Origin of the sequence: Ralstonia sp. UBA689 (assembly GCF_002298975.1) — a bacterium.
GTDB lineage: Bacteria > Pseudomonadota > Gammaproteobacteria > Burkholderiales > Burkholderiaceae > Ralstonia.
The window spans coordinates 112,950-169,253 of sequence record NZ_DBMV01000037.1 but is presented as its reverse complement, the minus strand read 5'-3'; the positions used below and the strand labels follow the sequence as shown (position 1 = coordinate 169,253).

General features: G+C 65.1%; 50 protein-coding genes and 1 tRNA gene (2 of these 51 running past the window's edge). 24 read left to right on the top strand and 27 right to left on the bottom strand.

Translation table 11 applies throughout. The features are described from left to right. From B4F51_RS17480 to B4F51_RS17470, 3 genes are all read left to right on the top strand, one after another. Positions 1-1,930, top strand: the 3' portion of a protein-coding gene (locus tag B4F51_RS17480; RefSeq protein ID WP_296227619.1) for a 3-hydroxyacyl-CoA dehydrogenase NAD-binding domain-containing protein. The gene continues 194 nt to the left of window position 1, outside the view; the window shows 1,930 of its 2,124 coding nt (coding positions 195-2,124); its start codon lies beyond the left edge, outside the window; its stop codon occupies positions 1,928-1,930. A 20-nt stretch (positions 1,931-1,950) separates the two neighbouring features. After that, a complete protein-coding gene (locus B4F51_RS17475) occupies positions 1,951-3,132 on the top strand; it encodes an acetyl-CoA C-acyltransferase (RefSeq protein WP_296227616.1) in 1,182 nt (393 codons plus the stop codon). 171 nt (positions 3,133-3,303) lie between these two features. Continuing rightward, on the top strand, positions 3,304-4,512 hold the full coding sequence (locus B4F51_RS17470; RefSeq protein WP_296227614.1) for a CaiB/BaiF CoA transferase family protein: 1,209 nt from the start codon (positions 3,304-3,306) through the stop codon (positions 4,510-4,512). 56 nt (positions 4,513-4,568) lie between these two features. On the opposite strand, the gene B4F51_RS17465 is transcribed toward B4F51_RS17470, so the two are convergent. The 3 genes from B4F51_RS17465 to ispB all read right to left on the bottom strand — a co-directional run bounded on the left by B4F51_RS17465 (position 4,569) and on the right by ispB (position 6,251). Further along, complete coding sequence (locus tag B4F51_RS17465) at positions 4,569-4,880, bottom strand: C-terminal helicase domain-containing protein (RefSeq protein ID WP_296227613.1); 312 nt, start codon at positions 4,878-4,880, stop codon at positions 4,569-4,571. Between the two features lie 299 nt (positions 4,881-5,179). Further along, positions 5,180-5,256 (bottom strand) — tRNA-Pro (locus tag B4F51_RS17460). A gap of 26 nt (positions 5,257-5,282) precedes the next feature. Next, positions 5,283-6,251 carry an octaprenyl diphosphate synthase gene (gene ispB / locus B4F51_RS17455; RefSeq protein ID WP_296227610.1) on the bottom strand — a complete coding sequence of 323 codons (969 nt, stop codon included), beginning with the start codon at positions 6,249-6,251 and terminating at the stop codon, positions 5,283-5,285. A gap of 291 nt (positions 6,252-6,542) precedes the next feature. Here ispB and rplU point away from each other — a divergent pair, with 291 nt between their 5' ends. The 4 genes from rplU (at position 6,543) to proB (ending at position 9,611) form a co-directional block, all read left to right on the top strand. Then, positions 6,543-6,854, top strand: a complete 312-nt coding sequence (rplU, locus tag B4F51_RS17450; protein ID WP_011002728.1) for a 50S ribosomal protein L21 — start codon at positions 6,543-6,545, stop codon at positions 6,852-6,854. A gap of 37 nt (positions 6,855-6,891) precedes the next feature. Next, positions 6,892-7,152 (top strand): 50S ribosomal protein L27, encoded by a 261-nt coding sequence (rpmA, locus tag B4F51_RS17445; protein ID WP_004633021.1) that lies wholly within the window; start codon positions 6,892-6,894, stop codon positions 7,150-7,152. Between the two features lie 192 nt (positions 7,153-7,344). Next, complete coding sequence (gene obgE, locus B4F51_RS17440) at positions 7,345-8,454, top strand: GTPase ObgE (RefSeq protein ID WP_296227590.1); 1,110 nt, start codon at positions 7,345-7,347, stop codon at positions 8,452-8,454. A 32-nt stretch (positions 8,455-8,486) separates the two neighbouring features. Continuing rightward, the gene (gene proB / locus B4F51_RS17435; RefSeq protein ID WP_296227589.1) at positions 8,487-9,611 is read left to right on the top strand and encodes a glutamate 5-kinase; all 1,125 of its coding nucleotides are present in this window, start codon (positions 8,487-8,489) and stop codon (positions 9,609-9,611) included. Positions 9,612-9,723: 112 nt separating this feature from the next. Here the strand turns inward: proB and B4F51_RS17430 are convergent, their stop codons facing one another. Together B4F51_RS17430 and B4F51_RS17425 are read right to left on the bottom strand one after the other, a co-directional pair. Beyond that, positions 9,724-10,365, bottom strand: coding sequence for a CNP1-like family protein (locus B4F51_RS17430; RefSeq protein WP_296227587.1), 642 nt, complete (start codon positions 10,363-10,365; stop codon positions 9,724-9,726). Next, positions 10,362-11,042, bottom strand: a complete 681-nt coding sequence (locus B4F51_RS17425) for an RNA pyrophosphohydrolase (protein ID WP_296227585.1) — start codon at positions 11,040-11,042, stop codon at positions 10,362-10,364. The genes B4F51_RS17430 and B4F51_RS17425 overlap by 4 nt, the downstream gene beginning before the upstream one ends. A gap of 220 nt (positions 11,043-11,262) precedes the next feature. Here B4F51_RS17425 and B4F51_RS17420 point away from each other — a divergent pair, with 220 nt between their 5' ends. The 3 genes from B4F51_RS17420 (at position 11,263) to B4F51_RS17410 (ending at position 14,698) form a co-directional block, all read left to right on the top strand. Continuing rightward, positions 11,263-12,987, top strand: a complete 1,725-nt coding sequence (locus B4F51_RS17420) for a proline--tRNA ligase (RefSeq protein WP_296227582.1) — start codon at positions 11,263-11,265, stop codon at positions 12,985-12,987. 14 nt (positions 12,988-13,001) lie between these two features. After that, on the top strand, positions 13,002-13,751 hold the full coding sequence (locus B4F51_RS17415; RefSeq protein ID WP_296227580.1) for a lytic transglycosylase domain-containing protein: 750 nt from the start codon (positions 13,002-13,004) through the stop codon (positions 13,749-13,751). A 62-nt stretch (positions 13,752-13,813) separates the two neighbouring features. Continuing rightward, the gene (locus B4F51_RS17410) at positions 13,814-14,698 is read left to right on the top strand and encodes a 2OG-Fe(II) oxygenase (RefSeq protein WP_296227578.1); all 885 of its coding nucleotides are present in this window, start codon (positions 13,814-13,816) and stop codon (positions 14,696-14,698) included. Between the two features lie 71 nt (positions 14,699-14,769). Here the strand turns inward: B4F51_RS17410 and B4F51_RS17405 are convergent, their stop codons facing one another. Together B4F51_RS17405 and ffh are read right to left on the bottom strand one after the other, a co-directional pair. After that, entirely contained in the window at positions 14,770-15,318 is a 549-nt protein-coding gene (locus B4F51_RS17405) for a hypoxanthine-guanine phosphoribosyltransferase (protein ID WP_296227577.1), read from the bottom strand. Between the two features lie 37 nt (positions 15,319-15,355). Continuing rightward, positions 15,356-16,768 carry a signal recognition particle protein gene (ffh, locus tag B4F51_RS17400; protein WP_296227574.1) on the bottom strand — a complete coding sequence of 471 codons (1,413 nt, stop codon included), beginning with the start codon at positions 16,766-16,768 and terminating at the stop codon, positions 15,356-15,358. 170 nt (positions 16,769-16,938) lie between these two features. On the opposite strand from ffh, the gene B4F51_RS17395 reads away from it, so the two are divergent. From B4F51_RS17395 to ampD, 5 genes are read left to right on the top strand one after another with little or no spacing between them, the layout of a single operon-like run. Next, positions 16,939-17,853: a cytochrome C assembly family protein gene (locus tag B4F51_RS17395; protein WP_296227572.1), complete on the top strand. Its 915-nt coding sequence runs from the start codon at positions 16,939-16,941 to the stop codon at positions 17,851-17,853. A gap of 45 nt (positions 17,854-17,898) precedes the next feature. Further along, entirely contained in the window at positions 17,899-18,171 is a 273-nt protein-coding gene (locus B4F51_RS24585; RefSeq protein WP_349676297.1) for a hypothetical protein, read from the top strand. Then, positions 18,168-20,291 (top strand): ATP-binding protein, encoded by a 2,124-nt coding sequence (locus B4F51_RS17390; RefSeq protein WP_296227570.1) that lies wholly within the window; start codon positions 18,168-18,170, stop codon positions 20,289-20,291. The genes B4F51_RS24585 and B4F51_RS17390 overlap by 4 nt, the downstream gene beginning before the upstream one ends. A 26-nt stretch (positions 20,292-20,317) precedes the next feature. Next, positions 20,318-21,946, top strand: a complete 1,629-nt coding sequence (locus B4F51_RS17385; RefSeq protein WP_296227568.1) for a sigma-54-dependent transcriptional regulator — start codon at positions 20,318-20,320, stop codon at positions 21,944-21,946. Further along, the gene (gene ampD / locus B4F51_RS17380) at positions 21,939-22,547 is read left to right on the top strand and encodes a 1,6-anhydro-N-acetylmuramyl-L-alanine amidase AmpD (protein WP_296227567.1); all 609 of its coding nucleotides are present in this window, start codon (positions 21,939-21,941) and stop codon (positions 22,545-22,547) included. Before B4F51_RS17385 ends, ampD begins: the two co-directional genes overlap by 8 nt. Positions 22,548-22,615: 68 nt before the next feature. Here the strand turns inward: ampD and B4F51_RS17375 are convergent, their stop codons facing one another. Genes B4F51_RS17375 through B4F51_RS17365 form a run of 3 tightly spaced genes read right to left on the bottom strand, consistent with a single transcriptional unit; the run spans position 22,616 to position 27,025 of the window. After that, complete coding sequence (locus tag B4F51_RS17375; RefSeq protein WP_296227566.1) at positions 22,616-24,757, bottom strand: phosphocholine-specific phospholipase C; 2,142 nt, start codon at positions 24,755-24,757, stop codon at positions 22,616-22,618. Between the two features lie 23 nt (positions 24,758-24,780). Then, positions 24,781-24,975: a hypothetical protein gene (locus B4F51_RS17370; RefSeq protein ID WP_296227565.1), complete on the bottom strand. Its 195-nt coding sequence runs from the start codon at positions 24,973-24,975 to the stop codon at positions 24,781-24,783. Positions 24,976-25,003: 28 nt separating this feature from the next. Beyond that, on the bottom strand, positions 25,004-27,025 hold the full coding sequence (locus B4F51_RS17365; protein ID WP_296227564.1) for a hypothetical protein: 2,022 nt from the start codon (positions 27,023-27,025) through the stop codon (positions 25,004-25,006). 635 nt (positions 27,026-27,660) lie between these two features. On the opposite strand from B4F51_RS17365, the gene B4F51_RS17360 reads away from it, so the two are divergent. From B4F51_RS17360 to B4F51_RS17330, 7 genes are all read left to right on the top strand, one after another. Next, positions 27,661-30,633 (top strand): ribonucleoside-diphosphate reductase subunit alpha, encoded by a 2,973-nt coding sequence (locus B4F51_RS17360; protein ID WP_296227563.1) that lies wholly within the window; start codon positions 27,661-27,663, stop codon positions 30,631-30,633. A 116-nt stretch (positions 30,634-30,749) separates the two neighbouring features. Next, complete coding sequence (locus B4F51_RS17355; protein ID WP_296227562.1) at positions 30,750-31,958, top strand: ribonucleotide-diphosphate reductase subunit beta; 1,209 nt, start codon at positions 30,750-30,752, stop codon at positions 31,956-31,958. Between the two features lie 205 nt (positions 31,959-32,163). Beyond that, the gene (locus B4F51_RS17350; RefSeq protein ID WP_296227561.1) at positions 32,164-33,039 is read left to right on the top strand and encodes a LysR family transcriptional regulator; all 876 of its coding nucleotides are present in this window, start codon (positions 32,164-32,166) and stop codon (positions 33,037-33,039) included. Positions 33,040-33,160: 121 nt separating this feature from the next. Further along, positions 33,161-34,177 (top strand): succinylglutamate desuccinylase/aspartoacylase family protein, encoded by a 1,017-nt coding sequence (locus tag B4F51_RS17345; protein ID WP_296227560.1) that lies wholly within the window; start codon positions 33,161-33,163, stop codon positions 34,175-34,177. A 53-nt stretch (positions 34,178-34,230) separates the two neighbouring features. Next, positions 34,231-35,598: an MFS transporter gene (locus tag B4F51_RS17340; RefSeq protein ID WP_296227559.1), complete on the top strand. Its 1,368-nt coding sequence runs from the start codon at positions 34,231-34,233 to the stop codon at positions 35,596-35,598. A gap of 22 nt (positions 35,599-35,620) precedes the next feature. Beyond that, positions 35,621-36,496: an MBL fold metallo-hydrolase gene (locus B4F51_RS17335; protein WP_296227715.1), complete on the top strand. Its 876-nt coding sequence runs from the start codon at positions 35,621-35,623 to the stop codon at positions 36,494-36,496. A gap of 209 nt (positions 36,497-36,705) precedes the next feature. Further along, on the top strand, positions 36,706-37,788 hold the full coding sequence (locus tag B4F51_RS17330) for a M14 family metallopeptidase (RefSeq protein ID WP_296227558.1): 1,083 nt from the start codon (positions 36,706-36,708) through the stop codon (positions 37,786-37,788). On the opposite strand, the gene B4F51_RS17325 is transcribed toward B4F51_RS17330, so the two are convergent. The 7 genes from B4F51_RS17325 to B4F51_RS17295 form a co-directional block, all read right to left on the bottom strand. Further along, positions 37,785-38,627 carry an EamA family transporter gene (locus B4F51_RS17325; RefSeq protein WP_296227557.1) on the bottom strand — a complete coding sequence of 281 codons (843 nt, stop codon included), beginning with the start codon at positions 38,625-38,627 and terminating at the stop codon, positions 37,785-37,787. The two genes, B4F51_RS17330 and B4F51_RS17325, sit on opposite strands and share 4 nt — an antisense overlap. A 156-nt stretch (positions 38,628-38,783) precedes the next feature. Beyond that, entirely contained in the window at positions 38,784-40,127 is a 1,344-nt protein-coding gene (locus B4F51_RS17320; RefSeq protein WP_296227556.1) for a peroxidase, read from the bottom strand. A 133-nt stretch (positions 40,128-40,260) separates the two neighbouring features. Next, positions 40,261-41,808, bottom strand: a complete 1,548-nt coding sequence (locus B4F51_RS17315; protein ID WP_296227554.1) for a methyl-accepting chemotaxis protein — start codon at positions 41,806-41,808, stop codon at positions 40,261-40,263. A gap of 203 nt (positions 41,809-42,011) precedes the next feature. Further along, complete coding sequence (locus tag B4F51_RS17310) at positions 42,012-42,464, bottom strand: DUF2147 domain-containing protein (RefSeq protein WP_296227553.1); 453 nt, start codon at positions 42,462-42,464, stop codon at positions 42,012-42,014. Between the two features lie 114 nt (positions 42,465-42,578). After that, on the bottom strand, positions 42,579-43,679 hold the full coding sequence (locus tag B4F51_RS17305; protein ID WP_296227551.1) for a collagen-like triple helix repeat-containing protein: 1,101 nt from the start codon (positions 43,677-43,679) through the stop codon (positions 42,579-42,581). A 143-nt stretch (positions 43,680-43,822) separates the two neighbouring features. Then, positions 43,823-44,638: a collagen-like triple helix repeat-containing protein gene (locus tag B4F51_RS17300; protein ID WP_296227549.1), complete on the bottom strand. Its 816-nt coding sequence runs from the start codon at positions 44,636-44,638 to the stop codon at positions 43,823-43,825. A gap of 433 nt (positions 44,639-45,071) precedes the next feature. Beyond that, on the bottom strand, positions 45,072-45,509 hold the full coding sequence (locus B4F51_RS17295) for a hypothetical protein (protein WP_296227548.1): 438 nt from the start codon (positions 45,507-45,509) through the stop codon (positions 45,072-45,074). Between the two features lie 871 nt (positions 45,510-46,380). Between B4F51_RS17295 and B4F51_RS17290 the strand changes: the two genes are divergently transcribed. Next, positions 46,381-46,959, top strand: coding sequence for a histone H1-like DNA-binding protein (locus B4F51_RS17290; RefSeq protein WP_296227547.1), 579 nt, complete (start codon positions 46,381-46,383; stop codon positions 46,957-46,959). Positions 46,960-47,214: 255 nt separating this feature from the next. Here the strand turns inward: B4F51_RS17290 and B4F51_RS17285 are convergent, their stop codons facing one another. From B4F51_RS17285 to B4F51_RS17240, 10 genes are all read right to left on the bottom strand, one after another. Next, positions 47,215-47,682: a hypothetical protein gene (locus B4F51_RS17285; RefSeq protein WP_296227546.1), complete on the bottom strand. Its 468-nt coding sequence runs from the start codon at positions 47,680-47,682 to the stop codon at positions 47,215-47,217. A 9-nt stretch (positions 47,683-47,691) separates the two neighbouring features. Further along, complete coding sequence (locus tag B4F51_RS17280) at positions 47,692-48,627, bottom strand: carbohydrate kinase family protein (RefSeq protein WP_296227545.1); 936 nt, start codon at positions 48,625-48,627, stop codon at positions 47,692-47,694. A gap of 93 nt (positions 48,628-48,720) precedes the next feature. Beyond that, positions 48,721-49,221 carry a thiol peroxidase gene (tpx, locus tag B4F51_RS17275; protein WP_296227544.1) on the bottom strand — a complete coding sequence of 167 codons (501 nt, stop codon included), beginning with the start codon at positions 49,219-49,221 and terminating at the stop codon, positions 48,721-48,723. 36 nt (positions 49,222-49,257) lie between these two features. Beyond that, positions 49,258-50,766 carry a DUF3426 domain-containing protein gene (locus B4F51_RS17270; protein ID WP_296227543.1) on the bottom strand — a complete coding sequence of 503 codons (1,509 nt, stop codon included), beginning with the start codon at positions 50,764-50,766 and terminating at the stop codon, positions 49,258-49,260. A gap of 85 nt (positions 50,767-50,851) precedes the next feature. Continuing rightward, entirely contained in the window at positions 50,852-51,748 is an 897-nt protein-coding gene (gene prmA, locus B4F51_RS17265; RefSeq protein WP_296227542.1) for a 50S ribosomal protein L11 methyltransferase, read from the bottom strand. Next, positions 51,745-53,112: an acetyl-CoA carboxylase biotin carboxylase subunit gene (gene accC, locus B4F51_RS17260; protein ID WP_296227541.1), complete on the bottom strand. Its 1,368-nt coding sequence runs from the start codon at positions 53,110-53,112 to the stop codon at positions 51,745-51,747. The genes prmA and accC overlap by 4 nt, the downstream gene beginning before the upstream one ends. Positions 53,113-53,257: 145 nt before the next feature. Continuing rightward, positions 53,258-53,725, bottom strand: a complete 468-nt coding sequence (accB, locus tag B4F51_RS17255) for an acetyl-CoA carboxylase biotin carboxyl carrier protein (protein ID WP_296227539.1) — start codon at positions 53,723-53,725, stop codon at positions 53,258-53,260. A gap of 148 nt (positions 53,726-53,873) precedes the next feature. Next, positions 53,874-54,341: a type II 3-dehydroquinate dehydratase gene (gene aroQ, locus B4F51_RS17250; protein ID WP_296227537.1), complete on the bottom strand. Its 468-nt coding sequence runs from the start codon at positions 54,339-54,341 to the stop codon at positions 53,874-53,876. Between the two features lie 182 nt (positions 54,342-54,523). Then, positions 54,524-55,048 carry a TlpA family protein disulfide reductase gene (locus B4F51_RS17245; RefSeq protein WP_296227535.1) on the bottom strand — a complete coding sequence of 175 codons (525 nt, stop codon included), beginning with the start codon at positions 55,046-55,048 and terminating at the stop codon, positions 54,524-54,526. A 62-nt stretch (positions 55,049-55,110) separates the two neighbouring features. Further along, positions 55,111-55,788 (bottom strand): UDP-N-acetylmuramate--alanine ligase, encoded by a 678-nt coding sequence (locus B4F51_RS17240; protein ID WP_296227533.1) that lies wholly within the window; start codon positions 55,786-55,788, stop codon positions 55,111-55,113. A 79-nt stretch (positions 55,789-55,867) separates the two neighbouring features. Between B4F51_RS17240 and mpl the strand changes: the two genes are divergently transcribed. Beyond that, positions 55,868-56,304, top strand: partial view of a UDP-N-acetylmuramate:L-alanyl-gamma-D-glutamyl-meso-diaminopimelate ligase gene (gene mpl / locus B4F51_RS17235; protein WP_296227531.1) — the start only. 961 nt of this gene lie beyond the right edge of the window; 437 of the gene's 1,398 nt are visible here — the first part of the coding sequence; its start codon is at positions 55,868-55,870; its stop codon lies off the right edge, out of view.

Below are 56,304 nucleotides of genomic sequence, written 5' to 3'. Positions count from 1 at the left end.
CATCGGCGGCGCAGATATCCGTGAATTTGGCAAGCCGTCGGTGGCCCCGTCGCTGCCGGAGGTCTGTAATAGGATCGAAGCCTGCAGCAAGCCCGTCGTAGCCAGCATCGACGGTGCTGCCCTCGGGGGCGGCCTCGAAGTCGCGCTGGCCGCTCACTACCGGCTCACCCTCTCCGGTGCCAAGCTGGGGTTACCGGAAGTCTCGCTGGGATTGCTGCCTGGCGCAGGTGGTACCCAACGTGCGCCGCGCCTGATCGGTGCGCAAGCCGCGCTAGACCTGATGCTGAGCGGCCGACACCTCGGTGCCAACGAGGCGCTTGCATTGGGTTTGGTGGACCAGGTCTGCGAAGGTGAAGACTGTCTTGCCGAAGGTCTCGCTTATACCCTGGAGCTACTGGGCTCCAATGCAGGTGTGCGACGCACCCGTGATGCCACCGCCCTCTCCGATCGACAAGCGAATCGAACCGCCATCGACCAGGCTCGAGCCGCGATGGCGCTGAAATCCCCTGGATTGTTCTCGCCGATGAAAATCATCGAAGCCGTTGAGGCCGCGCTCGAACTTCCGTTCGATGAGGGACTGCACCGAGAGCGACAACTGTTTCTCCAATGCCTAGACAGCCCGCAGCGGGCCGGGCTCGTCCACGCGTTCTTCGCCGAGCGAGAGGTGTTGAAAGCGCCGGAAACACGCACGGCGAAACCGCGCCCCATCGCCAGTGTTGGTGTCGTCGGCGGGGGCACGATGGGTGCAGGCATTGCGGTGGCGCTGCTCGACGCAGGCCTCCCCGTCATCATGGTCGAGCGCGACGAGCCATCACTGGCTCGCGGCCGCGCAAATGTCGAGAAAGTCTACGACGCGCTGGTTGCAAAAGGCCGCATGACGCCGGAGGCACGCACCGCCGTATGCGCTCGCTGGAGTGGCAGTACCTCGTATGACGCCCTCGCCTCGGTTGACCTGGTGATCGAAGCCGTGTTCGAGGACATGGCTGTGAAACATGCCGTGTTTGCCGAACTCGATCGCGTCTGCAAGCGGGGTGCGATCCTCGCGACCAACACGTCGTACCTGGATGTCAACGCAATCGCGGCAAACATTTCGCGACCCATCGATGTGATCGGGCTGCACTTCTTCTCGCCCGCCAACATCATGAAGCTCCTGGAAGTCGTTGTCCCCACAAAGGTCAGCGCCGATGTCGTGGCGAGTGCCTTTGCCCTGGCGAAGCGGCTACGCAAGGTGCCGGTCCGGGCTGGCGTGTGCGACGGCTTCGTCGGCAACCGCGTGCTGGCCGTCTATCGCACCGCCGCTGACCATATGATGGAAGATGGCGCCTCACCCTACCAGATCGACAGCGTACTGCGCGACTTTGGCTTCCCGATGGGCCCGTTCCAGGTCGCCGACCTGGCTGGCGGCGACATTGGCTGGGCAACACGGAAGCGCCGCGCCGCCACTCGGGATCCCCGCGCGCGCTACGTGCAGATTGCCGACCGCCTCTGCGAGCGCGGCTGGTTTGGACAAAAGACGGGACGTGGCTATTACCTGTATCCCGAAGGGGCACGCAACGGCATGCCTGATCCTGAGGTCGAAGCGATCATCGACGATGAGCGCGCACGCGCGGGCGTGACGCCGCGCGATTTCAGCGATGAGGAAATCCTGCGTCGCTATATGGCTGCCATGATCAACGAAGGCGCCAACGTCGTGCAGGAAAAGATCGCCTTGCGCCCGCTCGACGTAGACGTGACCTTCATCTATGGCTACGGCTTTCCGCGCTACCGCGGCGGCCCGATGAAGTATGCCGACATGGTCGGGCTCCCGAACGTTTTGGCAGACATCCGGCAGTTCGCGAAGGAAGACCCGCTGTTTTGGCAGCCATCGCCGCTTTTGGTCGACCTTGTCGAGCGCGGCGCCGACTTCTCCAGCCTCAATCTCTCCGCTTAACCGTTTTCGGGAATCCAAGCATGCGCGAAGCCGTCATTGTTTCCACCGCCCGCACGCCGCTGACCAAAGCGCATCGCGGCGAATTCAATATCACTCCAGGCCCTACGCTCGCCTCTTTTGCCGTGCGTGCGGCAGTGGAACGTTCCGGCGTGGACCCGGAACAGATCGAGGACGCAATCCTCGGCTGCGGCTATCCGGAAGGCATCACCGGCCGCAACATTGCCCGCCAAGCGGTGATCCGCGCGGAACTGCCGCTATCAATTGCCGGCACCACAGTGAACCGCTTCTGTGCCTCCGGCCTCCAGGCCATCGCGATTGCTGCCGGCCGGATTGTCGTGGACGGTGTGTCCACCATGATCGCAGGCGGTGTTGAAAGCATTTCCGGTATCCGCACCCGCGAAGACGGTGCCAGTGGCCTCGACCCGTGGATTGTCGAACACAAGCCCGAGCTGTATCTGGCGATGATTGACACGGCCGATATCGTGGCGCGCCGCTATGGCATCAGTCGCGAAGCACAGGACCAATTCTCGGTTGAAAGTCAGCGCAAGACCGAAGCGGCCCAACTGGCAAACCGCTACGCCGACGAAATCGTGCCCGTCACGACGCACATGGCGGTCACCGACAAGGAAACCGACGTCGTGAGCCAACGGGAGGTCACGGTATCGGCCGACACCTGCAACCGTCACGGCACGACGTACGAAGCGCTCGCCAAGCTCGCCCCAGTCAAAGGGCCGGATCGGTTCGTCACGGCCGGCAACGCATCGCAGTTGTCCGACGGTGCAGCGGCATGTGTGCTGATGGAAGCCAAAGCGGCCGAACGCGCCAACCTCACACCGCTCGGCGCGTTCCGTGGCTTTGCGGTGTCCGGCTGTGAGCCGGACGAGATGGGCATCGGCCCCGTATTTGCGGTGCCAAAACTACTGGCTCGCCACGGCTTGACGATCGATGACATCGGGCTGTGGGAGTTGAACGAAGCGTTCGCATCGCAGGCCATCTATTGCCAGCAACGCCTCGGCATTCCATCGGAACGCCTGAACGTCAACGGTGGCGCAATCTCGATCGGACACCCATTCGGTATGACAGGTGCACGGCTCGCCGGACACGTCCTGCTCGAAGGTCGGCGGCGAGGCGTCAAGTACACCATCGTCACGATGTGCATTGCCGGTGGCATGGGCGCTGCAGGACTGTTCGAAATCTATTGAAAAGAAGACACCAAGCACGGCTCTGAACTTGGTCCCAGAAAAGAAGGCTTTTCCGTGCTGAGGCGCTACGCTTCCTGCAAGACGGACCTCCGCAGCGCTTAGCCGAAGAGCCAATCCTGGGTGCCCCTGTCCCCGGGCCGCCTCAACCCGCTTCAAGAACTCCGATTTGCCATGTCTGAACCGACCTCATCGCTGCCCCTCACCGGCATTCGTGTCCTCGATATATCCCGTGTGCTGGCTGGACCCTGGTGCGCCATGGTCCTCGGTGACCTTGGGGCCGAAGTCATCAAGGTCGAACACCCTCAGCGCGGGGACGACACGCGCGACTGGGGCCTGCGTGTTGGCTCAACGCAAACGGCTTACTTCAACAGCGTCAACCGTAACAAGCGGTCCGTGACGATTGACCTACAGACGGAAGATGGCCAACAACTCGCCCGTGAACTGGCCAGCAAGAGCGACGTCGTGATCCAGAACTTCAAGTTCGGGGGAGCGGAAAAATTGGGACTCGGATACGAGCAACTGAAGCAAGGGCATGAGGATCTTATCTACTGCTCAATTTCAGGCTACGACCGGACCGGCCCTGAAGCGGCGCGGCCGGGCTACGACCTGGTGATTCAAGGTGAATCCGGTCTGATGGCGCTCAATGGCGAGGCTCATCAACCCCCGTTGAAATTCGGCGTTGCGGCGGTCGATATGTTCACCGGCATGTATTCGGCGCAGGCCGTGCTGGCCGCACTATTCGAGCGCCAGCGCACAGGTAAGGGGCGACATGTCGAAATGGCCTTGTTTGACTGCGGCCTGATGATTACCGCCTACTACGGTTTGGAGGCGCTGATCATGGGCGAAGATCCGCCTCGCTACGGTAACGCGCACCCATCGATCATGCCGTACGGCGTGTTCAACGCGAGCGACGGACCACTCGTGATTACGGTCGGGAACAACGCTCAATTCGATCGGTTCTGCCGCGACGTCATCGAACGCCCGGATATTGCCGACGACGAACGATTCAAGACCAATATCGCGCGGGCATCGAACCGCGAGCTGCTAGCCCCCGAGCTCAAGCGTGAGATCGCCACGAGAGGGCGCCAAGATTTGCTGGAGCGCTTGGCGAGGGCCGGTATCCCGTGCGGTGAAGTCCTCGGCCTGCACGAAGCGCTGACATCGCCACGTGCAGCGTCAGCAGGCTTGGTCACGGAACAACCGCATGCGGAAGCCGGCAAAGCGCACGTTCTCGCCCCGCCCTACCGCTTCGACGGCAAACGTCCGCCAGTCCGCCTTGCTCCCCCGCAACTCGGTGAAGGCACGCATAACGTGCTGCAGTCTCTGCTCGGGCTGTCAGAAGAGCGATTGGTCCAACTGAAGGTTGATGGCGTCATCTGAGCCTCAACGCCAAGAACAATGCCCGCTCGTCGCCGGCCAGGGCCGCGTCGCGATGGCTACGAACCGACGCAGTCTTCGTTGGACTCACTGCGAGCTTGTTCACCGTAAAGGCCGGGAAGGCATTCATTTCGCCTCCTGGAGTTCGTGTAGACGCGAGCCTCGTACCGCGCCCGGCTGATGGCGACGTAGTACAGATTCATCAACGTGGAGCGGCTCTTGGTATCGAGCGCGATGAGCGCGCGGTCGTTGGTCAAGCCCTGCGAGCTGTGGACGGTGGTTGTCGGCGCTTTCCCGATCAGCTCGGAAAGCTCTTCGATGAAGATGACACGTTGCGGTGCGTCATTCTTAAGACGAGCAAAACCAGTCATTAGAGATACCTTTTAAAAGGTTGCTCCTAGACGGTTTTGGTGCAGGCCGGAGACTGGTAGCCGCCAGTGGTTCCGGCCACGGCTGCTTAGCGCTCAGCCGCGAATCGGACATCCGAGCCCTCACCTAAGCAAGCGTTAGGCGAGCGTGAATGTCGACATGAGGAAAGATGGTACAAAAGAAAATGTCCCGTCAACTGACGGGACATTCTTGGGACAACCAGATGTAGGATTTACTCTAACTCGATATGAACAGTGAGTTAGAGAAGGATCGATAACTCGTTGATCCCTCTAAGAAATTCTGGTCGGGGTGAGAGGATTCGAACCTCCGGCCTCTACGTCCCGAACGTAGCGCTCTACCAGGCTAAGCTACACCCCGATGCTTCTTCGCAGATCTCGTGCGTGTCAGGACTGACGTCGCAGCGAGAAAGCACACAAGTCTATCAGCGTCTGACGGAAAAGGGAAGGGGGAAATGCATTTGCGGCTTCTGCGGCGGCGGCGGCTTCGCGTTCCGCTGCTTTGCGCGTGTACTCCAGCGCGCCAGATGCTTGGATTGCAGCGAAGATTGCGTCGAAATGCTCGGTGCCGCCTTGCTCGATGGCCTGACGCACCAGCGCACGCTGTTCTTCCGTGCCGTTCGACAGCAGATGAATGAGCGGCAGCGTCGGCTTGCCTTCGCGCAGGTCGTCGCCAGCGTTCTTGCCCATCTGGTCGGCGGTGGCGGTGTAGTCGAGCAGGTCGTCGACGATCTGGAACGCGGTGCCGATGCGGCGGCCATATTCGGCGGCCGCCTCTTCGGTGGCGGCATCCGCGCCCGAGAGTACCGCGCCGATCTGTGCAGCGGCCTCGAACAGCTTGGCGGTCTTGTAGCGGATCACCTGCAGGTAGCGCTCTTCCGTCACGTCCGGGTCGTGCATGTTCAGCAACTGCAGAACCTCGCCTTCGGAGATGATGTTGGTGGCGTCGGCCAGGATCTGCATGATGCGCATGCTGTTGGCCTGCACCATCATCTGGAAGGCGCGCGAATAGAGGAAATCGCCCACCAGCACGCTGGCCGCATTGCCGAACACGGCGTTGGCGGTCTTGCGACCACGGCGCAGGTCGGACTCGTCGACCACGTCGTCGTGCAGCAGCGTGGCGGTGTGGATGAACTCGACCACGGCGGCCAGTTCGTGATGATGCTCGCCCTTGTAACCCAGCGCGTTGGCTACCAGCAGCAGGATCACCGGGCGCAGGCGCTTGCCGCCGGCGCTGATGATGTATTCGCCGATCTGGTTGATCAGCACCACCTCCGAGCCGAGCCGGCGCCGGATCACGGCATCGACGGCGCGCATGTCTTCAGCGACGGGGGCGAGCAGGACGGAGGCGGACATTTGGGTCAAGGCGGGTTCTGGCGGAGGGAGGTGGCAGACGGTGGCGCGCGATCGATGCAGCGCAAAACCGCGAGATTATAGAGCAAGCGGGCGTTTTGCCCGGTGTGCGAGCGACTGGGAAGTGGCGTCGCAGGCCGTTGCGCGGGCGGCACGCTTTAGTCTTTGATTTGCTTGGGTTTTTCTTGTATTATTGCGAGTTCTCTGTGTCTATTACTCGCGCAGGCGGGTGGTGAGTGGCGCAAGAGTCATGTTTTAGTTCAAGAATTAACGTTCTTTTATCGAGGTCCGACAATGTACGCGGTCGTAAAAACCGGCGGTAAGCAATACAAGGTTGCTGCTGGCGAAAAACTGAAAGTAGAACAGATACCGGCGGACGTTGGCGCAGAAATCACGCTTGACCAGGTGCTCGCAGTGGGCGCCGGCGACCAACTCAAGGTTGGTGCGCCGCTGGTGAGCGGGGCTGCCGTCAAAGCCACCGTCATCTCCCATGGTCGTCACGACAAGGTGAAAATCTTCAAGATGCGCCGTCGTAAGCACTACCAAAAGCACCAGGGGCATCGTCAAAATTACACCGAGTTGCGTATCGACTCGATCGTGGCCTAAGGCTGCGTCGTCTACGTAACCGGATAGGAGTTCAGTCATGGCACAGAAAAAAGGCGGCGGTTCCACACGGAACGGCCGCGATTCCGAGTCGAAGCGCCTGGGCGTGAAGGTGTACGGCGGCCAAGCCATCAACGCTGGTGGCATCATCGTTCGCCAACGCGGCACCCGCACGCACGCTGGCGTGAATGTGGGCATGGGCAAGGACCACACCCTCTTCGCGCTGGTCGATGGCCACGTGAAGTTCGCCAACCGCGGCGAAGGCAAGAAGCAGTTCGTCGACGTTGTTCCGGCGGCCTGATTCAGCCTTGTAGTGAAAAGGCCCCGCACCCGTGCGGGGCTTTTTCGTTTCTGGCCGCTAACAAAACGCGACCCTGATCCTGGGCGGTACGCTGCTTCTTGGTGCGCGCTTCCAGGCGCGTTTTGTTAGCGATGGCGCAGCAGCGCCGATTCTTTTACCTGCCGTGCGCACGCCGCACGGGCGGAGACCTCCATGAAGTTCATCGACGAAGCCCGGATTGAAGTGATCGCTGGCGACGGCGGCAACGGCAGCGCCTCGATGCGCCGCGAGAAATTCGTCCCGTTCGGCGGTCCGGACGGCGGCGATGGCGGGCGCGGCGGCAGTGTGTGGGCCGTCGCCGATCGCAACATCAACACGCTGATCGACTACCGCTTCGCCAAGAAGCACCTCGCGCGCAATGGCGAGAACGGCCGTGGCGCCGATTGCTACGGCGCTGCCGGTGACGACATCACGCTGCGTATGCCCGTCGGCACCGCCATCTATGATGCCGACACCGACGAACTGATCGCCGACCTGACGCTCGATGGCCAACGTCTGTGCCTGGCGCGCGGCGGCGAGGGCGGTTGGGGCAACATCCACTTCAAGTCGAGCACCAACCGCGCGCCGCGCCAGAAGACCGACGGTAAGCCTGGCGAGCGCCGCAACCTGCGCTTGGAGCTGAAGGTGCTGGCCGACGTGGGCCTGCTGGGCATGCCCAATGCCGGCAAGTCGACGTTGATCACCGCCATTTCCAACGCGCGCCCGAAGATTGCCGACTACCCGTTCACGACGCTGCACCCGAACCTGGGCGTGGTGCGCACGGGCCCGTCGAAGTCGTTCGTGGTGGCGGACATCCCCGGGCTGATCGAGGGTGCGGCCGAAGGCGCGGGCCTGGGCCATCAGTTCCTGCGCCATCTGCAGCGCACGCGCGTGCTGCTGCACGTGGTGGACATCGCCCCGTTTGATGAGAGCGTCGACCCGGTGGCGGAGGCCAAGGCCATCGTCGGCGAACTGAAGAAGTACGATGCCGAGCTGTACGACAAGCCGCGCTGGCTGGTGCTGAATAAGCTCGACATGGTGCCCGAGGACGAACGCGAAGCGCGCGTGAAGGACTTCGTGAAGCGCTTCAAGTGGAAGGGGCCGGTGCACCGCATCTCTGCGCTGACGCACGACGGCACGCAGGCGCTGGTCCACGCGATTCAGGAATACCTCGATACGCTGCGCGCCGAAGAGGAGGCCGCAGCGGCTGCGCCCGACCTGCGCCTGGATCCGACGTTGCACAACGTCGATCACGACCGCGGCGACGACGGCAAGAACGCATAACCACCACAACATCCTTCGGAGACACGCCCACCATGGCCCTGCGTTCGCTGATTGCCGATGCGCGCCGCCTTGTCGTCAAGGTTGGTTCCAGCCTGGTCACCAATGATGGCCGCGGCCTCGATCAGGAGGCCATCGCCCGTTGGGCCGCGCAGATCGCGGCGTTGCGGGCGGCCGGCAAGGAAGTCGTACTGGTCAGCTCCGGCGCCATCGCTGAGGGTATGCAGCGTTTGGGCTGGACCAAGCGTCCGAAGGAAATCCACGAATTGCAGGCGGCTGCCGCTGTCGGGCAGATGGGCCTGGCGCAGGTGTACGAATCCGAATTCGCGCGCCACAGCATCCGCACGGCGCAGGTTCTGCTCACGCATGGCGATCTGGCGGATCGCGAGCGCTACCTCAACGCGCGCTCCACGCTGCTCACGCTGCTGAGCCTGGGCGTGGTACCGATCATCAATGAGAACGACACCGTCGTCACCGACGAGATCAAGTTTGGCGACAACGACACGCTGGGCGCACTCGTCACCAACCTGATCGAAGGCGATGCGCTGATCATCCTGACCGACCAGCGCGGCCTGTATACCGCCGACCCACGCAAGGACCCGAACGCGCGCTTCGTCGACGAGGCGCAGGCCGGCATGCCTGACCTGGAGCAGATGGCCGGCGGTGCCGGCAGCAGCATCGGCAAGGGCGGCATGTTGACCAAGATCCTGGCGGCCAAGCGCGCCGCTAAGTCCGGCGCGCACACCATCATCGCTTCCGGCCGCGAGACCGACGTGCTGGCACGGCTGGCTGGCGGCGAGGCCATCGGCACGCAACTACGCGCACCGACCGGGCGCATGGCCGCGCGCAAGCAGTGGATGATCGACCATCTGCAACTGCGCGGGCGCGTGGTGTTGGATGCTGGCGCGGTGGAAAAGCTCACCGCCGGCGGCAAGTCGTTGCTGCCGATCGGCGTGACGGAAGTGCAGGGGGAATTCGCGCGCGGGGAGGTGATTGCCTGCGTCGATGCGGCTGGGCGCGAGGTGGCGCGGGGGCTGACGAACTACTCGTCGGCCGAGGCCCGACTGATTGCGCGAAAGGCGTCTTCGGAGATTGAGTCGGTGCTGGGCTACGTCAGTGCTGCTGAGTTGGTGCACCGAGATAATTTGGTGTTGCTCTGATTCTGTTGGTGGACTGTTTGCGGTCCATCCCCTGTTTCGGACCCGACAGGGGGGGGGATCGGGGATGGACAAACAACACAAAGCCAGCCATCCCCGTCAATCCCCCTAACCATCACGGCCCGTAGTACCGCGGCCCGGCTCCACCCAACCGCCGCACCAGCGTCGCAGCCTTCCCGTCTCCCGCCACCGACCGCACGTCGCAGAAGTACGAGCGCATCAGCGCCGAGGCGTAGTCGGTTGGGCCGCCGTTGCCGACGCGCTGCCAGTCGCTGGCGGCTTTGTAGGCGTTCAGGCTGGAGGTTTCAGTGTTCGCGGTCTCGTTCATGTCGACGGCGCGATTGCCGATCCACTGGTTGGTGTCGTTGCGCAGCGTGGCGTAGATGCGGCGCTCCGCGGTGTCGCAGCGCAGGCCCTCATAGTTGACGTTGCGCGCGCCGGTCCTGCTGGTGATCAGCACGGTGTAGCGCACCACGTTGTCCTTGCCGATCGACACCGATTTCGGATCGATGGCGAAGCGCAGCGGCGAGTCGCTGCGGCCGCCCACGTCGAACGGCACCGCATCGCGGTCAACCGGCGGAGCAGGAAAGGTGACGGCCTCTTCCTTGAAGGGCTTGTCGTTGAACGGGTCCATCAACAGCTTGTCTTCGAGGTCGCCGGTGCGGTTGTGGCCACATGCCGTCAACGCCAGCGCAGCCGCCAGCGCGAGCGGCACGAGAGCGCGGCGCGCTCTACGTGTCGTCGTCTTTACATTCACGAGTTGTCCTTGGACGGAGTGTCTTCGGGGTTGGGAGAGGAGGCCGGTTCTGGCGCTGCCACCGTCTCGACGATGACCGTCGTGGTGGTGACCGTCAACGTCGGCTGGGGGCCCGGGCCGCCATGGCCGCCGGAGCGGTCGCGGCCTTCGCGTTGCTCGCGATGCTGCCCGCCGCGCCCATAGGGAGACAGCGGCGCACGATTCTGCCGCTGCACGAAGCGTGAAAGCTCCGACAGCGCCAGTTGATACACCTCGCGCTTGAACTCGATGACCGCGTCCAGCGGCACCCAATACTGGCTCCACCGCCACGCATCGAACTCCGGATGCTCGGTGGCGCGCAGTTGGATGTCGCAGTCGCGACCGACCATGCGCAGCAGGAACCAGATCTGTTTCTGGCCCCGATAGTGGCCGCGGATCTCGCGGCGGATGAACTTGTCCGGCACCTCATACCGCAGCCAGTCGCGCGTGCGACCGACGATCCGGACGTGTTCTGGCAACAGGCCGACTTCTTCGTGCAGTTCGCGGTACATCGCTTGTTCGGGCGTTTCGCCGTACTTGATGCCGCCTTGTGGAAACTGCCAGGAGTGCTCGCCAATGCGCTTGCCCCAGAACACCTCGTTTCTTGCGTTGATGAGGATGATGCCGACGTTCGGGCGGAAGCCTTCACGATCGAGCATGACTGCACCTCGAATACTTTAGAATTACGCCGATTATAGAGCGGCCCATCGCTCGGCTGTCACAGAAGCCGAAATGTTGCCGCTCACTCGCGCCTCCTGGGGGAAGCGTGCTGCTCGCGCGAATGTGCGTCTGGCGCCGCATCGTATCCCTTGATTCTGGTGGCTTTTGCCCTTGTCCTCGCGGCTTTGGTTGGCCGCACCCTCTCTTATTGTCAGTCGCATGAAAGCGTCCCAGTTCTTCATTTCCACGCTCAAGGAAGCGCCCGCCGACGCGGAGATCGTCTCGCACAAGCTCATGATGCGTGCCGGCATGATCAAGAAGCTCGGCGCGGGCCTCTATACGTATATGCCCGTGGGTCTGCGCGTGATCCGCAAGGTTGAGCAGATCGTGCGCGAGGAAATGAATGCCGCCGGCGCGGTGGAAGTATTGATGCCGGTGGTGCAGCCGGCCGAGCTGTGGCAGGAGACCGGCCGCTGGGACAAGATGGGCGACGAACTGCTGCGCTTCAAAGACCGCCACGAGCGCGACTTCGTCATCCAGCCGACCTCGGAGGAGGTGGTGACGGATATTGCCCGCACCGAGATCCGCTCGTACAAGCAGATGCCGGTCAATTTCTACCAGATCCAGACCAAGTTCCGCGACGAGCGCCGTCCGCGCTTTGGCATCATGCGCGGCCGCGAGTTCACCATGAAGGATGCTTACTCCTTCGACCGTGACGCCGAAGGCCTGAAGGTTTCGTACCAGAAGATGGTTGAGGCGTACACGCGCATCTTCACCCGCTTCGGGCTGGAGTTCCGCGCGGTGGCGGCGGACAACGGCGCCATCGGCGGTTCGGGCTCGCAAGAATTCCACGTGATTGCCGACACGGGCGAAGACGCGATCGTCTACTGCCCGGATTCGGACTACGCCGCCAACGTCGAGGCCGCCGAAGCCATGGCCCCGGCCACGCCGCGCGGTGCTGCCGCCGAAGCGCTCACCAAGACGCACACGCCCAAGCGCGCCAAGTGCGAGGCGGTGGCTGAGCAACTGGGCATTCCGCTCTCGCGCACCGTCAAGTCCATCGTGCTGGCCAAGGATGTGGAAGGCGGTGAGCCGCAGATCTGGCTGCTGCTGCTGCGCGGCGACCATGAGCTCAACGAGATCAAGGCAGCGAAGGTGCCGGGCCTGGCGGACTTCCGCTTTGCCACCGAGGGCGAGATCCTGCGCGCGTTCGGCACGCCGCCGGGCTACCTGGGGCCGGTCGGCACCAAGCAGCCGGTCAAGGTGGTGGCGGATCGCACTGTCGCTGCCATGAGCGATTTCGTCGTCGGCGCCAACGAAGAGGATTACCACTTCACCGGCGTGAACTGGGGCCGCGATCTGCCCGAGCCGGAGGTGTACGACCTGCGTAACGTGGTGGCAGGCGACGCCTCGCCGGATGGTAAAGGCACGCTGGCGATCTGCCGCGGTATCGAAGTCGGCCACGTCTTCATGCTCGGCACGCGCTATTCCGAGTCGATGAACGCCACGTTCCTGGACGAAAACGGTAAGACCCAGCCGATGGTGATGGGCTGCTACGGCATTGGCATTACCCGCATCCTGGGCGCGGCCATCGAGCAGAACTACGATGTGCGCGGCATTATCTGGCCGGCATCGATCGCGCCGTTCCAGGTGGTGATCTGCCCGGTGGGCTACGACCGCTCCGACGCCGTGCGCGCCGAGGCCGATCGCCTGCACGCCGAGTTGGTCGCCGCCGGCTTCGACGTGATGCTGGACGACCGCGGTGAGCGCCCGGGCGCGATGTTCGCCGACTGGGAGTTGATCGGCGTGCCATTCCGTGTGGTGGTGGGCGACCGCGGCCTGAAGGAAGGCAAGCTGGAATTCCAGGGGCGCCGCGACGAGGCTGCCACCGCCGTGTCGCCCGCCGATGTGCTGGCGACACTGAAGGCGCGCCTAGCGCAGTAATGGGGCCCGCCCGCATGCGCCGTTTGCTCTCTACCCGCCCGATTGCTGCCGCGCTGTGTGCGGGGGCGTTGCTCGCGGGTGCGCAGGCGGCATGGGCGGGCGCGCAGAAAGAGGAATATCTGGCGGACTCGGTGCGCAGCGCACTGTCCGCCGCCGTGGCCGACAGCCGGCCGCTGCGCCCGGTGTTTGCCAACAACGCAGAGCAGCTTGGCTATCTGCGCTGGCTGGCCGAGATGTCGGTGCGCATGTCGGCCAAGATCCCGCAGGCGTCGGTGCGCGTGGAGCTGATCGAAACCGCTTACTACGAGGCCAAGCGCGCGGGGCTGGACCCGGCACTGGTGCTGGGCCTGATGCAGGTGGAAAGCGGCTTCCGCAAGTACGCCATGAGCAGCGCGGGCGCCATGGGCCTGATGCAGGTGATGCCGTTCTGGACGCGCAGCATCGGCGACAACGACAAGCGCAAGCTGTTCCATTTGCAGAGCAACCTGCGCTACGGCTGCACGATTCTGCGCCATTACCTCGACATGGAAGGCGGCAATCTGTATCTGGCACTGGGCCGTTACAACGGCAGCCGTGGCCAGCCGCAGTATCCGAACGCTGTGCTGGCGGCGTGGAAGCGCTGGCAGTATCAGGAATCGTCGGCCATGACCACCGTGTCAGCGCCGGCGCCAGTGCCGTTGGAGCCCGCGCCGCGCGCCAAGGCATTGCCGGAAGTGCCGGCGCGCAATCCGTTCTCACCGCTGCGCATTGCTGGCGGCTCCTGACCGCCTGCCGCCGGCCGGCCGGCCTACAATAGCGCCATCCCTCTCGTTTGCTGCATCTGCGCATGTCCACGATCCAACCGTACGCGACCATGTCCGACGCGCTGCACAACTGGCTGCAGCGTCACGTGGCCGAAGGCTTCGAGGCCGAACCGCTGGTGGCCTCGATGGTGCAGTCCGGCTATGACCGTGCTTTCGCGCGCAGGGTGGTGGACGAAGCGCTTGCCGTGCGCGCTCCAGCCCCGGCTCCGGCCGTGGCGCCCGCGCCGACAACGAGCACCAGCGCGGCAGTCCAGGATGCGGTCGAGAACAGCAACGCGGTACACACCGCAGATGGCGACATCCCCATCCTGTTCGCGCTGGAGACGCCGCGCATCGTGCTGTTCCAGCACTTTCTTTCGGACGACGAGTGTGACGAGCTGATCGCGCTCGGGCGCTATCGCCTGAAGCGCTCGCCCGTGGTGAACCCGGAGACGGGCGAGGAGAACCTGATCTCGGCCCGTACCAGCCAGGGCGGGATGTTCCAGGTGGGCGAGCATCCGCTCATCGCCAGGATCGAAGCGCGCATCGCCCAGGCCGTGGGTGTGCCGGTGGAGCACGGTGAGGGTTTCCAGGTGCTCAACTACCAGCCCGGTGGCGAGTACCAGCCGCACTTCGATTTCTTCAACCCGGGCCGCAGCGGTGAGGCCCGTCAGCTCGAAGTCGGCGGCCAGCGCGTGGCGACGCTCGTCATCTACCTGAACAGTGTGCAGGCGGGCGGTGCGACGGGCTTCCCGAAGCTCGGCCTGGAGGTGGCGCCGGTCAAGGGCAATGCGGTGTTCTTCGTCTACAAGCGGCCCGACGGCACGCTCGACGAAGACACGCTGCACGCCGGCCTGCCGGTCGAGCGCGGCGAGAAATGGATCGCCACAAAATGGCTGCGCGAGCGGCCTTATCGACGCGGTGTCTGACGTGACGCGCGGCCAGTAAAAAAGGGCGACGCATCGGTCGCCCTTTTTGTTTGCCTGTGCGCAGCGCAGCGTCAGGTGCTCTTCAGCGCGCGGATGCTCGGCAGGTTGCGCCAGTAGCCCTTGGCGTCCATGCCACAGCCGAACACATAGCGGTCCGGTACGTTGAAGCCGCAGAAATCCGGATACAGCGGCTTGTCCTTGGTGAGCGTTTTCTCGCACAGCACGGCGGAGTAGAACTCAGCGGCGCCCATGTCGATGATGCGCGAGCGGATCGCGGCCATCGTTTCGCCTTCGTCGAGGATGTCGTCAAGCACCAGCACCGTGCGGCCCTTGACCGACTCGCGCGGCGCCACGCGCCATTGCATCTCGCCGCCCACCGTCTGGTTGTTGTACCGCGAGAGGTGGATGTAGTCGAACTCCAGCGGGAAGGTCAACTTGGGCAGCAGCATGCCGGTAAACACGCACGCACCGCCCATCACGGACAGCACCATCGGGAAGGTGTCGCCGATCTTCTCGGTGATTTCGGTGGCCATGCGGTCCAGCGAGCCGCGCACGGCGTCTTCGCTGACGATTTCTTCGGAGTTGGCCCAGAGTTCGCGGGCCTGTTCTGCGCTCAGCATTGTGTTGGTCTACTAAACGGTTTGGGGAATGGGCAGGTTACCGGCCCAAAAGGCCCTTCATGCCACCTTTCATGCCGCCCATGGCGCGCATCATCTTCATCATGCCGCCGCCCTTGAGCTTTTTCATCATGCCTTGCATCTGCTCGAACTGGTTGAGCAGGCGGTTGACTTCCTGCACCTGCACGCCGGCACCGGCGGCAATGCGTCGCTTGCGGCTGGCCTTGATGAGTTCGGGCTTGGCGCGCTCGGCGGGCGTCATGCTGTTGATGATGCCTTCCATGCGGCGGACCTGCTTTTCGGCCTGGTCCATGTTGGCGCCCTGGGCCTGCTGCGCGAACTGAGCGGGCAGCTTGTCGATCAGACCGCCCAGGCCGCCCATTTTCTTCATCTGGCCGATCTGGGCCTTGAAGTCCTCCAGGTCAAAGCCGCCGGTCTTCTTGATCTTGGCCGCAAGCTTTTGCGCCTGGTCCATGTCGACGCCGCGCTGGGCTTCTTCCACCAGCGCGAGGATGTCGCCCATGCCCAGAATGCGCTGGGCCATGCGGTCGGGGTAGAACGGCTCCAGCCCGTCGAGCTTCTCGGCCACGCCGACAAACTTGATCGGCTTGCCGGTGATGTGACGCACCGACAGCGCCGCGCCGCCGCGCGCATCACCGTCGAGCTTGGTCAACACCACGCCGGTCAGCGGCAGGGCGTCGTTGAAGGCCTTGGCGGTGTTGACCGCATCCTGGCCGAGCATGGCGTCGACCACGAACAGTGTTTCGGCCGGCTTGAGCATGGCGTGCAGCGCGGCGATCTCCTGCATCATTGCCTCGTCGATACCGAGGCGGCCGGCCGTGTCGACGATCAGCACGTCGTGGTAGTGCTTCTTGGCCCAGTCGAGCGCCGCAGCGGCGATGTCGACCGGCTTCTGGTCCGGCTGCGAGGGGAAGAAATCGGCGCCGACCTGTTCGGACACGGTCTTCAACTGCGCGATGGCGGCGGGGCGATACACGTCGCACGACACCGTCAGCACTTTCTTCTTCTTGTTCTCTTTGAGCCACTTGGCGAGCTTGCCGACCGTGGTGGTCTTACCGGCGCCTTGCAGGCCGGCCATCAGGATGACCGCAGGCGGCGTGACGTTGAGGTTCAGCTCCGCCGCGCGGCCGCCCATGATATTGCTGCCGACGCCTTCCAGTGCTTCCTGGCCGCCGATGATGGCCGTCAGCTCGCGCTGCACAATGCCAACCAGCGCCTGGCCCGGTGACAGGCTGGTGATGACTTCCTCGCCGAGTGCCTTTTCCTTGACGCGGGCAATGAATTCGCGCACGACCGGCAGCGCCACGTCGGCTTCGAGCAGCGCCAGGCGGACTTCGCGCAGCATCTCGGCGGTGTTGGCTTCGGTCAGGCGCGCTTCGCCGCGCATGGTCTTGACCACGCGCGCGAGCCGTTGGGTCAGGTTATCCAGCATGACAGGGATCCGGAATTGGGGACAGCATTGGGGAAGAAGCTGGCCGACGCGCGCATCGCTTGCGTCGGCGGGAATGTGCCTTAGGTGTGCGCGCTACGCGGCCGCCAGACGAGGCTTTCGGTGGGGGCCGGCCCCGGCCAAACCGGGGTGCGCTGCGGTAAACTGTGCAAATGGTGATTGTACTGTATGCGCTGACGGCGCTTCTCTACGGGGCCCTCGCTTCTGCAGCGTGGGCGCGCAATGGTGGGCGGGGTGGGCTTGAGACCCAGGCCGCAGCCGGGGCCATGGCGGGCGGACAGCCGCACGGCGCCACGGTGCTGGTCCCACCGCCCCCCGCTTCCGATGCGGCGCCGACTTGGTGGCGCTGGACAATGCTGGCGGCCCTGGCCACACATGGGTTCCTGCTGCATGAAACCATCTTCCCGGCCAATTCGATGGTGTTCGGGTTCTCCTATGCGTTGTCGGCCATGCTGTGGCTGGGCGTGGGCATCTTCTGGATCGAAAGCCTGTTCTTCTCGCTGGCGGGTCTGGGCCTGCTGGTGATGCCAGTGGCGCTCGTCGGGAGCCTGCTGCCGCTGGCGTTTCCCGGCACGCAGATTCTCGGCTATGCGGCGAGCCCGCTGTTCAAGCTGCACTTTGCGATTGCCAACGTTGCCTATGGCTTATTCACGCTGGCGGCTTTTCACGCCATCCTGATGTTGGCCGCCGAGCGCCGACTGCATACCATCAACCGCCCGGCCGAATCAGGCTGGCTCAGCCGCTGGCTCGACCTGCTGCCACCGCTGCTCACGCTGGAGAAGCTGCTGTTCCGCTTGATCGGCGCGGGCTTCGTGCTGCTCACGCTCACGATCGCCTCGGGCGTGCTCTTCTCGGAGCAGCTTTTCCACCGCGCCTTTCATTTCGACCACAAGAACGTGTTTGCGGTGCTGTCATGGGCGATGTTCGGCGGCATCCTGATCGGGCGCCGCTTTTATGGCTGGCGTGGCCGCGTGGCGCTGCGCTGGGTGATGGCAGCGTTCGCGATCCTGCTGCTGGCGTACGTGGGCAGCCGCTTCGTGCTCGAAGTCATCCTGCACCGCGCGTAGCGCGTTCCGGGTTTTCTCGTTACCTCGTTTGCTGTTGCGTTTTCCATGGCCCGTCCTGTCCTGCTGATCCTGATGCTGCTCGCCGGCTTGTGGTGGGTGAGCCGCCTGGGGACGCGTCCCTCTGGTCGCTCCGATTCCTCCGGCCGCTCCGGTCCGGCGTCATCGCGGGGCGGGGCCGGGCGTGCGCCTGAGCGTCATACCTCCCAGCCGATTGAACAGTGCGCCGTGTGCGGCGTGCATGCGCCGCGCGACAGCATGATCGCGTTGCCCGGCGGCCGCTACCGTTGCACGGAACACGCCGATCGGGGCGGCGCATGATGCCCGAGGCATCCGGCGCCGCGCGGCCCGACGTGCAGGCCAAGGTTGCTGGCCCGGATGATGCCGGTGCTGCGTCGACACGGGCATCGGGCGCGCGCCGTCTGCTTTCTCGCCTGAACGCCTGGCGCGCGATCCGCTCGGTCTGGCTGGAGCCGGATCCGCCTGAATTCCAATGGCGCCTGCTGCGCTATTTCGCCTTCAGCCGCGCGGCGGTGGCGCTGGTGCTGCTGCTGTTCGTCATGGTGCCGCGCGAGCATACCGAGCCCACTGGCCTGCCCAACGGTGACGCGCTGCTCAGCCTGACCCTGCCTTACCTGGCCTTGGCCCTGTTGATTCTGGCGTCGGCCGGCTGGTGGCGCACGCGCTTCCAGTTCCGCGTGCGGCTGGATGTGGTACTCGATCTGGTGTTCCTGGGGCTGGCGTACGCCACCCTTTCACGCATGTCGGCCAGCGTGGCGATGGTCCTGCTGGTGCCGGTGCTGGCCGCCGGCGCGCTCACCAGCCTGCTGTTCGCGTTGTTTACGGCGGCAGTGGCATCGATGGTGGTGTTGGCCGATCCGTTCCTGCTGATGCTGAATGACGGCGTGATCGCTCCGGGGCTGGCGTCGGCCGGGCTGTACGGCCTGGTCTACATGATGGCCGCGTCGATGATGTACGGCCTGTCGCATCGGCAGATCGCGCAGGAGCGCTTGACGATGGCGCGCGAACGCGAGCTGCGCCTGCAGCAGTTGGTCAACCGGCTGATGGTCTACGACATGCAGGACGGCGTGATGCTGGTGCGCGCCGATGGCCGCGTGGTGGCCGCCAATCCGGCGGCGGCCATGCTGCTGGGTGTGCCGCAAAGTGCCTTCGTGGGCAGCGGCACGATGCTGTTCGACCTGAAGGACGTGCCGCACCTGCGCCCGCTGCTTGAAACGCTGCGTCAATGGCTGCGCCGCAAGAGCCGCCACCCCGGCGCGGGCGATGCTGGCGGCGATGACGACGCGCTGCGCATCCTCGACCTGCTGCCGATCGCTCCGGGCGGACGCGCAGCGCTCTCGCGCTTGCGCCTGCGCTTCATTCTGCCGAGTCTGGCAAACCTGCGCAGTGTCTATCTGGACAGCCTGGTGAGTTCGATCGGGCTGGGCCTGCCAGGTGAGGTCGGTGACCTGCTGCGCCTGCGCAACTCCTCCGCCGAGGCCGCTGCCGCGCAGGGCTGGTCGGCCGATGATGAGGTTTTCCTGCGCCACGAGCTGCACGACACCGTGCTGGTCCACGTGGAGAGCTGGGAGCGCGTGGCCGAGCAGGCCCAGCAGGAGAAGCTCGCCTCGATGGGGCGGCTGGTGGCGAGTGTCGCGCACCAGATTCGCAATCCGCTGGCGGCGATCAGTCAGGCCGCCGAACTGCTGGACGACGTGGGCGATGGCGCGGGTGGTGCAGAGGGCAGCGGGCACGCCCGCCCCGAAGGCGGCGGCGTCGAGACGCGCCTGCTGCGCATCATCCGCGACAATGTGCGGCGCCTCGACCAGGTGATTGCCGACGTGCTGATGCTGTCGCGCCGCCCGCGCGGCGAGCGCGTGCGCGTGCAGCTCGCGCAGGTGCTGCCCGAGGTGGTCGAGCGCTGGCGCGCCGAGGCCGTGCGCCGCGTGGGCGCGTCCGCTGTGAGCACGGAGATCAATGCCAACCTCGTGCGCGTGGCGGTGGACCTCGACCGCCCTGTGCTGTTCGACTCGGCGCACCTGCAGCAGGTGGTCGGCAACATGCTCGACAATGCGCTGCGCTACTGCCGCCGCGTGCCGGGCTCGATCCTGCTGGCGGCCTATGCGCTGGACGACACCCACGCCGAACTCGTGATCTGGAACGACGGCCCCGAGGTGAGCCCCGAGCAGCAGCGCAGCCTGTTCGAGCCCTTCTTCACGAACGACGCGCAGGGCACGGGCCTGGGCCTCTATATGGCGCGCGAGTTGTGCAGCGCCAACGATGCGCAGATCCGCTACGGCGCCATCGCGCTGGAATCCTTGCTCGACCGCACGGGAGTGTTGACCATGGGGGCGCGCAAGGCAGGTGAAATGCAACTGCCGCGCCGCGCCTTCGTCATCACGCTGATGTTCGACCAACCTGCCACGCCCCTGGTGGAATGAACCACCGCATGACTTTTTGCTGATCCATGTCCAAAGCCGCCATCGTTCGCGAACCCATTCTCGTCGTCGATGACGAAGCCGACCTGCGCGAGTTGCTGGAGATATCCTTGCGCCGCATGGGGCACGACGTGGTGCTCGCCAGCGGCCTGGCCGAAGCGCGCGACGCGTTGACCCGCCAGCGCTTCGCGCTCGTGCTGACTGACATGCGCCTCGGTGACGGCCTGGGCATCGACCTCGTGCGCCAGCTCTCGGCCACGGCAGATCGCACGCCGGTGGCCGTCATCACCGCTTACGGCAGCGCCGAGAACGCGGTGGATGCGCTCAAGGCCGGCGCCTTCGATTACATCGCCAAGCCGCTTTCACTCGACCAGTTGCGCAGCCTTGTGCTCAACGCGCTGGGCCGCCAGCAGCGCGGTCTCGACGCCAGTGACCCCGGCAACGCCGATCTGGCCGAACGCACCAACGACCTACTGCCGGGCCACTCGGCCGCCATGCAGGAGGTGCGCCGCTCGCTGATGCGTCTGGCACGCAGCATGGCGCCGGTGGTCATCAGCGGTGAATCGGGTAGCGGCAAGGAGCGTGCGGCGCGCGCCATCCATGCGCTGTCGGCGCGGGCGTCGCGGCCGTTCGTGGCCGTGAACTGCGGCGCAATTCCCGAGAACCTGATGGAAGCCGAGTTCTTCGGCTACGTGAAGGGCGCCTTCACCGGCGCCGACAGCGACCGCCAGGGCTTCTTCCAGGCGGCCAATGGCGGCACACTCATGCTCGACGAAGTGGCCGATCTGCCGCTTACCATGCAGGTGAAATTGCTGCGCGCGCTGCAGGAGCGGCGCGTGCGCAAGATCGGCGAAAGCCGCGAAGACCCCGTCGACGTGCGCGTGGTGTGCGCGAGCCACCAGAACCTCGCGCGGCTGGTGGCTGCGGGGCGCTTCCGCGAGGATTTGTTCTACCGCCTGAACGTGCTCGAGCTGCGCATGCCAACGCTGCGCGAGCGCGCCGAAGACGTGCCCGTGCTGGCCGGTGTGCTGCTCGAACAGCTCGCCAACCGTTACGGCGATCCGCGCCCCAAGCGCCTGACGCGACCCGCGCTGCAGCAGCTGTGCGCATATCCATTCCCGGGCAACGTGCGCGAGCTGGAGAACCTGCTCGAGCGCGCGTATGCGTTTGCCGAGGGCGAGTCGATCGACGTCGATGACCTCGGTGCGCTGGGCGCCGAGATCGAGCGCTCGCCGTTGTTCCACCGCACGCGTGAAGCGCAGGCGGCCGCTGCCGGCATGATGGCGCCCATGCCCGGTCATCCGATGGTGCCGTCGCCCGTGCCGGGTTGGCCTGACGCGCCCTATATGCCGTCGCCGGTATCGAGCCCAATCGCCAGCCCGCCTGCCACGCAGCCTGCCGACCCGGCGCCGGTGGCGGAATCCGCTGAACCGTCGCTGCCGACGGTCAGCCTGCCGATCGACCTGCCGGCCTACCTCGAATCGGTCGAACGCAGCGTGATCCTCGCCGCGCTGGACCAGACCGGCTTCAACCGCACGGCGGCGGCCAAGCTGCTTGGCCTGTCGTTCCGGCAGTTGCGCTATCGCATGCAGCAGCTTGGCATCCGTGATCCGCGCGATATCGAGACCGTCGGCAACGGTCTTAACGGCGATGCCTGAACAGCGCCCGCTGCATATCGGCGCCGACGGTTGGGTGGAGGGCATGCGCCGCCACCCGTCGCCCAACATCGACGCGCGGCCCGAAGGCATGCCGATCGACCTGATCGTGCTGCACAATATCAGCCTGCCGCCCGCGCAGTCCGGCACCGACTTTGGCACGGATGACGTGCTCGATTTCTTCACCAACACGCTCGACTGCGGCGCGCACCCGTACTTCGACCAGTTGCGCGGTGTGCGCGTGTCGGCGCATTTCTTCATCCGCCGCACGGGCGAGTGCGTGCAGTTCGCGCCGTGCGAGGCGCGCGCGTGGCATGCCGGTGCGTCGGACTTCTTCGGCCGCACGCGCTGCAATGATTTCTCGGTCGGCATCGAGATCGAGGGCACGGATGATCAGCCCTTCACGCCCGAGCAGTACGCTGCCACGACGGCGCTGGTGCGGGCGATTTGCGCGGCGTATCCGATTGCGGCGATCGCGGGGCACTCGGACATCGCGCCCGGCCGCAAGACCGATCCGGGCCCGTGTTTCGACTGGGCGCATCTGCGCAAGCTCGGCGACTTCAATGCAGCGCTGTTCCCGTATCAGCGATTTCCGACGCGCTGAAACGACAACGGGCGGCCCCTCTTGCGAAGGCCGCCCGCGTTCTCCTCTCTGCGTTTTCTTCTATCGAGTTAGCTGCCCATGGCCGGGTCGGACACGCTGTCCTTGCCGGTTTCCATGCGGCCGGCAAAGCGTCGCGTGAAGCCGCCCTGCGGCACCGTCACCGTGAAGTCGTACCAGTTGCCCTGGCGCGCGATCGGCCAGTGCTGGTCGAGCTGCTTGCCTGCGGGAATGTCGAAAGTCCACGGGCCGTCGGTGCGGTACGCGTTCGGCTTGACGGTGAAGGTGCAGCCGGTGGTGCCGGTGTTCATCATCGTCACGTAGACCTCGGCGTTGGCCAAGTCGTAGCAGACGCGGATTTCCGGCGCGCTTGAACCCGCTGCCGACACGGCGCTCACGTCGCCGGCAAAGGCGCGGTGGAAGCCGTTGGGGCCGAGCACCCAGAGGTCGTACTTGCCCTTGTCGGCGGAGAAGACGTCCCACGTGTCGTCGAGCATCTTGCCGGGCTCGACGGCGTAGCGGCGCGGCACGCGATCCAGATGCAGGCGGTCGTACACATGGAACACGGCGGCAGCCGTGCCGGTGTTGCTGAAGATCAGGCGCAGCGCGCGACCGGTGGCGTCTTCGCGGGCGCTGACGTGCAGTTCGTACGGCAGGGCGCGCGAGGGGCGCGTGCCGGCGGCCTGCACCGGCAACTGCTGCGCAGAGACCGAGGGCAGCGGCACCTGCGGTTTGGCTTGCTGCGCGTTGCGGATGTTGTCGGCGGTGGTCTTGTCGCGGCTGGGCAGCGTCGGCAGCGTCTCGTTGTTCGGGTTGACGAAGTTGAAGGCGCTGGTCAGGTCGCCCAGCACGGCGCGGCGGTACGCGCTGATGTTCGTCTCCTTGACGTTGAAGCGCAGTTCCAGGAAACGCAGCACCGAGGTGTGGTCGAACGCCTGCGAGTTGACCCAGCCGCCGCGGCTCCACGGCGAGACGATGTACATCGGCACGCGCGGGCCGGGGCCATAGGGGTGCTGGTCCGTGTGGTATTCGCCGGCGGTGCTGACCGTCGATTTTCCGGCCAGCACGCCGTTGTCATAGGCGGGCGCCGCGGGCGGCGGCACGTGGTCGAAGAAGCCATCGTTCTCATCGAAGTTGATGAAGAGCACGGTCTTACTCCACACGGCCGGGTTGGCGGTGAGCGCGTTGAGCACTTCCTGCGTGTACCACGCGCCCTGCACGGGGCTCGACGGCCCGGGGTGCTCGGAGTAGTTGGCCGGGGCGACGATCCACGAGATCTGCGGCAATTGGCCGGCGGCGATGTCGTCCTTCAGCGCCTGCAGGAAACCGCCGTCCGGCATGGTGTTGCCCACGCCCTTGATGAGCGGGCTGATGGTCTCGTCGGCCGGCGTGTACGGCGGGAACGGGCTGCCGTCGGCCAGGTTGCCGCGCGCGGCGTTGGCGTCACGATAGGCCTTGAAGCCGGCGAGCGGGTTGTCGGTGAAGTTGTCCGGCATGTTCTGGTAGACCTTCCACGACACCCCTGCAGTTTGCAGGCGCTCGGGATAGGTGGTCCAGGAATACGTCACGCCGGCGTCGAGGTGGTCGCCGCTGTTGTCGATGACGGGGCCGCCGGCAGCGCCTGTCGGGTCGTTCGTGCCCGTCCAGTGGAACAGGCGGTTGGTGTTGGTGCCGCCGTGGAAGCCGCAGTGGTAGGCATCGCACAGTGTGAAGGCGTTGGCCAGCGCAAACTGGAAGTCCAGTTCGGCCTGCTTGTAGTAGCCCATCGACTGCGTCTGCTTGTAAGTCGGCCACTTGCTCATGCGGCCCAGGTCCCACGCCTGCTGCGCATCGGGGTAGCTGTGCGGCGTGCCCGAGACGCGCTGCGCGTTGCCGGCGCTGCTGTCGAGGTAATACGGCAGCACCGTGCGCGAGGTGCCGCCGCTCGTATACGTCTGCTGCCAGACGTTCAGGCCACCGGCCAGCGGGATCGGGAAGCGGTCGCCAAAGCCGCGCACGCCCTGCAGCGTACCGAAGTAGTTGTCGAACGAGCGGTTCTCCTGCATCAGGATCACCACGTGCTCGACGTCGCGGATGGTGCCGGTGGCGTTGTTGGCGGGGATCGCCAGCGCGCGGCGGATCGACGGCGGGAAGGCGGCCAGCGCGGCGGCGGAAATGGCGCCCGTGCCGGCCATCTTGAGGAAGTTGCGGCGGTTGCTAGTGTTGGAAGTCATGTCGGTCTCGATCGGGCGGTCGGTCAGGGCGCACAGTGCAGGTTCGGCTTGTTGGCTGGCGGCTGGCCGGGCTGGTCCGGCTGGGTGACGCCGGGGCCGTTGCCGGGCGCACCGTCGTTCGAATCGCCGCCGCAGGCCGACAGCGACAAGGTGGCGGCGCACAGCAGCACGGCGGCCAGCCAGTGCGGCCGCGTGAGATGGGTGAGAAGAGGCGTCATGATGAGTCTCGCTAGGGGGATGGCGGGATCAGGGATTGAGCGACGACAGCGGCTGGTGCGAGCCGTTGATCGTCTTGAGTTCGTTCAGCGTCAGGCGGCGTGTCCACATCGCCAGGTCGTCGTAGGCCATCACGCCCTTGAGCGAACCGGGGTTGTTGGGCACATAGTTGTGCGTGGCGTCGTCGTTTACGCCCCAGACCTTGGTGGCCAGGCCGTTGAGCTTGGTGACGTCGGTGTTGGCGATGGCCTTGTCTTCCACCTTCTGCACGCCGAGCACCGGGTCGAGGATGTAGGCGCTGAAGAGCTTGGCCTGTGCGTCCACCGACAGGGCGAGGTAGGCCCACTGGTTGGCGCTGAACTTCATGCCTTGGATGTCGTCGCGCTTGCCGCCGCTGCCCAGGTTGAAGCGCACTTCACAGCCGCCCCACAGGCCGATGGCAATGCCCGCATTGGCGCCGGAGTAGTAGTCCTTGTTGGAGAGGATCGGCTCACCCGTGCCGTTGCCCTGCGTACAGTCCGACTTGAACCAGAAGCCGATGGTGAACTGCGGGCTCTGGGCGATATCGGCGCCGGTTTGCGTGAGCTTGTAGGCATCGATGCGCGAGTCGACGGCCAAGGCCTTGCCGCCGAACGGATCGGCCACGGCGGAGCCGCCGTCGGTGCCGGCCACCCACGGGCCCAGCGTTGAACTGTTCTTGCGGTCGGTCGGCGGCAGCGGGTCGAAGCTGTAATACGTCGCCAGACCGTTCGTGAGCGTCGTTGCCAGCGGCGTTGGCGCCACGTAGTTGATCTGCGCAAGCATCGACACCGGCACGTCATTGCGCACCAGCGTGTAGTTGAGGCGGTACAGACCGCTTGCCGTGGCGATGTTGCTGTCGGTGTACTGCGTGGCGGTGGCCGGCAGCGTGGCGACGGGCTTGCCGTCGCGCAGCACGGTGATTGGGCCGCTGGCGCTGGTCGGGTTCTGCCAGCTCAGCACGAGCGATGCGCTGTAGGTGCCCACCGTGCTCTGGAGGTTGCGCACGCCGACGGTGCTGGCTGTGAGTGCTGCGCCATCGAGCTTATGGTTGTCCGCAGGCACGGTGGCGTTCAATTGCGCCAGCACGGTCGGCACGATGTCGGCCACGCTGGGGAGGGCAGCCAGCGTGGCTTCGGTGGTGGGCGCGGCCATGCCGTTCTTGCCGAGCACCGGGTTGACGCTCTTGTTTAGCGCGATGAAGGCGGTGCGGTTTTCCAGCGTCGGCGCCGAGGTGGTGGCGCCCGTGGCGTCCAGTCCGTGGCTGGTGGTGACGACGACGAGCCAATCTTCGTTCGGGTTGGCGGTGCGGCGCTGGGCGATGGCGGCCTGCAGCGTGCCGAGTGCCTGGTCGACGCTGCCCAGTGCGGCGGCATACGCATCGCTTTGCAGACCTGAAGCCAGCGCGGCAGCGGCCGGTGCGGTGTACTGCGCAAAGACTACGTCGTAACCGGACTGCAAGAGCTTCACGCTGTTCTGCGTGACGCAGGTGTCGACCTGGGCGCAGTCGACCAACGTGTCGAGATTGCCGGCTTGCTGGTCGGCCTTGAGCAGCGCAGGCAGCACGGCCGAACTGACGGCGGCGCCCAGGTGTTGCGTGGCGCCCGCGGCCTTGGCAGCGCTGCGCGCGTAGCTGAAGATGGTGGGAGCCGCCAAGGCGGTGACGGTGTCGTCGGTCACGCCGTGGCGGTTTTGCCAGGCGCCCGACAGCACGGTGGCCCAGCTCGGTGCGTCCAGCGGCGGTTGTGCGGTCGTCGTGCCAAGCGTGCCGCTGGTTGAGGCGGGCATCACCGACAGCGAGCCCAGGTTCGGCAGACTGCGCTGCAGCAGGGCGCTTTGCACCCGCGCATAGGTGGCGCCGTCCACGCCGACCACCAGCACCTTCTTGCTCGCAGTGGTCGTTGGCGTGCCGTTGTTGCCCTGATTCGCGGTGGGTGTACCATCGCTGCCCCCGCCGCACGCCGTCAGCGCGGCGGCCACGGTTGTGCCCAGCGCGGCCGTCAGCAAGCGGCGGGCAGGTTGATTCCAAGCCATGTCGGTTTCCTCGATCGTGTGGTGCGCGGCACGCATGCCGCGGTGATTGCGCTCCCCGCAATGCGACCGAAGAGTAGGGAAGGGGCCTGTCGCTCAGGTGACAGCCGCGGCAAGAATGCTGATGCCGCTATTTGGATTTCTTGAGCGTGGTTGGAACCGGCAGGAAGCCTGCAAACGTGCATCGGCGCACCAGTGCAGTGCGCGCCACACATGCCCCTACCGCAGACGAGGTGACGTCTATCGAACTTGTGCGATTGATAGAAAGAATTATTCTGGAAGCGAGTCCATTGCGACGCCGCACGGCAGCTCCGCCGACCCGTTGTGCAGACTAGGGTGGCGGGTTTGTCGCACTGCATTTCGGGGTGAAAAAACGTCCTTTGCCCCCACCTGTCAAGTCTAGGCAAATTCGATTGATCCACTATACTTAGCGCCAATACCGGGGTGACACGCTAGATGTAGTGGTGGCTTTCCGGGATTCTTATTTCGGCACCACGCGGGGGCGAGCGTACGGCAGGTCAAGCCGGCGCTTGGGGGCTGAGGAAAGGCAAGGGTCTTTTCCGTCTCTTTTTCCTGCGCGGCGCAAGGGTTCGCCCCATCGGGCGAGCCGCCAATCGAACGGTTCAACAGGAGTCACCATGCAGACGGCCCAATCCGAAATCCACTCCGGCACCGCCAATCCCACTCAATTTGCGCAAAGCGCTGGCGGCACGGCCGTGGCCCCCAGCACCGGCTACGCCGACTACAAGATCATCCGCCGCAACGGCGCGGTGGTCGGTTTCGAGCCCTCCAAGATCGCCGTGGCCGTCACCAAGGCCTTCCTCGCCGTGAATGGCGGGCAGGGCGCCGCTTCCGCGCGTGTGCGCGAGCTGGTCGAGGGCCTCACCCAGAACGTGGTGCGCGCACTGCTGCGTAGCCGCCCGAACGGCGGCACGTTCCATATCGAAGACGTGCAGGATCAGGTTGAGCTGGCCCTGATGCGCTCGGGCGAGCATGACGTGGCCCGTGCCTACGTGCTCTACCGCGAGCGCCGCGCACAGGAGCGCGCCCAGGCCGGCGAGTCGCAGCAGCAACCGGCCTTCATCGGCCTGAACGTGACCGACGGCGGCATCACCCGCCCGCTGGACATGGCTGCGCTGCGCAACGTGATCGTCTCGGCCTGCGAAGGCCTGGGCGAAGCGGTAGACCCGGAGCCGATCCTCAAGGAAACGGTCAAGAACCTGTATGAAGGCGTGCCGATGACGCAGGTGTACGACTCGGCCATCCTGGCCTCGCGTACCCTCATCGAGAAGGACCCAGCGTACAGCCAGGTCACGGCGCGCATCCTGCTGCACACGATCCGCCGCGAAATCCTCGGTGAAGAAGTCACGCAAGCGGAAATGAGCACGCGCTACGTCGACTACTTCCCGCAGTTCATCAAGCGCGGCATCAACGCCGAGCTGCTGGACGACAAGCTGGCGCAGTTCGACCTGGCTCGCCTGGGTGCGGCGCTGGACGCCTCGCGCGACTTCCAGTTCAACTACCTCGGCCTGCAGACGCTGTACGACCGCTACTTCCTGCACATCAACGAAACCCGCATCGAGATGCCGCAGGCGTTCTTCATGCGTGTGGCGATGGGCCTGGCGCTGAACGAAATCGACCGCGAAGCCCGCGCCATCGAGTTCTACCAGCTGCTGTCGTCGTTCGATTTCATGTCGAGCACGCCGACGCTGTTCAACTCGGGCACGCGCCGCTCGCAGCTCTCGTCGTGCTACCTGACCACCGTGTCGGATGACCTGGACGGCATCTACGAAGCGCTGAAGGAAAACGCGCTGCTGTCGAAGTTCGCCGGCGGCCTGGGCAACGACTGGACCAACGTGCGTGCACTCGGTTCGCACATCAAGGGCACGAACGGCAAGTCGCAAGGCGTGGTGCCGTTCCTGAAGGTCGTCAACGACACGGCCGTGGCCGTGAACCAGGGCGGTAAGCGCAAGGGCGCCGTCTGCGCGTACCTGGAAACGTGGCACCTGGACATCGAAGAATTCCTGGAGCTGCGCAAGAACACCGGCGACGACCGCCGCCGCACGCACGACATGAACACGGCCAACTGGATCCCGGACCTGTTCATGAAGCGCGTGATGGAAGGTGGCGAGTGGACGCTGTTCTCGCCGTCCACCTGCCCGGACCTGCACGACAAGGTCGGCAAGGCGTTCGAGCAGGCCTACCTGGCCTATGAAGACAAGGTCGCGCGCGGCGAGATCAAGCTCTTCAAGAAGATGCCGGCGCTGCAACTGTGGCGCAAGATGCTGGGCATGCTGTTCGAAACCGGCCACCCGTGGATCACGTTCAAGGATCCGTGCAACATCCGCAGCCCGCAGCAGCACGTGGGCGTGGTGCACAGCTCCAACCTGTGCACGGAAATCACGCTGAACACCAACGACAGCGAAATCGCCGTGTGCAACCTCGGCTCGGTCAACCTGGTCGCTCACCTGGTCAAGCAGGCGGACGGCAGCGTGGTGCTCGATCACGACAAGCTGAAGAAGACCGTGCGCACCGCCATGCGCATGCTCGACAACGTCATCGACATCAACTACTACGCGGTCAAGAAGGCACGTGACTCCAATCTGCGTCACCGTCCGGTCGGCATGGGCATCATGGGCTTCCAGGACGCGCTGCACGTGCTGCGTGTGCCGTACGCCAGCGAGGCAGCGGTGCAGTTTGCCGACACCTCGATGGAAGCCGTGTGCTACTACGCCTACTGGGCGTCGACCGAGCTGGCTGAAGAGCGCGGCCGCTACAGCAGCTACAAGGGCTCGCTGTGGGATCGTGGCATCCTGCCGCAAGACTCGCTCAAGCTGCTGGCCGAAGAGCGCGGCGGCTACCTGGAAACCGACATGTCGTCGACGATGGACTGGGACAGCCTGCGCGGCCGCATCAAGCAGTACGGTATGCGCAACTCGAACTGCGTGGCGATCGCCCCGACGGCAACGATCTCCAACATCATCGGCGTGTCGGCCTGTATCGAGCCGACGTACCAGAACCTGTACGTCAAGTCGAACCTGTCGGGCGAATTCACGGTGGTCAACGACTACCTGGTGCGCGACCTGAAGGCACGCGGCCTGTGGGACGAAGTGATGGTCGCCGACCTGAAGTACTTCGACGGCTCGCTGGCCCGCATCGACCGCATCCCGCAAGACCTGCGCGACCTGTACGCGACGGCCTTTGAGGTGGAGCCGCAATGGCTGGTGGAAGCTGCATCGCGTCGCCAGAAGTGGATCGACCAGGCGCAGTCGCTGAACATCTACATGGCCGGCGCATCGGGCAAGAAGCTGGACGACACCTACAAGCTGGCCTGGCTGCGTGGCCTGAAGACCACGTACTACCTGCGCACGATCGGCGCCACGCACGCCGAGAAGTCGACCGTGTCGCGTGGCACGCTGAATGCGGTGTCGTCGGGTAGCGATGTGGGCGGTGTGTCGGCCTCGGGTGCATCCGGTGTGACGTCGGCTGCGCCGACCAGCGCGCTGGATGCCGCTGCCGCCACCGCCCAGGCCATGCCGGAAGCCGAAGGCGCCGTGTGCACGATGCGCCCGGGCGACCCCGGTTTCGAGGAATGCGAAGCCTGCCAATAAGTCAAAACAGTGTCTGAGGTTGCTCCCGCGCAAGCGGGGGCGCCGTGATCTGCACGACACTGGACTCGCGCTCCGAAAGAGCGGGAGCGACGCGCAAAGAATTAGGAGAAACACATATGCTGAGCTGGGACGACGACGTCAAACCTGCCGCACAACCGCAAGCTGCACCGCAGCCCGCGTATCAACCGCAGCCGCAACTGCAAACCGCCACCGCGGACCAGGGCGGCGTGCTGCCTCCGTCGGCCACGGCCGCTGCCGGCACTGGCATCCTCGGCAACAACCCGAACGCCGCCGCTGCACAAAGCAACCGCCGTGTGAACGCCGCCGACAAGCGTGTCATCAACGGCGCGACCGACGTCAACCAACTCGTGCCGTTCAAGTACAAGTGGGCCTGGGAAAAGTACCTGGCCGGCTGCGCGAACCACTGGATGCCGCAGGAAATCAACATGTCGCGCGATATCGCGACGTGGAAAGACCCGAACGGCCTAACCGAAGACGAGCGCCGCATCATCAAGCGCAACCTGGGCTTTTTTGTGACGGCCGACTCGCTGGCCGCCAACAACATCGTGCTGGGCACGTACCGCCAGATCACCGCGCCGGAATGCCGCCAGTACCTGCTGCGCCAAGCGTTTGAAGAGGCGATCCACACGCACGCCTACCAGTACATCGTTGAATCGCTGGGTCTGGACGAGGCCGAGATCTTCAACGCGTACCACGAAGTACAGTCGATCCGCGACAAGGACGAGTTCCTGATCCCGTTCATCGACACACTGACCGATCCGTCCTTCAAGACCGGCACGCCCGAGAACGACCAGAAGCTGCTGAAGTCGTTGATCGTGTTCGCCTGCATCATGGAAGGCCTGTTCTTCTACGTCGGCTTCACGCAGATCCTGGCGATGGGCCGCCAGAACAAGATGACCGGTGCCGCCGAGCAGTACCAGTACATCCTGCGCGACGAGTCGCTGCACTGCAATTTCGGGATCGACCTGATCAACCAGATCAAGCTGGAGAACCCGCACCTGTGGACGGCCGAGTTCAAAGCCGAGATCACGGAGCTGTTCAAGAAGGCCGTCGACCTGGAATACCGCTACGCGGAAGACACCATGCCGCGCGGCGTGCTGGGCCTGAACGCACCGATGTTCAAGGGTTACCTGCGCTTTATCTGCAACCGTCGCTGCCAGCAGATCGGCCTGGACGCGCTCTTCCCGAACGAAGAAAACCCGTTCCCGTGGATGAGCGAGATGATCGACCTGAAGAAGGAGCGCAACTTCTTCGAGACGCGCGTGATCGAGTACCAGACCGGCGGTGCGCTGTCGTGGGAGTGATCTGAGCGACCGCTCACGGACACGCGACTTGAGACGAGCGGTCTCTTGCTGTGAGATTTTCGCGGCTCCGTGAGCGCGTTCTTGATTTGAGTGAAGCACCGCATTTGCGTTGCTTGATGGCGCCGGAGAGCCAAGGAACACCGCTCCGGCGCTGGAAGCGCGCACGAGCGGATTGTGCCCCCCAGGATCGCAAGCCCTTCCGGCCATGGAGCTTCGCCATCTTCGCTACTTCATCGCCGTCGCCGAACTGCGCAGTGTGCGGGCCGCATCTGAGCAACTGCATGTGACCCAACCGGCGATCTCCCGCCAGATCCAGGACTTGGAAGATGCGATTGGCGCGGCGCTGTTCGAGCGCACGCCGCGCGGGCTGAAGCTGACAGCGGCGGGCGACGCCTACCTTGCCGACGCCAGGGATATTCTTGCGCGCGTTGATTCGGCGAACCGTCTCGCGCGCCGCATCGCCGAGGGCGTGCACGGCCATCTGCGCATCGGCTTTGTCGAGAATGCGGCGTGGAGCGGCATCGTCTCGCATGCGTTAAGTGCATTCGAGCAGACCACCCCGCACGTCGCACTCGAACTCACGCCGATGAACACGCCGGAGCAGCTCGACGCGATTGCAGCGGAGCGGCTGGACGGCGGCTTCTGCTACCGCCTGGGCGCGTTGCCGCAAGGCATTGCGAGCATTCCCGTGCTCGAACAGAACGTCGTGCTTGCCGTGCCACAAGCATGGCCGCTCGGCGAGGCGGATTCCGTTGCCGCCAGCGAACTCGCGGGCAAGCCGTTCATCATCTTCCCCCGCCGCATCTATCCGGCTTACTACGACCGCTTGCTCTCGGCGTGCGCCGAACGCGGGCTCACGCTGGATATCCGGCAGGAAGCCTCGACCGAAACGGCGATTCTTTCTCTGGTCTCCGCGGGTATGGGCGCGGCGATCGTCAATGCTGCCAATCGAGACCGCCCGCCGGCGCGCGTGCGTTTCGTTGAACTGCGCGACCTGTCGGTGCCGTTGCCGCTTGAATTCTGTTTCTCTTCGGCCAACACGAACGCGGCGCTGAAGCGCTTTGTCGACCAACTGAAGTAGCGTCGGCGAGCCCATGCCCAATGCGATGCCTGCAAGGCATCGCCTGCCGCAGAAATCGGCATTGGCCGCGGTTTCGCACGTCAGCGATAGTGAAGGCAACTTCCTCTTCGCTGATCGCGCCATGCCAACTTCTGTTTCCCTCATTGCCACGGACATCGACTTCGAGCGCCCCGGTTTCCAGACGGGCACGCTGCGGTTGCCCTGGTCGCACGACCGCTCCGCGTATGGTCATGTTCCCATTCCGATCGCCGTGTCCAATGCAGGGGCCGGGACGGGGCCGACTGTCCTGCTCACGGGCGGTAATCACGGCGACGAATATGAAGGCCCGGTTGCGCTGATGAAGCTGCTGCAGCGTCTGCCTTCCCTGACGATTCGCGGCCGCCTCATCGTGATTCCCGGGCTGAACTTCCCGGCGTTCCTCAACGGCACGCGCACCTCGCCGATCGACCGAGGCAACCTGAACCGCCTGTTCCCGGGCGCGCGCAACGGACAACCGACGGAGATGATCGCCCACTACGTCGAAACCGAACTGCTGCCGCGCGCCGATGTCGTGATCGACCTTCATGCAGGCGGTGCTTCGTTTGACCATATGCCGACGCTGCTCGCCGCGCCGCCCGCACAAGGCGAACGGCGCACGTTGTACATGGACCTCGTGCACGCATTTGGCGCGCCGAACACGATGATCATGGATCTGCTCGGAGAAGACCGCACCTTTGGCGCCGCAGCCGATCGCCACGGCAAGCTTTTTCTCTCTGGCGAGTTTGGCGGTCACGCGGGTTGCGATGCCACCAACCTCGCGATTGTCGAAACGGGCCTCCAGCGCGCACTGCACCGACTCGGCGTGTTGCCCGGCGAAACACCGCCGCCTGCGAGGAAAACCCGCTTTCTGCGCGTGGAAGGCGCGCGCCACTACGTGTATGCGCCGCATGCCGGTGTGTTCGAGCCCGCGTTCGCGCTTGGAGAGCAAGTTCGCGAAGGGCAACTGGCAGGGCGCCTGTTTGATCCCCACCGCCCGTGGCAGGCTCCGCTGGAGATCCCGTTTCGCGGCGACGGCACGGTCATGTGCATGCGGACGTTCGCGCGCGTCGAACCCGGTGATTGCATCGCGCTGTTGGCCTCGGAAGCCAATATCGACTAGCCATCGCGGCCCCGCAACGCGCGCATGCCCACATAACGACACGGAGACTACCAATGAGTGCGCACACTCTTTCAACCTCAACCCAGCCAGCCGATGACATTGCACGGGGCGTACCCGATGACAGCGTGCGTCACCCCGTCTACATCGTGCTGCTGTTCTTTGTCTGCTTTGCGTTTTCGTATCTGGACCGGCAGGTCGTCAGTATTCTCGTGCAGCCGATCAAGCAGTCGCTTGACCTTACCGATACGCAGATCGGCCTGCTGCAAGGCTTTTCGTTCACGATGTGCTATGCCACCGCGGGTGTATTCATCGCTCGGCTTGTCGATCGCGCCAATCGTGTCAAGCTCATCGCCGCGTGCATCGCCATCTGGGCGATCTCGACCACGGCGTGCGGGTTTGCCACGAACTTTCCGGAACTGCTGCTCGCCCGCGCCGGCACGGCGATCGCTGAGGCTGCGTTGAGCCCCGCTGCGCTGTCGATCTTCAGCGACATCTTTGCGCCGCGCCGCGTGGCGCGTGCCAGCAGCGTCTTCATGCTCGGCCCGTACGTAGGTGGCGGTTTGGCGTTGTTTGGCGGCGGCATGCTGTTGTCGACCGCAGCAGCGGGCGGTGGCAACCTCTGGCTTGCCGCCCACGGCATTGCGCCGTGGCAGGCCGTGTTTATCGCGGTGGGCCTGCCAGGGCTGGCGCTGGCCGCGCTGGTTGCGTTTTCGGTGCGCGAGCCGGCGCGGCGCGAAGTCTTGGCGCACGCCGCGCATGCGCAAGACGAGATGCCTTCGCTCAAAGATGTGCTGGCTGAGCTGTTCGTACGCAATCGGTTCTGTCTGGCGTACTTCGCTGCCTATGTCGCACTCATCACACTGTTCTACTCGCACGCCGCCTGGTTTCCCACGCTGCTGATGCGCCGCTTCCATCTCGCGCCCAACGTGGTCGGGCAACTGGCGGCACCCGCGTACATGATCGGTGGCATGCTGGGCGTCGCTTGCGCAGGCATGCTCGCCACACGCGTCACGGACGAGACGACATTGCGGCGTGTGCTGGGCTTCTCTGCGTGCGCCGTCGCGCTGCTGGTGCCTGCCGCCGTCGCCATGCCGCTGGTGGGTGACAGCAGCGTGGCGATCGTGCTTTACGGAGCCTGCGCATTTGCCGCGAGCATCGCGATGGGTCTTGCGCCCGTGCCTCTGCAGATCGCCATGCCAAATCGCATGCGCGGCCGGTCGCTTGCCTTGCTTGTCTTCATGACCAACGCCATCAGTGGTGGTGTCGGGCCGCTGTCCGTCGGCTACCTGAACGAGCGGCTCGGGCAAACCGGCACGAGCCTGGGAATGGCGCTTGCATGGGTTGGCGGCATCTCAGCGCTTGTCAGCGCAACGCTCTATGCGGTAGCAACGCGGCGGGTGTCGGTAGCCAGCACTCGATGATTCTTGGAGAACAATCATGCTGATGAAACCCGCCTCACAGATCCATCGTGTTGGTGCGGTCACCATTACCCGCGTCGACGAAACCGACTTCGCGCTGACGCCGGAACGGCTGTTCCCCATGTGGAGCGAAAACGACGGTCACGCTCTCGAAGAGCGCTTCGCCCCCGACAGCCTCGACCTGGCGAACCGGCGCGTCGCGTTGAAGACCCATCTATGGGTGGTCGAACTCGAAGGGCTGACCATCGTTATCGACACGGGCATCGGCAATGGCAAGTCGCGACCGTTCAGCGCGTTGTTCGATCGGCTCGACAATCCGGTGCTCGAACGTTTCGGCGCTGCAGGCTTCCGGCCAGAGCAGGTGGACTACGTGCTGCTGACCCACCTGCACGTCGATCATGTCGGCTGGAATACGCATTGGCAGGATGGCCGCTGGACGCCGGTCTTCCCGAACGCCACCTATGTGTTCGGCGCGCGTGAGCGCGACTTCTTTGCCACGCCCGAAGGTGAGCCGCGACGCATGGTGTTCGAGGACAGCGTGCTGCCGGTCATCGAAGCGGGGCAGGCGCGCGCGGTGCCTGACGTGGGCGAAGAAATTCTCGAGGGCATCCGCGTTCTGCCGACATTCGGGCACAGCGTCGGCCACATGGCGTTCGAGATCCGTTCGCGCGGAGAAACCGCGCTTTTCTCGGGCGACGTGATGCACAGCGCCGTGCAGGTGCATCGGCCGGAGTGGAACTCGGTGTTTTGCCTGGATCAGGAGCAGGCCCGTGACTCGCGGCATCGGCTGCTCGCGCACGCGGCAGACACCGGAGCGATCCTCTTCGCTGCCCACTTCCCGAACACTTCTGCGGGCACGGTAAAGCGGGTCGGCAGCGGATTTGAATGGAACTACGTGTAGGCGCGGAGTTTGCGCATGATCTTTCCCGCTACGTGTGACTCGATACGCTCGTAGAGCCGGCTCAAACCTTGCTCGACCCGCACGAAAGCAGACAGGCGACACATCACGCGTCGCCTGTTTGCATTGGGGGCCGCAAATTCATCTCGGTGCGATTGTGCAAGGTGTGATTGACGTGGCACGCTGCGGTATCCGCCGTTTTCGGAGTCGCCATGACCGTCGAACCCTTTTTTTCGCAAACCTACGATGAAGCGCGCGGCAAATTCCTGGCGGCGGCCCAGACCCGGGGGCTGAACATCGAGCGCGAGATTCATCCGGGCGCCATCGGCCCATCTGAGGAAGCGCTCTCCATCGACACCGCATTGTTCTCGCCGGCGCAGGCCGAGACGCTGCTGATCGTCACCTCCGGTGTCCACGGTGTGGAGGGGTTCTGCGGCTCCGGCTGCCAGATCGGCCTGTTGCACGACGACGAACTGTTTGCGCGGCTGGCGGCAGCCAAGGTGGCGCTGCTGCTGGTGCACGCGGTCAACCCGTACGGGTTCGCCCACCTGCGGCGCGTGAACGAAGACAACGTCGATCTGAACCGCAACAGCGTCGACTTTGCCGAGGCTGCGTCGGCTAATCCCGCCTACCTTGAGGTCGACCCGCTTCTGCTGCCGCATATCTGGCCGCCCAGCCAGGCCGATCAGGCTGCGCTTCAGCACTACATGGTCACGCGTGGCGAGAAAGCCCTGCAGGACGCCGCGACGATGGGGCAGTACCGGGTGCCGGATGGCATGTTCTACGGCGGAGCGGAGACTTGCTGGAGCACGCTGCAGATGCGCGGGCTGGTGTCACGGCACGCGGCAGCCGTCCCTCGTTTTGTGTGGATCGACCTGCATACCGGGCTCGGCCACTACGGCCACGGCGAGAAGATCTTCAACAGCCCCGATCCGTCTGAACTCGAACGCGCCATCCGCACCTGGGGCGCGGATGTCAAGCCAATCTCGGCACAGGGTTCGGTGTCCTCGGTGGTCAAGGGCGACCTGCTGGGCATCGCTCACGAGCTGCTTCCCGGTATCGAAAAGACCTGCGTGACGCTGGAGTTCGGCACACTCGCCCCGATGGCGGTGCTGCAGGCGCTGCGAGCCGACCACTGGCTGCATCGATACCCGGAGCGTGGGGCCGCGCAGGCTGCCGGCATCCGCAAAACCCTGCGTGACGCCTTCTATTGCGATACGCCGGAATGGAAAGGCATGGTCTACGCGCAGACGCGCGTGGCGGTGCTGCAGGCCGTGGCGCGCTTGTCCGCCTAGCCTTGAGCCGGCTTGGGCGCGCGCACTGTCAGCGCGCACCCGGCCGATGCAGCGATGATGGCCAGAATCGCCACCCACTGCCGCCCGGTCAGTTGCTCATGCAGCACCACCGCCCCGGCCAGTGCGCCGATGGCCGGTTCCAGGCTCAGCAGCACGCTGAATGTCTTGCCCGGCAGGTGCTTGAGCGCCACCATTTCCAGCGAATAGGGGATCGCGCTCGACAGCACGCCGATGCCCAGCCCGGCCAGCATCAGCGATGGCGCCAGCAGCGCCGACCCGGCCTGCGCCACCCCGAACGGAATCGCAAACAGCGCGCCCACCGTCATGCCGAGCGAGGTGGCTTGCCCCGCATGCAAGCCGCCGAGATTCTTGCCGGTCAGGATATACAGCGCCCAGCACACCCCGGCCGCCAGCGCGTAAGCCGCGCCCAGGTGATCGACCTGACCAACGGCCTTGTCACCCACAGTCAGCATCAGCAGGCCCACCACCGCCAGCCCGATCCACACGAAATCGAGCAGCCGGCGCGACAGCACCACCGCCAGCACCAGCGGGCCGGTGAACTCGATGGCGATGGCAATGCCGATCGGCAGCCGCTGCAGCGACAGGTAGAACAGCAGGTTCATGCTCGCCAGCGTGACGCCGTACAGGGCGACGCGCCCGGCGTCCGCCCGGCTCAGGTGCAGGCGCCACGGCCGCCACACCGCTAGCAGGATCACCGCGCCGATGGTGACGCGATACGTGACCGTGCCCGCCGCGCCCAGCGCCGGAAACAGCGTCTTGGCAAACGAGTTGCCCAGACACACCGAGGCCATCGAGCCCATCAGCGCAAGAACGGGCATCCAGGGGGACGACGAAGATATGGCGGGGGAGGAGGCGGAAGACATGGACACGGCGGGACGCAGCGGCGAGGGCAACGCCACAGCATAACCGCGCGCCGCCCAGAAAACCTTGCGGTTTCGGGTTCCGGGCAGCGCGGGCGCGGGTTTCTTTTTGAACTACAGGGCGGCGGCGCTTGGCCGGATCACGTCGATCAGCAGTACGCGCAGGCCTTCGCGCTCGCCGTCGGGACGTGGGGTCACTCCGCGCGGCGGACGGGGGGCCGCCAGCGGCGCCGGGTCTTCGGCGCTCATGCCGAACACCGCCAGCTTGGACGCCGCAATGCGCTGTAGCGTGCTGCGCACGCCGGGCACATCAAGGTCTTCCGGGTCGAAGCCGGTGGTGGCCGTCCAGTCGTCGCGGGCGATGTCCTGCAGGCCGTTGGCCATCTCGAACTGCAGCGACGCGCCGAACCCCTTTTGCAGCGAATGCGTGCCGAGCAGGTATTCCGCCGTCAGGAAGCCGCGCAGCCGCGTCCAGAACGATATCGCGGCGATGTTGCCGCTCTTGAGCGCATGGCTTGGGGCCACTTCCCAGCTCTGGTCGAGCAGCCTGTTGATCAGGCGTCCCCAGGTGGGCACGTCGGTGCCGGCGGAGCAGTCTTCGCCCGGACCTTCGGGGCGCGCAAGCTGGCGCAACAGGCCCGTGAACGAGCCCGAGGCCGGACGCGTGCCGCCCGCCTGCGGGCCGGAAGGCCAGCGCCACTGCAGCGGCGAGAGCGGCCGGGCACCCGGCCACTGCGCGTAGGCTTGCAGGCCCGTGCAAGGCGTCAGATAGCGCCAATGCCGCTGGTCGCGGCCAACGCGGCGCAGCGGCTCCAGCTCGGTCGACAGGTCGAATTTGCCGAGGAAGGCGGCATTGCGCGACTTGATTGGCGAGCGGGCGTAGACGTTGAAATCGGGCCAGCCCTCGTAGAGACTGATCTGCGGCAGCGCGTGATGCTTGTCGAGGGCATCGTCGGGCTGGTCGATGCGGCGGGTGGTGAGGAACAGCGCGCGGCAATCGAGTGTGGGCACGGCGCCGCGCAGGCGCAGCAGCACGAGCAGGTCGCCGAATTCGGCCGGGCGCGCTTCGGTGCGGGCCGGGTAGGCGTGGGGCTGTTCGTCGGGCCAGAAGGTGGTCAGGCGCAGGGCGGCGCCGGGAAATGCGCCGCGCAGTCCCTGTCGGAGCAAGCGTAGGCCGTCGGCGCCGCGCAGGATACGCAGGACGGAAAGATCGTCGCGCAGGGTGGCGTCGGGGTGGGGGGCTCGGCCCCCGTTTTCTGAGGCCAGTGCAAAGCGCCACAGGGCAGTGTCGCTGGCCAGATCCTGTGCGGATGCATCGCGCACAGCATTGGAGCGGGCGCCGGACATCGGCTCATGGGCGCCGCCCGGAGTGTCTCCTGCTCCGGCTTTGGCGCTGGTGGTCGACCCGGCAGACGCGCCAAGAAGGCCCCTGAATGGCGGCCGGTTGCGCTCGGGCATGGCTATTCCAACGTTGTTGTCTCAATTCCTCTGGCGCGCAGCATAACACCATGCGGCATGCCGGAGAATGGACGATTCCCCCTCCGCTCGTTGGGGCACTGGGAGGTGCCAAGCCCGGATCTTTCGAGCGGAATCAGGCGGTGCGGAACGACGCCACCGCGTCGCGCAGCACCTGCGCCTGTTCTTCCAGTGACAGCGCGGCGGCCGCAGCCTGCTCGACCAGCGCGGCGTTCTGCTGCGTCACCTCGTCCATCTGATTCACGGCCTGGTTGACCTGTTCGATGCCAGAACTTTGTTCATCCGACGCGGCGGAAATCTCGCCCATGATGTCCGTCACGCGCTTGACCGCCACCACCACCTCGTCGATCACGCTGCCGGCTTCGGCCACCAGGGTGGTGCCGTTCTCGACGCGGCCGACCGAATCGCCGATGAGTTCCTTGATTTCCTTGGCCGCCGCTGCGCTGCGCTGGGCCAGGCTGCGCACCTCGCCGGCGACGACAGCGAAGCCGCGCCCCTGCTCGCCGGCCCGGGCGGCTTCCACGGCAGCGTTCAGGGCCAGGATGTTGGTCTGGAACGCAATGCCCTCGATCACGCCGATGATGTCAACGATCTTCTTGCTGCTGTCATTAATGCCCGACATCGTTTCGATGACGCGGCCGACCACTTCGCCGCCCTTGACGGCGATGTCCGATGCGCTGACCGCCAGCGTGCTCGCCTGACGTGCGTTGTCGGCGTTCTGCTTCACGATGCTGGTCAGCTCTTCCATGCTGGAGGCCGTTTCTTCCAGTGACGAAGCCTGTTCCTCCGTGCGCTGGGAGAGGTCCGCATTGCCGGCGGCAATCTGCTTGGTCGCACTGGCAATGGAATCCGCCGACGTCTTGATATGGCCGATGGTGCCGGTCAATTGCTGCTGCATCTGCGCCATGGCGACCAGCATGCTGTCGCGGTCGCCGGTTTGGGTTTGTACGCGCACCGCCAGATCACCGGCAGCGATGCGGCGGGCCACCTCGGCGGCATAGCTCGGTTCGCCGCCCAGCCCGCGCTGTACGTTGCGGATGATGATCGACATGGCCACCGATACCACGCCGCCCACCAGCAGGATGACGATCAGGTTGGCGATGAGCGAATGGCGGTAGGCAGCGTCTACTTCCTGCAGGAAGACGGCGCTGGAGAGGTTCCAGTCCCACGGCGCAAAGCGCTTGACGTAGCCGATCTTGGGCAGCGCGGTGTCACTGCCGGGCAGGCGGCCCTGGTATTCGGCAAAGCCGAAGCCTTTCTCTTTGGCGGCGTTGACGATGGTCGGGTAGACCAGCTTGCCGGTCGGATCTTTGAAGCCGGCGGTGCTCTTGCCCACCATGTCGGCCAGCGTCGGGTGCATCAGCAGGATGAGTGGCGAATCGACGACGAACAGGTAGCCGGTGGTGCCGTAGCGCATCGACGCGAGCGTGGCCAGCGCCGTCTTCTTGGCCTCCTCTTCGCTCATGGCGCCGGACTGCGCCTTGGCGTGATACAGCTTGGCGATGCCCTCAGCCGCGTCGACCAGGTTCTGCAGGCCGGCCTTGCGCTCGTCGAGCATGGTCGCCCGGGTTTCCATCGCACTCCACACGCCGACGCCAATCAGGCCCAGCCACATCAGGGCCAGTGCCAGACGCAGCTTGGCTTTGAGAGTCCACTGTCGCATGTCGCGTTTTCTCCACTTTGTAAGGCCCCAGCGGGCCGTTCCCTCCCGGGATAACGGCGCGTGGCGGTCGCTTCTTTAGTGGAGGACTGCGCGGGTGGGCACCGGACGCAAGCAAAAAAGAAGGCGCCGGCATGCACCGGCGCCTGAAGAGACGGCACCCGCAACGGGGCGCCGCCGCGCGTTGGGGGCTATTGGAAAGGGGGTTATTCGCGCACCCAGGTTTGCGTACGGCCCAGCAGGCTGATGCCCAGGAAGCCGCGCACATTGAGCTTCTTGCCGTCTTCTGCCAGCGACATCTTGGCGCTGTAGACCTTGCCGTTTTCGGGGTCGAGGATGTTGCCGCCCGCCCATTCGTTGTCGCCGGTCTTCTTCAGGTCTTTCAGGATGAGCAGGCCGACGATCGGCTGGTCCTTACGGTCGTCCGTGCACTTGGTGCAGGTCTTGTTCTCATCGCCGGGCACCAGGATCTTGGTGACCTTGCCCGAAAACACGCCACCGTTGTCGACGATGGTCACCTCGCCTTTTTGCTTGCCGGTGTTGTCGTCGATGGTCTTCCAGGTACCGGCCGGCGACGTCTGCGCGAAGGCGCTGCTGGCTGCCAGCGCGAGTGCCAGTGCGCCAGCCAGGCGCGCGAGAGAGTGGGGGGGGCGTTGCATTGTGTGTCTCCTTGTCGGTAAAAAAAATTGTTGGATAGGGCCTGCCATTCTATGAACGTATGCGTACTTTTCATTGGGTGACAGGCTCTAGACCGGCGGCGCGGATCGCGTGGATCAGTGGCTGCCCAGCGTGCCGGTCAGGGTCGACAGCGGATTGCTGCCGGAGCCGCCGGCGGCGTTCGTGACGCCGCCCAGCGCATTCGTGATCGGGGCGAGCGGGTTGCTGCCACCGGCCGCGCCACCCAGGGCGCTTGTGACGGGGGCCAGCGGATTGCTGCCGCCGCCCAGGCCACCACTCAATGCCCCGGTGATGGGTGCGAGCGGATTGGTCGAACCGCTGCCGCCGCCGTTGACCAGGCCGCCGGCGCTGGCCACGGTGGCAGCCACCGCGCCCACGCCGCCGCCCGCGTCACGCGTGAGCGGATTGCCGCCGGCTGCGCCGACTTGCGCACCGGCGCTCTGCAGGCCACCGCCCGCCGTGTTCAACGCACCGGCCAGCGGCCCACCCAGCATCGTCGTGCTGCCGACGGCCTGGGCGCCCTGCGCAACCTGCGCAGACAGCGGCACGATCGCGTTGCTGAGTTGCTGCGTGACCTGCTGCACCGGTCCGCTGGAAGTGGCGATGGTGGTGAGCCCGCCAGCACCCTGCAGCACCTGGCCCAGCGCCGAGACGCCGCTGCCCACCGGAGCCGTCACCGGATTCAGCGGCGCCAGCGGGCTGCCTGCCGCGCCCAGGTCGGAGACGGTCTGCCCAGCATTGCCGGCCATGACCCCCGTGGAGGTGATGACATTGCCCGAGCTCTGCACCGTGGTGCCGACCGGGTCCGGCGTCGAGCCGATCCGGCCGAGGCCGCTGCCGACGCCATTGCCCAGCGCCTGGACGACGTTGCCGGTGGAACTCACCGTTGCGCCCAGATCCTTCTGCGCGGCGGTGCCGCCCACGATGGGCACCTGCGCCGTGCCGATCGTCGTGCCGAGGTCGCTGACCGTCTTGCCCGTCTGCGAGACGACGTTGCCGCCGTTGCTGGCAACGTTGCCTACCGGGACGGCGCCGGGGTTGTTATTGGCGGTCGATGTGGGGGGGTCTCCGTTCGGATTGCCGCCCGAGGCGCAGCCTGCCAGTGCGAGCACGGCCAGCGCCGCTGCCGCCAGCAGCGTGCGGGATGACGAAGCGAAAGAAGCCGAAGAAGCGTGGAGCGGGGTTTCAATCTTCATGGTGAGTCTCCTTGTAAGCGCGGCCCGTACCGCGTAATCACCGCCGGGTGTCAGAAGAACGCGCGTCTGGCGTCCGGCGGTCAGCATCCGCCTGCGTTTGCTGTCGAATGCAAAGAAAGTTTTCCAGTGCAGAGGCATCGACATCAGCGATGCGCGCCGGGTGTCACACCCGACAGCACGCTGCCAACCACCCCACCGACCGTCGAGCCGATGCTGCCCAGTCCGCCTGCCGGCGAACTCGTGGTTGCAGTGCCACCAAGACTGCCGATGCCGGGAATACCCGCCGTCAGCGATCCGACCGCGGTCGTTACCGGCGCCAGCGCGCCGCCGAGCGCACCGGGCAAGGCACCGGCAAGTGCGCCACCCGGTGTGCTACCGCCAGTGGACGGTGCAGCCGGCGTGACAACCGCCGACAACCCGCCGGTAATCGCGCCAAGCGCGCTCACCGCGTTGCCCAGCGTCGACACCAGCGCATCACCCTTGGCCGTCGTGGTGATCGTTCTGCCCTCGCTGCCCAGCGTCGTCAGCACGCCGCCGACTGGTGCGCCCAGGCCTGTCGCCGAGCCCAGCGTTTGCGTGGTGGACGTCAGCATGGCGGTGAGCGGCACGATGGCCGTGACGGCGGTTGTCGTCACCTGCTCGACCGGACCGGTCAGTGTCGCGATGGGCGTGCCGCCAGTCGATCCGGCGTTGGCGCTGTCCGACGCATCGCTGCTGCCGTTCGACCACGTTGGCGAACTCGACGCCGCGATGGCCGGCTTCGATTGCGAATTGCTGCCGCCGCCGAGCGACGTCCCCATGTCGCCGCTGCCAGAATTCGCACATCCGGCGAGCAGAGCGAACGACGCTGCCGCCAGAGCGCAAGGCATCCGGCATAGCGCACGTCCGGCACGCGGGGCCTGCGGGAAAACCCCACGCTTTGGTGGGTTCAATGTCAACAAGAATGCTCGATCGCGCATCTTGTGCCTCCACTGCTCAGAACGCTTGTGTTGGACCCCTTCTGTCTTGCGCTCTTTCTTCGTCGGGTGTGTCGTCACCAAACCTGTGGTCGGCGACGACCTCCCTGTCTTGTCACGGACCACGCGCAGGTCCGCGCCACGCTGCGCGATCGATGCCGTGCTGACGTGGTGACCGGATCGTGAAGTGAAACTGAATGGCATGACAATCAGCGCCAACCTGACATGCTGATATGCGATTGCAGCATTTCAGATTCGCCGATCCCCGTATAGCGTTGTCCATGGCGAGTCTTCATGGATCAGCGCTGCAGCAGAAATGACCTCGAGATGGCCGTAGAACAATCCTTCTATCGTCGCGAAACCGACTCGTTTCAAACGCGATTGCGTGTGGTTTTCAGCCGTTGCTGAACAGGGTTTTCACGCGGCCGGCCTTGTGTCAGCGCATGCGCGCGTCGCTGCGACGGCGCATCTGTGCACCGTGCTCGTTGATGTGTTCGCTGACGAGTTTGTCGACATGCGCGTCGATGGTCGTGCGTCGTTTCGCATCGACATCGATGCGGATGCGCCGATGCAATTCACCTCGACGTGCATCGTCGTCTCGGCGATCGCGCGTTCGATGCGCGGCACATGACTTGCGGCATGTGCATGCAAGTCGTCGGCGATGTTGTCCATCGCAATCGCATCGTGCATCGCGCGCGAGCGAGGCGCGCATGAGAGGCACGTTATCGACGTCGTCAGACACGCTCAACACGTCGATGCACGCGACATGCAACGCGTCGATTGCGTGCGAGCGCGCGAAAAATTCGCGCACGTTGTCGCATCCGCGCATCGTTTTTTTCGACACGCATCGCGCAGCTCGCGCGTCGATACACACGACGACGCGAAGTGCGCGTGCTGAGCGATCGTGCATTCGCGATCAACACGCGAACAACATCGCGTGTCGTTGTAAACCGGCATGAACATTGGGTTTGCGGGAGGTGTGTGTCTGCGCAAAGCAACGCGTTGACGTGATGTCACGACGCAAGAAAATGCGCGTTTGCGATGTCGACATGCATGCATGCGCAATCCAAATCGCGACGACGCACAGACGCAGCGCAATCCTTCACCAAAACTCACCGCGCTTTTTGCATAAATCTCTTAACATCACCGCGCAAACGAATTATGATTCGCCTTGACAAGACGTTGACTTCGATGCAAGGAAGCTTCGCGCGATCAACGACGATGAACTTCCAAGCGGCAAGTGAAAGGTAGTCGAGGAGCGTAACCACTTTGATGCACGCCACGCCGACAGGGTTGTTCAAACTCGGTGCCGTCTCTGCGATCCCCCCGTCGGGATGGGCGTATTACCCCCAAAAGAAAACGCGCGCTCTCCAGGTTCCCGCTGTCCGCAAAGCTACGCTGCAAGCGGCTTTGCGCTCTGCACAGCGACTCGCGCAAGATCAGGTTTCGACCGGTGTGGCCACGATGCCCCGGTCCTCTCAATTGATGAAGACTCGCCGGATGCAATCTGTCCGGCCGACTGCGGTTGCGCTCGTGCGCGCGACCGGGGCGTGCAACTTGCTGCGTGTGTCCGCCGCGCAAGTCGCAGATCTTCCTACCGAATTCATTAGCGTGCGACCGCTGTCTGGTGGCGCGCCGATGAATCGCTCGCTCGGTTGGTCTGGCGATGCAGGTGCATCGTGGGATCGGGCCGGTCGGGTTGCTCAATCTCGATAGTTCGATACCCAATCTCGAAGGAGTTTCCCATGGCAACTGCTGCTAAGAAGAAACCGGCCGCCAAGGCCCCGGCCAAGAAGGCCGCTGCAAAGAAGGCTCCGGCCGCCAAGAAGGCTGCTGCGAAGAAGGCTGCTCCGGCCGCCAAGAAGGCTCCGGCCAAGAAGGTTGCCGCTAAGAAGGTTGCAGCCAAGAAGGCTCCGGCTGCTAAGAAGGCCGCAGTGAAGAAGGTTGCAGCCAAGAAGGCTCCGGCTGCCAAAAAGGCCGCAGTGAAGAAGGTCGCAGCCAAGAAGGCCCCGGCCAAGAAGGCCGCAGTGAAGAAGGTTGCAGCCAAGAAGGCTCCGGCTGCCAAGAAGGCTGCAGTGAAGAAGGTTGCAGCCAAGAAGGCCCCCGCTGCCAAGAAGGCTGCTCCGGCGAAGAAGGCTGCAGCCAAGAAGGCTCCGGCTGCCAAGAAGGCTGCTGCCAAGCCCGCTGCGAAGAAGGCTCCGGCGAAGAAGGCTGTCGCCAAGCCTGCTGCTGCTCCGGCCGCTGCACCTGCCGCTGCTCCGGCTGCCAAGACCGCGCTGAACCCGGCTGCGGCATGGCCGTTCCCGACCGGCAACCGTCCGTAAGTCAGTCTTGCGACGGTTCCTACGGGGCCACAGCGGCGCGCGTGTCGCGCCCACCTGATCGGATACTGCGTATCCGATCCGCAAGACCCGGTGTCTTGCACCGCCCGCCGATCGGCTCACGCCCCGGCGGGCTTTTTCTTGTCCGTGCGTTTTCGTTTTGGTCGGGCAAGAAAAAACCGCACCGGCGCGATGCCGATGCGGCTTCTTTGCTCCGTCAGGCCCGCAGCTCAGTTAGTCCGACGGGCCGACGAACGATCAGTGCGTCACGCGGGTCACGCCGCCCGACGACAGCAGGCGCACACGCTCGCCGGGGCGGAAGGCTTCGTCGGCGTCTTGCGTAATGGCGCGGTACTCGCCGTTGTCCAGCTTGACGGTGATCTCCAGGCCGGGCCGCTTGTTCACCTGACCCTCGATAGCGCTGCCCGCGACACCGCCCAGGATGGCGCCCAGCACGCCGGCTGCCACCGAGCCGTTGCCGCGCCCGATGGCCGCTGCCGAGCCGATGCCGCCGATGGCGCCGCCGGCGATGGTGCCCACGCCGGTCTGCTCACGGTCGATCACGACGTTGCGGACCGAATCCACCGTGCCAAAGCGCACAGTCTGCTCGCGCTGGGCCTGGCCTGAACTGTAGGCGCTGTTGGAGTTTGTGCCCATGGCGCAGCCTTGCAAGCCAAGGGCGGCGACCAGCAAGGTCGCGGCACCGATGCGATAGATGGGTTGCATATTCATTCCTTATTGATACCGGTACCCGAAAGCGGATTCAAAGCGCCGGGCAATCTCGTCGGCGGGCAGGCCGTGATTCTGCGGGCCTTGGACAGCGATCTTGAGCGAGCCCATCAGGCTGGCGAGCCGGCCGGTGGTTTCCCAATCCAGACCGTTTTCGATGCCGTAGAGCAGGCCGCCGCGGAAGGCGTCGCCGCAACCGGTCGGGTCGACCACGCGTTCGGCGGGCACAACGGGAACAGTGTACTGCTTGCCGCCAGCGTGAATCTCCGCCCCTTCTTCCCCGCGCGTGACGATGAAGGCTTCGACGCGCTGCGCAAGTTCCGTCGCACTGTAACCCGTGCGGGTGAGCATGACCTGCGCTTCGTAGTCATTGACCACTACGTAGCTGGCGAGTTCAACGAAGTGGCGCAGGTCGGCGCCGTCAAAGAGGGGCATCGCCTGGCCCAGGTCGAAGATGAACGGCACGCCGGCTTCGGCAAACTGTGTGGCGTGGTGCAGCATGCCCTCGCGGCTGTCCGGGCCTACCAGGCCGAGCCGTGCCGGCAATGCATCCTTGACCGAATTGACGCTCGACTGGCTCATCGCGCCCGGGTGGAAGGCGGTGATCTGGTTGTTGTCGCGGTCGGTCGTGATCATCGCCTGGGCGGTAAACGTCCCCGGAATTTCCTTGATGTGCGCGGTCGAGATTTCGAGCTTCTTCAGGTAGTCGAGGTACGGCGCGGCATCCTGGCCGACGGTCGCCATGACGATGGGCTCGCCGCCGAGCAGCTTGAGCGTGTAGGCGATGTTGCCCGCGCAGCCGCCGAATTCCCGGCGCATGCTCGGCACCAGAAAGGAGACGTTCAGAATGTGAATCTTGTCGGGCAGGATGTGTTCGCGGAAGTGTCCGTCGAACGTCATGATGGTGTCGTAGGCAACCGAGCCGCAGATCACGCTGGCCATATCGAAAGGGCTCCAGATGTGAACGCGGCCGCCCCAATGGACGGCCGTGTGATGAATGAGAGACCGGAGGCCGGTCCCGCAACGGTTTGCAGCTTACTTCAGCGCAGCCAGGGCCGCGTCGTAGTTCGGCTCTTCCTTGATCTCGGGCACGAGCTGCGAATACAGGACGTTGTCGTTGCCGTCGAGTACCACCACTGCACGGGCGGTCACGCCGGCCAGCGGGCCGGTCTTGATGTCGACGCCGTAGGCTTGCTTGAAGCCGCTGTCACGGAAGGTTGACAGCGGCACGACGTTCTCGATGCCTTCGGTGGCGCAGAAGCGGCCGGCGGCGAATGGCAGGTCGGCGGAGATCGAGAACACCACCGTGTTGTCCAGCTTGGACGCGGCTTCGTTGAACTTGCGCGTGGAGGTGGCGCACACCGGCGTGTCCAGGCTCGGCACGATGTTCAGGACTTTGCGCTTGCCGGCAAAGTCAGCCAGCGACACGTCCTTCAGGTCCTTGCCGACCAGCGTGAATGCCGGGGCCTTCGCGCCGGTGGTCGGGAATTGGCCGCCGACTTCGATCGGGTTGCCGCCAAGGGTCACGTTTGCCATGGTGTTACTCCTTCCATTGATGCGTGTTGGGGTGAATCAGGGGTAGAAAATCAGGACCCGGTAGTTGGCCGTCGGGCGCTGGGACTGGAATCGTACCCGAATCGGCAGTTCGGCGCGGGCGGGCAGGCCTGATACACCGAATGCGCGGTCCGCGGGGTTCAGGTAATCGGTGGGCAGCAGCGCGCGGCGCGAGAGAAGCTGGTCCTGCAGATCGGTCGTCACCAGTTCGATGGCGGGTAGGGCAACGGGGCCGGCGGTGCGGTTGTGCAGCGTAGCGGTCAACACGTACTGGTCGGATGCATCGCCCTCCTGGCGCTGCAGTTGCGACGATTCGATCTGCAGCGCATCGAGGTCGCGCGGCGGGGCGATCTTGCAATGCAGCGGCTGGCACAGCGCTTCCCACAACGGCCGCGTGGACGGCACGCGGCGCGCGATTTCGGCGCGGCCGAGGAAGACTACCTGCGCCACCGCCACCACGGCCAGGAAGCCGATCGCGATGCGTGCCATGGCACGGCGGCCGCTGGACTTGCGCACCTGTTCGCGGGCCTGCGCGGCACGCAGGAAATCCAGCGTGGCAGCCGAGACGCCGTGGTTTGGCCCGCGCGCCTTGCGCGGACGCGGCGCGCCGGTCAGCGTGCGCTGCGGCGTCGGGCCGGCGTGTTCATCGTGCGCGTGTCGTGCCTGGTTGCCATGACGCCGCGGTACGGGCGCGAAGAGCGTGTGCGCATCAGTCTCATGGCGCATCCAGACCGAATCGTGTTTATCGGCGACAGGTTGCGGCGATGGGGCCGGTGCTGGCGCGGGCGCTTCCAACTTTGCTGCCACTGGGACGGCCGCGGGCGCGATCAACGGCTCGACCGGCAAGTCCGCCGACGGCTGCTTGGGCACGGCGGCTGCGAAAGTGTCTTCGTCGTCTTCAAGCTCGCGGATCGGCGGCAGGCCGCGGAACGGATCAGCCGATGCTGCGGGCGCAGGTGCTTCCTCAACGGCGGGCGCGGCGGTGGGTACGTCCGCGACGGGCTTGGCTGCGGGAGTCTCGCCTGCCGCAGGTGGCACGGGCTCAACGGATGGAGCCGACGATTCGTCAGGCAGCGGGCGCGTATCGGGGGCAGTCGGCTGTGCGTCGGGTATGGGTGTCGCGCCCTCGACTTCACCTAGGTGCACCTCGGCCACGCCTTCCTCGGCGATGTCTTCTTCCCAGATCAACGTCATGCCAAAGCCGTGATCGTCTTCGGCGGCGGGGGGCTGGGCGGGTGCTTCGGTCTTGGGTTCGGGCGAGGCGACGGACGTGGGCGGCGTTATGCCGACGGCCGCCTCGTGCGGATCGGACACATGCGGAGCAGCCGTTGGGGTTGCATTGATCGGCTGAGCCGCTTCCGGCGCGGGCGCGGCGCTCAGCTCGATCAGGTGCGCACGCCCATCGAAGACATGGTTGCAGCGTCCGCAACGGACGAGGCCGCCACGCAGCCGAAGCTGATCAGCGACGACGCGGAACGCGGTATGACAGTTGGGACAGCGGGCGGCGAGACGTGGCGCGGATGCCATGCAGAACGAGGAGAAAAAAGCCGACCGCGCGAGTATTGCAGACAGTGGCGCCAGCGTCGACCTTTGTTGCGACGCCGGCGACCAATCAGGCGGGTTTCACGCCATGCAGGCAGACCCAGCCGTCACGCGCGCGCCACACCGTGAGCGGAATGGCAGAGGCGTACGCCGCGGCAACTTCCTCGGCCTGGCGCTCCAGGACGCCCGAGAGGATCAGTCGGCCGCCCGGACGCACGCGTGCGCACAGCATGGCCGCCATCAGCTTGAGCGGGTTCGACAAGATGTTGGCGACGACCAGGTCGAAGGTGCCTTCGGGCGCATCGTCGGGCAGGGCGAACGTGGCCTCGACGTGATTGCGCTCGGCGTTGTAGCGCGAGGCGTCCACGGCGTTCGGGTCGATGTCCACACCAACCGTCTCGCCCGCGCCGAGCTTCTTGGCGACGATGGCCAGGATGCCCGAGCCGCAGCCGTAGTCGAGCGTGCGCTCGCCGGGCTGCACGTGCTGCTCCAGCCATTCCATGCACAGGCGCGTGGTCGGGTGGCTGCCGGTGCCGAAGGCCAGACCCGGGTCCAGCTCCAGCACCACCGCGTCGGGTTCCGGCGCATCGTGCCACGAGGGCACGACCCAGATGTGCTCGCCGATGTGAATTGGCTCGAACTGCGCTTGCGTCATGCGCACCCAGTCCTGCTCCTCGACGTCGCGCACGGTGTACGCGGGCACGGGCGACAGGCCGATGGCGTTGGCGGCTGCCGCCACCAGCAGGGCTGGATCGGCGTCGTCGGCCAGCAGCGCGACCACACGCGAGCGGTTCCACGCCAGGCGCGTGGGCTCGTGGCCGGGCTCGCCGAAGAGCGGTTCTTCATCGGGCGTGTCGGCATCGGCGTCTTCCACCGACACCGACAGGGCACCCAGGTCGAACAGCGCCTCGGACAACGCCTCGGCGTCGTCACGGGCCACTTCGAGCACGCATTCTCGGTACGTCACTTGCCGCCACCCTTGGCCACTTCCTGTTGCGCCAGGCGGTGCTCCAGGTAGTGGATGTCGGTGCCGCCTTCAACGAAGTTGGCGTCGAGCATCAGTTCGCGGTGCAGCGGCACGTTGGTCTGGATGCCTTCCACCACCATTTCCGACAGGGCGATACGCATGCGGGCGATGGCCTGCTCGCGCGTGGCGCCGTACGTGATGACCTTGCCGATCATCGAGTCGTAGTTGGGCGGCACGAAGTAACCGTTGTAGGCATGCGAGTCCACGCGGACGCCCGGGCCTCCCGGCACGTGCCACGACGTGATGCGGCCCGGCGACGGCGTGAACTTGAACGGATCTTCCGCATTGATGCGGCACTCGATGGCGTGGCCCTTGAGCACTATGTCCTTCTGGCGGAAGCGCAGCTTCTCGCCGGCCGCCACGCGGATCTGCTCCTGCACGATGTCGACGCCGGTGATCATTTCCGTGACTGGGTGTTCAACCTGCACGCGCGTGTTCATCTCGATGAAGTAGAACTCGCCGTTCTCGTACAGGAACTCGAACGTGCCGGCGCCGCGGTAGCCGATCTTCTTGCAGGCCTCGGCACAGCGATCGCCGATGCGCTCGATCAGGCGGCGCGGGATATGCGGTGCCGGCGCTTCCTCGATCACCTTCTGGTGGCGGCGCTGCATCGAGCAATCACGCTCGCCCAGCCAGACGGCGTTGCGGTGCTGGTCGGCCAGGATCTGGATTTCCACGTGACGTGGATGCTCCAGGAACTTCTCCATATAGACTTCCGGGTTGCCGAAGGCGCGGCCGGCTTCTTCGCGCGTCATGTTGACGGCATTGATCAGCGCAGCCTCGGTGTGCACCACGCGCATGCCGCGGCCGCCGCCGCCGCCGGCGGCCTTGATGATGACCGGATAGCCGACCTTGCGGGCCGTCGCCAGGATTTCCTTCGGGTCTTCCGGCAGAGCGCCGTCCGAGCCCGGCACGCACGGCACGCCGGACTTGATCATGGCCTGCTTGGCCGACACCTTGTCGCCCATCAGGCGGATGCTGTCAGGCGTCGGGCCGATGAAGGTGAAGCCGGATTGCTCCACGCGCTCGGCAAAGTCGGCGTTTTCCGAGAGGAAGCCGTAGCCGGGGTGGATGGCCTGGGCGTCGGTCACCTCGGCGGCCGAGATGATGGCCGGCATGTTCAGGTACGACAGCGGCGACGGTGCCGGGCCGATACACACGGCTTCGTCGGCCAGCTTGACGTATTTGGCTTCCTTGTCCGCTTCGGAATAGACCACCACGGTCTTGATACCGAGCTCGCGGCAGGCGCGCTGGATGCGAAGTGCGATCTCGCCGCGATTCGCGATCAGGATCTTGTCGAACATCGTGTTCTCGCTACAAAAAGGGGAGGCGAGGGCGCCATGGCCGGGCCGCGTTCTTATTGGGGCCCGCGCGCTGGCTCGCGCTCGGATGCGGCGAGGTCGTGGAATACGGCCCGCCGCACGATGATGAGATGCGGATGCCGGGAGATCAGCCGATGACGAACAGCGGTTGGCCGTATTCCACGGCCTGGCCGTTCTCGATCAGGATTTCCTTGATAACGCCGGCCTTGTCCGCTTCGATCTCGTTGAGCAGCTTCATCGCTTCGATGATGCACAGCGTCTGGCCTTCCTTGACCGTGTCGCCCACGTTGACAAACGCGGCAGCGCCCGGCGACGGCGAGCGGTAGAACGTGCCGACCATCGGCGAGGTGACGATGTGGCCAGCCGGCAGGGCCGGCGCAGCGGCCTCAGCACCGACGGCGGGCGTGGCGGTGGCCGTGACGGCCGGTGCTGCGGCGGGCATCATCGGCATCGGCGCGTACTGCATCGGTGCGGCCACCACTTGCGGCGCCGACTTGACGATGCGGACTTTGCCCTCGCCTTCGGTCACTTCGAGTTCCGAAATGCCCGATTCGGCCACCAGGTCGATCAGCGTTTTCAGCTTGCGCAAATCCATGAACGTTCTCTCCTGCAGCGTCGGCGGTCTGGGGCAGTGGATGCGCGCGCGATTGGCTCTTCGGCCGCGCATCGGGGTAAGGCGCTCCAGGCGCTGGCGTCGTTGCGTTGGTTAAGTGGTTGAAATGAAAGAGAAAGAAGACGGCTGATCAGCCGCCGTGTTGATCGATTGCGTAGTCCAGCGCGGCGAGGTAGCCGCGCCAGCCCAGCCCGCAGATGACGCCCACGGCTTGGTCCGCCAGATACGAGTGGTGGCGGAACGGCTCGCGGCGGTGCACGTTGGACAGATGGACTTCGATGTACGGGATCACGACCCCAGCAAGCGCATCGCGCAGAGCCACGCTCGTGTGCGTATAGGCTGCCGGATTGATGATGATGAATTCGATGCCTTCGCCCTTGGCAGCGTGGATGCGATCGACCAGCGCGCCTTCGTGGTTCGACTGGAAGTGTGCCAGCGTCACGCCGCGCGCCTGGGCCCGTTTGGCTAAGGCGGCGTTGATGTCGGCCAGCGTGGTTGCACCATAGACTTCCGGTTCGCGCGTCCCCAGTAGATTGAGGTTCGGACCGTGCAGGACCAGCACGTTGCGAAGTGCTTTGGCGATCGGTTTGTCAGCCACGATTTGACCGGTTGAGCGAAGTTGAGCGCAATTTACAGTAATTTAGAATGCTTTGTCTAGTTTTTGCTGAAAAGATATCAAGAAACTGGTGTTTTCACCGATCTTGGCGTCCGCGCAACCAGCTTTGCATAAAAAGAAGGGTAGTTGCGCGCACATGAACGCCATATGACGTTTTTATATATTTACGTGCGCTGCAGCGCCCGACGCAACTCGTCCGCGTGGACCCGGCCCATCTTCCGGAAACTGATCTTTCCTTGTGCATCAAGAATCACAGTAAACGGAAGGCCGCCTGCTTCATTGCCGAACTGCCGCCCCAATTCGGTGCCACCAAAACCGGCTACCGCAACCGGATAGGTGACGGGAATCTTACTCAAGAATGTCTGGATGTTGGCCGCTGTATCGATGCCGATGCCCACGAACTTTGCCTTGGCCTTCTGCTCCTGCGCCAGCGCCGACAGTTCCGGCATCTCTTCCACGCAAGGACCGCACCACGGCGCCCAGAAATTGATCACCACCGGCTGGCCGCGGAAGGCGTTCAAGTCGATCGGTGCGCCATTGGCATCCGGCAGCTTGCTGCCGAAGAAGGCGGCGACAGCACTGTCGGCCGGCGCGCTGGGCTCGGTGGCCCGGTGTCCGATGTAGACGCCCAGCGCGGCGGCGGCAATGCCGGCGAACAGCAGGGCGATCAGGGTAGTGCGGCGGGACATGGTCGAGGCGCTCTATATGTATACAGAGGTGAAGCGTGCCGGATTGTACTCCTCTGCGCCGATCACCCTTGCGACAGGAGGGCGCGCACGGCCACGGCATCTCCGCGCTGGGTCTTGCCGGCGGCATCGGCACGTCGGGCGCCACGCACATCGTTCAGGTCGTACAGGGCGATATGAACGCCGACCGGTGTGCCCGTCTCTGCGCGCAATTCGCGAGCCAGTTCGCGGGCTTCCGGGCCGGCCGGCCATTGGCCGCGCCATAGGAAGCTGAGCGTTTCCACCTCGTCGCGACCGGCGAAGTGAGCGCTCTCGGTTGTGTCGAAATCCACGCCGGCGTTGAGCAGGAAGATCGCCACGTCCTTCGGGCTGTCACAGAAGACCTGCAGGTGGATGTCGGAATGTTCGCTGGCGGTGCCGTTGAAAACCGCACCCGCCAGGTAGGGGCGGTAGACCTCCAGCCCTTCCATCAGCACCAGCGCGATGCGACGCAGCAGGGCGAGCACGCGCGGCTGGGAGTCGGCCTGGAACAGCGCCTGGTATTCGCGGACTTCAGTCTCGACCTGATCGTTATCCGGCAGCCACTCGCCAGCGGCGCGCGACTCTGTGCCGAGCACCTGGCGCGCGGCCTTGCGCTTGGCGGTAGCGTAGTCAGCACCGTCCTCCGCGATCATGCGGGCGGCAACGGCGGCGATTTCCTCCCGCACGCGGGCGGGATCGAGGGTGGGGCGTTTGGATGACATGATTTCTATTTTACTGAAGCAAGCCAGGGGACCGGCGGGCCCCGGTACAATGCCGCGCAACGTAGTTGAGATGGCTCCCATGCATATCCACATCCTTGGAATCTGCGGCACCTTCATGGGCGGCATTGCCCTGATCGCCCGCCAGGCCGGTCACCGTGTCACCGGCTGCGACGCCAACGTCTACCCGCCGATGAGCACCCAGCTCGAAGCCCAGGGCATCGAGCTGATCGAGGGTTTCGACCCCGAACAACTGTCGATCGGCGCCGATCTCTACGTGATCGGCAACGTGATCTCGCGCGGCAACCCGTTGATGGAAGCCATCCTGGACCGCAACCTGCCCTACGTTTCCGGCCCGCAGTGGCTGGGCGACAACGTGCTGCGGCAGAAGTGGGTGCTCGCTGTGGCGGGCACGCACGGCAAGACGACCACCACGTCCATGCTCGCCTGGATCCTGCAGGACGCCGGTTACAACCCGGGCTTCCTGGTGGGCGGTGTGCCGCGCAACTTCGGGCTGTC

Excerpts from the sequence above, each read along its gene's own strand:
- B4F51_RS17475 (WP_296227616.1), top strand. The coding sequence starts at position 1,951 with ATGCGCGAAGCCGTCATTGTTTCCACCGCCCGCACGCCGCTGACCAAA.
- B4F51_RS17470 (WP_296227614.1), top strand. The coding sequence starts at position 3,304 with ATGTCTGAACCGACCTCATCGCTGCCCCTCACCGGCATTCGTGTCCTC.
- B4F51_RS17465 (WP_296227613.1), bottom strand. The coding sequence starts at position 4,880 with ATGACTGGTTTTGCTCGTCTTAAGAATGACGCACCGCAACGTGTCATC.
- ispB (WP_296227610.1), bottom strand. The coding sequence starts at position 6,251 with ATGTCCGCCTCCGTCCTGCTCGCCCCCGTCGCTGAAGACATGCGCGCC.
- rplU (WP_011002728.1), top strand. The coding sequence starts at position 6,543 with ATGTACGCGGTCGTAAAAACCGGCGGTAAGCAATACAAGGTTGCTGCT.
- rpmA (WP_004633021.1), top strand. The coding sequence starts at position 6,892 with ATGGCACAGAAAAAAGGCGGCGGTTCCACACGGAACGGCCGCGATTCC.
- obgE (WP_296227590.1), top strand. The coding sequence starts at position 7,345 with ATGAAGTTCATCGACGAAGCCCGGATTGAAGTGATCGCTGGCGACGGC.
- proB (WP_296227589.1), top strand. The coding sequence starts at position 8,487 with ATGGCCCTGCGTTCGCTGATTGCCGATGCGCGCCGCCTTGTCGTCAAG.
- B4F51_RS17425 (WP_296227585.1), bottom strand. The coding sequence starts at position 11,042 with ATGCTCGATCGTGAAGGCTTCCGCCCGAACGTCGGCATCATCCTCATC.
- B4F51_RS17420 (WP_296227582.1), top strand. The coding sequence starts at position 11,263 with ATGAAAGCGTCCCAGTTCTTCATTTCCACGCTCAAGGAAGCGCCCGCC.
- B4F51_RS17415 (WP_296227580.1), top strand. The coding sequence starts at position 13,002 with ATGCGCCGTTTGCTCTCTACCCGCCCGATTGCTGCCGCGCTGTGTGCG.
- B4F51_RS17410 (WP_296227578.1), top strand. The coding sequence starts at position 13,814 with ATGTCCACGATCCAACCGTACGCGACCATGTCCGACGCGCTGCACAAC.
- B4F51_RS17405 (WP_296227577.1), bottom strand. The coding sequence starts at position 15,318 with ATGCTGAGCGCAGAACAGGCCCGCGAACTCTGGGCCAACTCCGAAGAA.
- ffh (WP_296227574.1), bottom strand. The coding sequence starts at position 16,768 with ATGCTGGATAACCTGACCCAACGGCTCGCGCGCGTGGTCAAGACCATG.
- B4F51_RS17395 (WP_296227572.1), top strand. The coding sequence starts at position 16,939 with ATGGTGATTGTACTGTATGCGCTGACGGCGCTTCTCTACGGGGCCCTC.
- B4F51_RS24585 (WP_349676297.1), top strand. The coding sequence starts at position 17,899 with ATGGCCCGTCCTGTCCTGCTGATCCTGATGCTGCTCGCCGGCTTGTGG.
- B4F51_RS17390 (WP_296227570.1), top strand. The coding sequence starts at position 18,168 with ATGATGCCCGAGGCATCCGGCGCCGCGCGGCCCGACGTGCAGGCCAAG.
- B4F51_RS17385 (WP_296227568.1), top strand. The coding sequence starts at position 20,318 with ATGTCCAAAGCCGCCATCGTTCGCGAACCCATTCTCGTCGTCGATGAC.
- ampD (WP_296227567.1), top strand. The coding sequence starts at position 21,939 with ATGCCTGAACAGCGCCCGCTGCATATCGGCGCCGACGGTTGGGTGGAG.
- B4F51_RS17375 (WP_296227566.1), bottom strand. The coding sequence starts at position 24,757 with ATGACTTCCAACACTAGCAACCGCCGCAACTTCCTCAAGATGGCCGGC.
- B4F51_RS17370 (WP_296227565.1), bottom strand. The coding sequence starts at position 24,975 with ATGACGCCTCTTCTCACCCATCTCACGCGGCCGCACTGGCTGGCCGCC.
- B4F51_RS17365 (WP_296227564.1), bottom strand. The coding sequence starts at position 27,025 with ATGGCTTGGAATCAACCTGCCCGCCGCTTGCTGACGGCCGCGCTGGGC.
- B4F51_RS17360 (WP_296227563.1), top strand. The coding sequence starts at position 27,661 with ATGCAGACGGCCCAATCCGAAATCCACTCCGGCACCGCCAATCCCACT.
- B4F51_RS17355 (WP_296227562.1), top strand. The coding sequence starts at position 30,750 with ATGCTGAGCTGGGACGACGACGTCAAACCTGCCGCACAACCGCAAGCT.
- B4F51_RS17350 (WP_296227561.1), top strand. The coding sequence starts at position 32,164 with ATGGAGCTTCGCCATCTTCGCTACTTCATCGCCGTCGCCGAACTGCGC.
- B4F51_RS17345 (WP_296227560.1), top strand. The coding sequence starts at position 33,161 with ATGCCAACTTCTGTTTCCCTCATTGCCACGGACATCGACTTCGAGCGC.
- B4F51_RS17340 (WP_296227559.1), top strand. The coding sequence starts at position 34,231 with ATGAGTGCGCACACTCTTTCAACCTCAACCCAGCCAGCCGATGACATT.
- B4F51_RS17335 (WP_296227715.1), top strand. The coding sequence starts at position 35,621 with ATGAAACCCGCCTCACAGATCCATCGTGTTGGTGCGGTCACCATTACC.
- B4F51_RS17330 (WP_296227558.1), top strand. The coding sequence starts at position 36,706 with ATGACCGTCGAACCCTTTTTTTCGCAAACCTACGATGAAGCGCGCGGC.
- B4F51_RS17325 (WP_296227557.1), bottom strand. The coding sequence starts at position 38,627 with ATGCCCGTTCTTGCGCTGATGGGCTCGATGGCCTCGGTGTGTCTGGGC.
- B4F51_RS17320 (WP_296227556.1), bottom strand. The coding sequence starts at position 40,127 with ATGCCCGAGCGCAACCGGCCGCCATTCAGGGGCCTTCTTGGCGCGTCT.
- B4F51_RS17315 (WP_296227554.1), bottom strand. The coding sequence starts at position 41,808 with ATGCGACAGTGGACTCTCAAAGCCAAGCTGCGTCTGGCACTGGCCCTG.
- B4F51_RS17310 (WP_296227553.1), bottom strand. The coding sequence starts at position 42,464 with ATGCAACGCCCCCCCCACTCTCTCGCGCGCCTGGCTGGCGCACTGGCA.
- B4F51_RS17305 (WP_296227551.1), bottom strand. The coding sequence starts at position 43,679 with ATGAAGATTGAAACCCCGCTCCACGCTTCTTCGGCTTCTTTCGCTTCG.
- B4F51_RS17300 (WP_296227549.1), bottom strand. The coding sequence starts at position 44,638 with ATGCGCGATCGAGCATTCTTGTTGACATTGAACCCACCAAAGCGTGGG.
- B4F51_RS17290 (WP_296227547.1), top strand. The coding sequence starts at position 46,381 with ATGGCAACTGCTGCTAAGAAGAAACCGGCCGCCAAGGCCCCGGCCAAG.
- B4F51_RS17285 (WP_296227546.1), bottom strand. The coding sequence starts at position 47,682 with ATGCAACCCATCTATCGCATCGGTGCCGCGACCTTGCTGGTCGCCGCC.
- B4F51_RS17280 (WP_296227545.1), bottom strand. The coding sequence starts at position 48,627 with ATGGCCAGCGTGATCTGCGGCTCGGTTGCCTACGACACCATCATGACG.
- tpx (WP_296227544.1), bottom strand. The coding sequence starts at position 49,221 with ATGGCAAACGTGACCCTTGGCGGCAACCCGATCGAAGTCGGCGGCCAA.
- B4F51_RS17270 (WP_296227543.1), bottom strand. The coding sequence starts at position 50,766 with ATGGCATCCGCGCCACGTCTCGCCGCCCGCTGTCCCAACTGTCATACC.
- accC (WP_296227541.1), bottom strand. The coding sequence starts at position 53,112 with ATGTTCGACAAGATCCTGATCGCGAATCGCGGCGAGATCGCACTTCGC.
- accB (WP_296227539.1), bottom strand. The coding sequence starts at position 53,725 with ATGGATTTGCGCAAGCTGAAAACGCTGATCGACCTGGTGGCCGAATCG.
- B4F51_RS17245 (WP_296227535.1), bottom strand. The coding sequence starts at position 55,048 with ATGTCCCGCCGCACTACCCTGATCGCCCTGCTGTTCGCCGGCATTGCC.
- B4F51_RS17240 (WP_296227533.1), bottom strand. The coding sequence starts at position 55,788 with ATGTCATCCAAACGCCCCACCCTCGATCCCGCCCGCGTGCGGGAGGAA.